This window comes from Dactylosporangium thailandense, assembly GCF_059739745.1.
In genome coordinates this window covers 9,664,678-9,722,348 of sequence record NZ_AP029195.1, presented here as the reverse complement: position 1 = coordinate 9,722,348, position 57,671 = coordinate 9,664,678, and the positions used below count along the sequence as shown (strand labels likewise).

Sequence of the window (57,671 nt, the reverse complement as noted above, 5' to 3'; positions counted from 1 at the left end):
TTGCCCTCGGTGCCGACCTCGCGGGCCACGCGCGTGACCTCGTCGGCGAACGACGAGAGCTGGTCGACCATCGTGTTCACGGTGCGGCCGATGGTGAGGAACTCGCCCCGCAGCGGCCGCCCGTCGATCTCCAGGGCCAGCTGCTGCGACAGGTCGCCCTCGGCCACCGCCACGATCACGCGGGCGATCTCGGTGGTCGGGCGGCCGAGGTCGTCGATGAGCGAGTTGACCGCGCGGATGTGGTCGAGCCACGCCCCCTCGAAGCCCTCCTCGTCGAGCCGCTCGGTCATCCGGCCCTCGCGGCCGACGACCCGGCTGATCCGCAGCAGCTCGCGATTCTGGCGCTGCTTGGTCTCGGCGAGCCGGTTGAAGCGTTCGACCACCTCGCCCGGCAATCCGTCGCGCCGGCTCAACCTGATCTTCAGGTTGCCGGACAGCATCTGATCCAGCGCCTTGGAGAGCTCCTCCAGGAGCAGCGTTTCCGGACTCTTCCGGGTGACTTCGTCGACTGTGGTCATGGCGTCTCCACCGGTCTCGGGGGCAGGCGGTGTCCACCCATCGTCGTCCTTCAGGTTGGATTGTTACCACCGTTCAGTGGAGACTGCGAGATGTGACAACCCAGACCGTCCGGAGGCTCAGGCTCCCGGCCGACCATAGCTCTCCCGGTCTGGCCCGCGAGGCGATCCGGACGATCGCGCACGAACGGGACCTCCTCCCGGTGCTCGACGAGGCATTGCTGCTCGTCACCGAGCTCACCACCAACAGTGTCGTGCACGCCGGGACCGAGGTCGACCTCGAGATCACCGCGAGCGACACCTCGCTCACCGTCGCCGTGCTGGACTTCAGCCCGGGCGTCGTCACGCCCAGGTCCGTGGAGACCGGCGGTGAGCTGCCCGAGCGCGGGCGGGGCCTGCTCCTCGTCGAGCAGATGGCCACGGCCTGGGGCACTGTGCACTTCTCCGGCGGCAAGGGCGTCTGGTTCCGCCTCGACGTCACGCCGGTCGATCTCCCCGACGTGCCCGCGTTCGACCTGCCCTCCGCCGTGGACTCGCTGATCTGGTCCGGCACCGGCGTCTCGCTGGAGGAGCTCGCCGAGGAGCTGCTGCAGCGGCTGTGCCGGGCGATCGGGGCCCAGGGCGCGGCGCTCACCGTGGACGAGGGCGACGGGCCGCACACCGTCACGGCGTATGGTCGCGTCGGCGGCGAGACCCAGTCGGCCGGCGGCGGATTTGGCCGCCGGGTGCCGCTGCGCGTGGCCCGCCCGTGGCGCGCCGAGCTGTTCGTGGCCGGGGGAGCGAACAGCCCCTACGCGCGGCCGCTCACCGCCCTGGCCGCCGACCGGCTCACGCTCCTGGTCGAGAACCACCGGCTGCGCCGCGCCGACGCCGAGCGCCGGACCTGGCTGACGTTCCTCGCCGACGCGAGCGAGCTGCTGGCCCAGTCCCTCGACGTCGAGCTCACGCTGGCGCTGATCCCGCGGCTGGTGGTGCCGCGGCTCGGGCAGTGGTGCGCCATTCACGCCGTGGACGCCGGGGGCGAGCTGCGCCTGGCCGCGGCCACGCACGCCGACGAGTCCCAGGTCGCCGGCCTCCTCGACGCCCTTGCCCAGGCCGCGCCGCAGCTCAAGGAGGCGATGGGGACCGACGCCGTGGTACCGCTCGGTGCTCCCCTGGAGGGCTACATCGTCGCGCTCATCGCCCGCAACCAGCACCTCGGCACGCTGGTGGTCGGCGGCAAGGGGGACACCTGGCAGCGCGCCGAGGAGGTGGCCGTCGTCGAGGACGTGGCCCGCCGCGCCGCGCTCGCCATCGACAACGCCAACATCCACGCCGAGCGCCGCCGCGTGGCCCAGACCCTCCAGCGCTCGCTGCTGCCGCCCCAGCTGCCGAAGGCCGAGGGGATCGAGTTCGGCGCCGAGTACGTGCCCACGGGCGAGGGCGTCGACGTCGGCGGCGACTTCTACGACGTGGTGTCGCTCTCCGCCCGCCGCTGGATGGTCGTCGTCGGCGACGTCTCCGGCAAGGGCGTGCAGGCCGCCACCGTGACGGGCCTGGTCCGCGACGTGACCAGGGTCCTCGTCCGCGACGGGCGGCCGCTGCCCGAGGTGCTCGTACGGCTGAACGAGACCCTACTCGAGCGCGGCGGCGGGCGGTTCTGCACGCTCTGCCTGGCCCAGATCCTGCGCCGCGGGGACAACCGGCTCGATGTGACGCTGCACCTCGCCGGGCACGACCAGCCGGTCCTGCTGCGCGCGGATGGCAGCACGGAGCTGGTCGGCGCCTGCGGCACCGCCCTGGGCCTGCTCGACACCATCAACACCCCGCGCAGCCAGGTCCTGCTCGACCCCGGTGACACGCTGATCTTCTTCACCGACGGGGTTACCGAGCGGCGCCGCGGCATCGACCTGTTCGGGGTCGAACGGCTGCGCGAGGAGGCGGCGAACCTGGCCGGCTTCCCGGCGGACGTGGTGGCGGCGCGGCTGCGGGCGCGGACGCTGAGCTATTCGCCGGAGATCCCGCGGGACGACATCGCCATCTTCGCGGTGCGCAACGACGCCTGACGCTTCCGCGGCTCCGCCCGCGCGTGCCCCGCTTCACCGGCGCGTTTTCCGCTTCGCCCGTGTTTTCCGCTTCGCCCGTGCGTTCCGGCTTCGCCCGTGTTTTCCGCTTCGCGCCCGCGCTTTCCGGCTTCGCCCGCGCGTTTCGCGCTTCACCGGTGCGTTTCCCGCTTTGCTGGCGTGCGTCCGCCTCGCGGACGTGCCTCCCGGCTTGCGGACGCGTTCCCCGCTTCGTCGGCGCGCTCCCCGCTGTGCTGGCGGTTTAGCCCTTTCGCGACCGACCGTCGTGTTTGCGCCGTTTTTTCGCCTCATCTCATGATCTGCGGTTGTTTGTCGTTCGGTGTCGTTCAGGCCACCCAGCCGGAGTGCAGAAAGTGGGCGGCGAGCACGCCCTGGGTGCTCAGGAACGTGGCGAGCACGGCGCGGTCGAGCCAGGGGCGCCTCCCGAGCGCGCCGAGGGCCATGAACGCGGGGAACACCTCGAGCCCGATGCGGGACGCGGAGTAGAGCGGATACGGGATATCGCTCGTGTACCGGCTGGGAAAGCTCACCATGAACGCCACCAGGGCCAGGCCGAGTAGCGGGTAGATCGCCTGGTCCAGCGTTCGTCTCAACCAGGGGATCAGCAGCACGGCGAGGGTCGCGACCGTTGCGAGCTCGAGAACGTTGTGGGCCCAGATCTCCGTGAACCATGGGCCGGCGTGCCGGGCGGCGTTCATGGGCGCCACCCAGGGCCAGGTCAGGTGGCGGCCCCAGTGCGCGGCCTGGGTGTGGGAGAACGCGAGCGGGTCGCCGTACGCCTTCTGGTTCACGATCATCACCACCCCGAGCCCGCACGGGATGCCGATAAAAGCGCATATTTCGGACCAGTGCCGCAGATTTCCGGCGCCTCTGAGCTTCCCGGCGGCCCTGTGCTTGGCAGCAGCGTTGGGCACTTCGGCAGTGTTGAGCTTTTCGGCAGCGTGGAGCTTGGCGGTGGCGCTGAGCTTTCCGGTGGCCTCGAGCTTTTCGGTGGCACTGAGCTTTTCGGTGGCGCTGGCCTTTTCGGTGGTGCTGAGCTTTTCGGCGGCCCTGAGGCGGAAGGCGGGGATGCCACGGTGCACCCGCACGTACTCGAACGCGAAGGCCGCCGCGAGCAGGATTCCCGCCGAGCGGGTGGTCGCGGCCAGGGCGCCCAGCGCGGCGGCGGACCACCAGAGGCGGCGGCGCAGGCAGTACACGGTCGCGAGCATGAGCGCGAGGAACAGGCCCTCGTTGTAGGCGGCGCTCAGGAAGAAGCCGGTCGGGAACGCGACGAGGTAGAACGTCGCCCGGGCGGCGGCGGCTCGGCCGAGTTCGAGGTCTGTGAGGCGGTACAACAGGATGAGCGCGGCCAGCAGGGCTCCGTTGGCGACGAGCAGCGCCGCGACCCAGGGCCGGCCGAGGCACAGGGGCGTGGCGGCTCGGATGAGGAGCGGGTAGAGCGGGAAGAAGGCCGCGGGCGAGGCATCGGGCGTGGGCTGGTAGCCGTGCTCGGCGATCGCGACGAACCACTTGGAGTCCCACTGCGATGCCCACAGCCGGGCCACCTGGCTGGGCGTCCTGTGCGGTTGCTGGTCGCCGATCCACGCGAACACGGAGACGGCCGCGAGGCCGGCCCGGCTCGCGGCGAAGGTTCCGCCGCCGACGAGTACCGCCCGCCGCCAAGGACGATCCCCGACCCGCCCGCCGGTCGCGTCCGGCTCGCTGCCGGCGCTGGTCGGCCGCCTCTGACCAGGTGCCTTCCGGCGCTTATCGTGCACGGCCGTCGATGCGCTGGGCCGGGTCGCCGCCGTCGTCTCGGCCCTGCTCGGCGGGGCCGCCGTCGTAGTCTGTGCCGCGTTCAGCTGAGCCGCCGGCTCCGTCTGCGTCGCCGTCTGCGTCGCCGGCTCCGTCTGCGTCGCCGTCTGCGTCGCCGGCTCCGTCTGCGTCGCCGTCTGCGCCGCCGGCTCCGTCTGAGTCGCGCTCGGCTGGGCCGCCCTCATCGTCTCGGCCGCGCTCGGGTTGGCCGCCGTCGCCGTCTGGCCGGCGTTCGACCGGGTCGCCGTCGCTGTCTCGGCCGCGCTCGGATTGAGCGTCGGGCTCGTCGTGCTCGGCTCGCCCGGCGGCTCCGTCGCTGGAGTCGCGGGCGGGGGCGGGCTCGGGTCAGCCGGTGGCGCCACTGGCGGCCCGGATGCGGTCCAGGGCGACGGCGACGTCGGCCGGGCGGGCGTTCAGGTCGTACGTGCTGAGCAGGTGCAGGTTTTCGCCCGTGTCGATCTCCAGGAACTCGCTGCGCAGGCCCGCGCGGGTGCGCGACTCGAGCCGTACGCGCTCGATCTCGGGCCAGGCCAGGCGGCGGTGGCCCGCGTAGCCCGACACGACCGTCACGCCGTCGGGATCCGCGGCGAGGCGGACGGGCGCGAGGAGGTCGCGCAGCGCGTAGGCCCCGGCGACGACGGCCGCGACGATGGCCGCGCTCAGGGCCGGCCGGTCCTCGGCGAGGAACGCGGCGCCGAGTGCGAGCGCGACCGTGACCGCGCACTTGAGGGCCGTGAAGCCGGGCGAGACCCGCCACCGCATGGTCGTCGGCTCGGGGCCGTCCGGCTCATCGGCGGCGGGCTGCTCGGAGAAGGCACCACTGCGCATCCGCACATCCCTACGATTACGCGACCCAGCCGCCCCGCACGAAGTAAGCGGCCAGAATCGCCTGCAGCATGAAGAAGAGGGCGATCACGATCCGATCGAGCCAAGGCCGCGCCCCGATGCGCGCCAGGATCATGAACGCCGGGAAGACCTCGAGACCGAAGCGCGAGGCCGAGTACAGCGGATATGGCATGTGCGACGACGGGAAGCTGATCATGAGCAGCGTGAGCCCGATGCCGACCAGGGGCAGCACCCACTGGTCGCGCCGCAGCCGCCACGGCCCGACGAAGCACAGCGCGAGCAGCGCGATGCACGCGAGCGCGGTCGCCAGCTCCAGCAGGTTGTGCACCCACACGTCGCTGAAGCCGAAGCGCAGGCCGAACCCGCTGTGCAGCGACTGGAACCCGCGCCAGACCGGCGCCCACGGCCAGTCCAGGTGCCGTCCCCAATAGCGCTGAGCCTTCAGGAACGCGAACGGCTCCCCGTACGCGTTCATCGAGAACGCCGCGACGCCGGCCACCCCGACCGGGATGAGCAGCACCGCGAGCGCGCTACTGCGCAGTTTGAAGCGATTGACGCGGACGTACTCCCATACGAACGCCGCCGCCAGCAGCACCCCGGCGGACCGGGTGAAGACCGCGAGCCCGCCGAACGCGCCGGCCCACCACCAGTGCTGCTGGCGCAGGCAGTACAGCGACGCGAGCATGAGCCCGATGAACAGCCCCTCGTTGTAGCCCGCGGTCAGGAAGAACGCGGTCGGGAACGCCACCAGGTAGAGCACCGTGCGGCCGGCCACGACGCGATCGAGCTCGCGTTCGGTGAGCCGGTAGAGCACCACCAGCGCCCCGAACGACGCGAGGTTGGCGACGAGCAAGGCGGCCACCCACGGCTTGCCGAGGCAGAGCGGGGTGAGCGCGCGGATGAGCATCGGGTACATCGGGAAGAACGCGGCGGGCGCCTTGTCCGGATCCGCGTAGTACCCGCGCTGCGCGATGTCGATGAACCACTTCGAGTCCCACTGCGAGGCCCACTGCGCCGCGATGTACGTCGCCGTGACGTTGGGCCGCTTCTCCCCGATCCACGCGAACGCCGTGACGACCGCGAGCGCGATCTTGCTGGCGACGAAGATCCCGAACCCGGCGAGCAACGCCCGCCGCCACGGCCGATCCCCGCCCGCCGTCGCGCTGCTCTTCGGCCCCGTCGGCACTTCGTCGCCCGGCGCCGCTTCCAGGGACGCTCGTCCGTCCGCCACCGCGCCCGTCGCTGCCCCCCGGCTCAGCCCCGCCGGCTGGTCGGCCGTCGACCGCGTGAGCGCCGCCGGCAGCCGTTCGGACACGGCGGCAGAGGACCCAGCCGCAGAGGACCCAGCCGCGGAAGACACGGCGGCGGGTGATGCGGCGGCCGGAGATGTGGCGGCGGGAGATGTGGTGGCGGGAGATACCGCGGCCAGAGATGCGGCTGCGGGCGACACCGCTGCGGAGGACCCGGAGTCGGGAAGCGACTCGGCGATGGAGGGGGGCTCTGCCGCGTCCGGGGCGGTGCGGGGCCGGGCGGTGGCGAGCGACTCCGCGGCCGACGGCGGTCCGCCGGCGGGCGCCCCAGCCCGTCCGTAGGGCGTCGACTCCGCGGCCGACGGTCCCCCTGCGGCCGACTCAGCCCATCCGTGGGGCGTCGACTCCGCAGCCGGCGACGGTCCCGTGGCGGGCGCCCCAGCCCGAGCGGGGGACGGGTGGGTGCTTGAGCGGTCCTCGGGGTCGTCGGCCATCTGCGGCATCGTAGAGGCGCCCATCGTCAGATTCGTAGCCCGCCGCGGACCACGAGGTCGAGCAGCGCGAACACGAACAGGGCGATCCCCACGAACCCGTTCGCCGTGAAGAAGGCGCGGTTCACGCGGGACAGGTCGCTCGGGCGCACGATCGCGTGCTCGTAGACGAAGGCCACGGCCGTGATCGCGAGGCCGATCCACCACAGCCAGCCGAGGCCGACGAGCTGGCCGAACCAGACGAACAGGCCGAACGTGACGACGTGGGCGATGCTCGACAGCCGCAGAGCGAAGGGCACGCCGAAGCGGGCCGGCACCGAGTGCACGCCGATCTCCCGGTCGACCTCGGTGTCCTGGCAGGCGTAGATCAGGTCGAAGCCGCCGATCCAGAGCCCGACCGCGGCGCCGAGCACCCAGGCCGGGCCGGAGCCGCGCAGGTCGCCGGTGACCGCGAGCCAGGCGCCGACCGGCCCGACCAGCTGCGCGATGCCCAGGATGGCGTGGGGCCAGTTGGTGAAGCGTTTGCCATATGGGTACACGATCAGGGGCACCACCGCCAGCGGCGCCAAGGCGAGGCAGAGCGGGTTGAGCAGGGCCGCGGCCCCCAGGAACACGACGATGGCGACGATCGCGCCCGTCCACGCCGTGCGCACGCTCACCGCGCCGGTCACGAGCTCGCGCCGGGCCGTGCGCGGGTTCCGCGCGTCGATGTGCCGGTCGATGATCCGGTTGGCGGCCATCGCGAACGTGCGCGCGCCGACCATCGCGATCGTGACCAGCAGCAGGTCGAGCCAGCCGACGCGGGGCCGGTCGCCGCCGGTGGTGGTCATCACCGTCAGGGCGGCCAGGTAGGCGAACGGCAGCGCGAACACCGAGTGCTCGATCGCGACCAGCCGAAGGAACGCCTTGACCCGGCTCGGGGAAGCCTCAGCGATCGTCACTTGAACCCATACTCTCTCCAGCGCTTGTCGACCCGAGCCACGACATCGGGGGACATGATCATCTCTTCCGGCCAGCCGCGATGGTAGCCCTCGGCCGGCGTCTTCCGCGTGGCGTCCAGCCCCGCCTTGCCACCCCAGAACTGCTGGTAGGAGGCGTGGTCGAGGTGGTCGACGGGGCCCTCGGTCAGCAGCAGGTCGTGCTTGTAGTCGACGTTGCCGAACGCGCGGAAGGCGACCTCGGCGTAGTCGTGCACGTCGCAGTCGTCGTCCACGACCACGATCAGCTTGGACAGCGACAGCAGATGGGCACCCCAGACGGCGCTCATCACCTTCTGCGCGTGCTTCGGGTATCGCTTGCGGATGGAGACGATCACGCAGTTGTGGAACACCCCGGCGGCCGGCAGGTCGTAGTCCACGATGTCCGGGATCAGCAGCTTGAGCAGCGGCAGGAAGATGCGCTCGGTCGCCTTGCCCAGGCCGTGGTCCTCCTGCGGCGGCTTCGAGGTGATGATCGAGTGGTAGATCGGCTGCTTCCGGGTCGTCATGCACGTCACGTGCAGCACCGGAAAGTCCTCGACCGGCGTGTAGAAGCCGGTGTGGTCGCCGAACGGGCCCTCGGGCAGCCGCTCGCCGGGCTCGAGATAGCCCTCCAGCACGATCTGCGCGTTGGCCGGCACCTGCAGCGGCACCGTGAGGCAGTCGACCATCTCGACCCGCTCGCCGCGCAGGAAGCCCGCGAACAGGTATTCGTCGATGTCGGAGGGCAGCGGCGCGCTCGCGGTGTAGCAGACCACGGGGTCGGCCCCGATCGCGACCGCCACCGGCAGCCGCTGGCCGAGGCGCTCCGCGACCGCGTGGTGCGCCGTGGAGTCCTTGTGGATCTGCCAGTGCATGCCGATCGTGTTGTGGCTGTGCTGCTGGAGGCGGTAGAGCCCCAGGTTGCGCTTGCCGGTCTCCGGGTGCCGGGTGTGGGTCAGGCCGAAGTTGTGGTAGATCCCGCCGTCGTCGGGCCACACCTGCAGGCCGGGCAGCCTGTTGAGGTCGACCCGGTCGCCCTTGTAGACGACCTCCTGGCAGGGCGCGGTCTTGACGTGCTTCGGCGGCACCGACTTGAGCTGCATGAGCTTGCCGATGCCGTCGCGGATGCCCGCCCAGCCGACCGGCAGCTCGGGCTTGACCAGCTCGCCGATGCGCGCCCCGACCTCGTTGAGGTGCTCGACGCCGAGCGCCATCGCCGTGCGCCGCTCGGTGCCGAACAGGTTGATCGCCACCGGCATGTCGCCGCGGGTCGGCTTGTCGAAGAGCAGGGCGGGACCGCCGGCCCGCACGGTGCGGGTGACGATCTCGCTGATCTCCAGGTGCGGGTCGACCGGCGCCGCGACCCGATGCAGCTCTCCCGCCTTCTGCAGGGCGTCCAAAAACTCGTTGAGGTCTGCATAGGGAAATCCGCGAGCCATGCCTGCATCCTCGCAACCGGGTACGACATTTTCGTCGGCGCCCCTCCCTGCCCGGCCTTTCGCAGCCGCCGTGGCAGAGTTGTCGCGTGTATCAGCGCAGGCCGTGGGTCGTCGGGGTGTCCGGGGCGTCCGGCACGCCGTATGCGGCGGCCGTGATCCGGGCGTTGTTCGACGCCGGCGAGGCCGTCGACCTCGTCGTGTCCCGCGCGGCGCGGCTCACGATCCTCGACGAGACCCGAGTGTCCTTCCGGGACGCGCACTGGAAGGACGATCTCGCCGCCTGGCTCGGCCGGCCGCTCGAGGGCGCCGACGTCGCCTACTGGCCGGCCGGTGACCTGGCGGCCGGGCCGAGCAGCGGTTCATACCCGGTCAAGGGCATGCTGGTAGTGCCGGCGAGCACGGCCGCATGTGCCGGTATCGCCATCGGTTTGTCCAAGGACCTCCTTCAGCGCGCCGCTGAGGTGAACCTCAAGGAACGCCGCCCGGTCGTGGTCGTGCCACGCGAGACCCCGGTGACACGCAGTCACCTGGAGCACCTCATCGCATTACACGACGCGGGTGCGGTGATCCTGCCCGCGAGCCCCGGCTTCTATGCCGCCGGTGCCGCGGCCACGGCCGCTCAGCTGGTCGATTTCGTCGCCGGCAAAGTTCTCGACGCCGTCGCCGTATCGCACAGCCTGTTCACTCGTTGGTCGGGTGAGCTCGGCCATTCCCGTTAGAGGTGTCATCAAGAGCGTCATCCCCTTCGAGCAACGCCCTCACCTCGGATTCCCGGAACCGCCGGTGTCCACCCGGGGTTCGGATGCTGCTGATCCGGCCGGCCGCGGCCCAACGTGTCACCGTCTTCGGATCGACGCGAAACAAGGCAGCGACCTCACCGGGCGTCAGCAGACGATCTCCCGTCTCCACGGCCCCTCCTTTACCCTGGGTGGCTCGCCGGGCTCGCGCACCCCCATGCTGCGAGTCTGAAAGCGCGAGTCATCCTGGGATGTACGCCCATTACAGCACCGCTCACGTGCCGTGTCCGGGAAACGAGGAAAACGCACTTCTGGGTATTTAGCTGTGTTAAAAGCCGGACCGTTAGGCTTGTCGCGATGGATGCGATCGACCGACAACTCATCGACCTCCTGCGGGACAACGCCCGGCTTCCATATGCGGAGCTCGCCCGGAAGGTCGGCCTCTCCGCCCCGGCCGTGCACGAACGCGTCGGCAAGCTCGAGTCCTCCGGCGTCATCCGCGCCTACCGGGCCGAGGTCGAGCCCGAGACGCTGGGCCTGCCGCTGACCGCCGTGATCGGAATCGTGCAGGACAGCAGCGGTGACACCGATGCCGTTCTCGATGCCCTGCGCGAACGCGAAGAGATCGAGTCGTGCTACTTCATGGCCGGCGAGGAATCGTTTCTGTGCAAGGCGCGGGTGAAAACGATCGGTGACCTCGAACGGCTCATCGTGGACCTGAACCGCGTCAAGGGCGTGGCCCGGACCCGCACCACCGTCGCGCTTTCCACGAAATGGGAGGGGCGGATCCGGCCGGCCGGCTGAACGAATCCGGCGAGGTAGGTCCGGGCCGCGAAGGCGGTTCATGCCAGCGTCGCCAGGCCCGAATATTCGGCGACGTAACCGTCGTCGGTGATGTCGAGGTCGGCGACGAAGTTCTCAGAGCGGTACCGTATCCGGCTCTTCGCCACGACCTCGTAACTCTGCGCATAGGGCAGGACGGCCAGGCTCGGCAGCAGGACCCACGCCGCCTCGATGTCGACCTTGGTGCCGGGTTCGGCGCGGTGCAGCCCCAGGCGCCGAATCGGCAGCGTGTTGGTCAGCGGCGAGTTGTGCAGGTCCACGTCGAGTACCGTGTGCAGCCGATCCGGCTCCTCGATGCCCGACATCGGCGCGGTCGGCAGGACCCGCTCGAGGTTGCCCTGCTCGCTGGTGGTGACCCGCCAGCGCCCGGCGGCCCGCTCCATGCGCAGGGTCCGCAGCCAGCCGGCGCCCTCGACGGCGACCTCCAGCCGGGTGCTCACCCACGACTCGTCGGTGTGCAGATCGTAGCGGCAGGTGTACAGCGCGTTGTCCGCCGCGAACGCGACCCCCTTGGCGTGCAGGCCTCGCCTGTCGTCCAGGGTGACGAACTCTCCGCCGACGGTGTCGGTCCGCTGCCAGGCGAACGCCCGCGGTAGCACGGTCATCCCCGGACCGTACTCGACCGCGAGCGTTCGTGTGGGCCTCGCTACCGAGGGTTATCGATTGCGGGGCGGGCGCCGGTCGTTCATGCGCCGGCGGCCGGGCGCTCCCGCGTGGGCGGCCGGGTTCGCGTTGTACGAGATGCGCACCGGCACCCCGCTCGGCTGACGAGCGCCGGTGACCTCGGCCAGCGCCGGGTCGCCCGCGCGAACGCGCAGCTCGTTGGGGGTGACGCCGGCCTTGGCCAGCAGCGCCGCCGCCCGCCGTCGCTGCCGCGGCAGCACCAGCGAGACGACCGTGCCCGCGGCCCCGGCCCGAGCCGTGCGGCCGGCCCGGTGCAGATAGTCCTTCTGGTCCCGCGGGAGATCCACGTGTACGACCAGAGAAACATCGTCGATGTGAATCCCGCGCGCCGCCACATCGGTCGCGACCAGCACGTCGACCGTGCCCTCGCGGAACTCGGCCAGCGTGCGGGTCCGCACCCGCTGCGTCTTGCCGCCGTGCAACGCCCCGGCCCGCACGCCGACCCGCGCGAACTGCTCCACCAGCTCGTCCACGGCCAGCTGGGTCTTCACGAACAGGATCGTGCGACCCTTGCGAGCGGCGATGGAGGCGGCGATGGCCACCTTGTCATGCGGCGGTACCAGCAGCACGTGGTGATCCATCGACCCCACCGAGGCCACCGGCGGCTCGATCGAGTGCGTCACCGGGTCGACCAGGAACTTCGCCACCAGCGCGTCGACGTCCTTGTCCAGCGTCGCGGAGAACAGCAGCCGCTGTCCGGTCGCGGGCGTCTGGCTCAGGATCTCGGTGACCTCGGGCAGGAAGCCCATGTCGGCCATCTGGTCGGCCTCGTCGAGCACGGTGACCTCGACCGCGTCGAGGCGGCAGGCGCCCCGCTTGATGAGGTCCCCGAGCCGGCCCGGCGTCGCCACCAGCACATCGACACCGCGTTCCAAGGACCAGATCTGCCGGTCGTACGGCACGCCGCCCACGGCGGTCTTGCAGAACAGGCCGAGCACCTTGGCCAGCGGGGTCAGCGCGTCGTTGACCTGCATCGCGAGCTCGCGGGTCGGCACCAGGACCAGGGCCTTGGGCGCGTGCGGCCGGGAGCGGCCGGAGGCGGCGAGCCGGGCGAGCAGCGGCAGGCCGAACGCGAGCGTCTTGCCCGAGCCGGTGCGGCCGCGGCCGAGCACGTCGCGGCCGGCGAGCACATCGGGGATGGTCGCCGACTGGATCGGGAACGGATCGGTGATGCCCTCTTTGGCCAGCGCCCGCACCAGCTTGTGCGGCAGTCCGAGGCTCGCGAACCCTGGCCCGGTGGCCGGCTCTTGCTCGGTGGTCGATTCGAAGAGGGAGGGATACGAGCTGGGGTCAGCGAGCAGCAAGGAGCTGGGACCTTCCGATTGGAGAACGGTTAAGAGTATCCGATCTCCCCCGGACGGTCCCAGCCGCCGTGTCGCGCCTCACTTGGGCGACTTGACGCCGCCGAAAACGCTGTCGATGAAGTTGTGGGCGAGCGTGACGGTGAAGTAGCCGCCTACGAGCAGTACGACCACCATGACGGCGATCAGGATGAACACCCGGCCGTTGCCGGACTTGCGGGGCTCCTCGTCGTCGTCGGACTCCTCGGTGCCCTGACTCAGAATGTGCCCGGTGAGTGACCCGGTGTTCTCGAACGAGCTGCCCTCGCCGTCGACGGCGGGGAGGGGCGTCGGCGATGCGCCGCCCTTCCCGCCGTAAACCGTGCCGGCGGAGGCCCGTTCGTTGCGGGCCCACTTCCCGTAGCTGTCGGCCGCTGGGGCCGGTTCCGCGACTTCGGCCTCGTCCTGCTCGGACTCCGCCTCATCCTCGGCTAATTCGCCCTCCTTGTCGGGCGGAGGGATGGCCGGGGGCTGGCCGTGCTCCGGTCCGTGCTGCGAAGGCGCGCCGCTGGACGGGTAGACGCTGCCGGGCGCGCGGTTGGCCGGCGGCGGGTAGCCCCCGGTGCCGGGCCAGTTCTGCTGCTGTACCTCATGTTCGTCGCTCTCCGTTCCCGGCGCGCCCGGCACCGGCGGCGGTGCCCAGGCGGGCGGCTGGCCGGGCGGGTTCCAGCCCGGCTGCTGCTGGCCGTACTGCGGTTGTCCGTACTGGGGTGGCGGCTGCTGCCCGTACGCCGGCTGCCCGTACTGCGGGGGCTGCTGACCGTACTGGGGCGGCTGCTGCGGGTTCCAGCCCTGCTGGGCCGGGGGTGCGCTCTGCGGCTGGTTCCAGCCCTGCTGGGCCGGCGGGGCCGACTGAGGCTGGTTCCAGCCCGGCTGCTGCGCGGGCGGGGCCGACTGCGGCGCATTCCAGCCCTGCTGGGCCGGGGGCGCCGACTGGGGTGCGTTCCAGCCCGGCTGCTGGGCCGGTGGGGCCGACTGGGGCTGGTTCCAGCCTTGCTGGGCCGGGGGCGCCGACTGGGGTGCGTTCCAGCCCGGTTGCTGCTGCCAGCCCGGTTGCTGGGGCTGCGGTGGGCGCCAGCCCGGCTGGCCCGGCTGGGGCTGAGGCTGTTGGCCCTGCCAGCCCGGCTGGGGCTGCCCGGGCTGGGGCTGCCAGCCCTGGACGGGGGGCTGCTGGCCGGGCGGGTTCCAGCCCTGCTGCTGGGGCGGGTGCTGCGGCGGCTGCCAGCCCGGCTGGCCCGGCTGAGGCTGGGGCGGCTGCGGCTGACCCTGCCAGCCCGGCTGCGGCTGCCCGTGCTGCGGCTGCCCGTGCGGGGGCTGCCCGTGCGGGGGCTGCCCGTGCGGGGGCTGGCCGGGCGGCGGGCCCCAGCTCTGCTGGCCGGGGAGCGGCGCGACGTACCCGGGGCGGTTCCACCCCTGCTGCACCGGCGGCGGCTGCTCTGCGGACGCCTCGCCGTTCTGGCCCCACGGGTGCTCCGCGGAGGGCATCGAGTACGCGGGCGTCTGCGGCTGGCTGCCACCCTCCGCGCCGCCCCGGTTGCCGTCGTCGGGCTGGGCGTCGTCGCTCGTGTCCGTGCCCGCGTTGGCCGGCAGCGGGGGCGGCTCCTCGGCCACGAGGAACGGGGAGCTGGAGACGGGTGGCGGGGTTCGGTCGCCGCCGAAGGGCGGGGCGGGGCTGTTGTCGGGCAGCCCGTACGCCGATCCGCCGCCGGGCCCGAACGAGGAGGCCGGCTGCGAGTCCGGGACGCCGTAGGAGGGCGCGCTGGCTCCGCCGAACGACGGGCCGGGCTGCGAGTCCGGCACTCCGTAGGCCGGGGCTCCGGATGATGGTGCGCTGGCTCCGCCGAACGACGGGCCGGGCTGGGAGTCGGGCACTCCGTAGGAGGGCGCGCCGGACGATGGTGCGCTGGCCCCGCCGAAGGACGGGGCTCCGGACGATGGTGCGCCGGCTCCGCCGAACGACGGGCCGGGCTGCGAGTCGGGCACTCCGTAGGCCGGGGCATCCGGGATCGGCGGCGGGCTGAAGCTCGGCGGGCCGGGCGGCTCGGGCGGCGTCGACAGGCCGGGCGCGCCCGGGTAGCCGGGCGTGCTCGGGATCGGCGGTGGGAAGCCGGCCGGGTTGTAGGCCGGTGCCTCGGGCGTGCTCGGGATCGGCGGTGGGAAGCCCGCCGGGTTGTACGCCGGGGCGCCCGGGATCGGCGGCGGGTTGTACGCCGGGGCCGGTGCGTCGGGCGTGGTCGGGATGGGTGGCGGGTTGTACGCCGGTGCCTCGGGCGTGCCGGGGATCGGGGGCGGGAAGCCGGCCGGGTTGTAGGCCGGGGTGCCCGGGATCGGCGGCGGGTTGTACGCCGGTGCGTCCGGAGTGCCGGGGATCGGCGGTGGGTTGTAGGCGGGGGTGCCCGGGATCGGCGGGGGGTTGTACGCCGGTGCGTCGGGGGTGCCCGGGATCGGCGGGGGGTTGTACGCCGGTGCGTCGGGCGTGCCCGGGATCGGGGGCGGGTTGTAGGCGGGAGCGTCGGGTGCGTCCGGGGCCTGGAACGGGCCGGGCTGGAACGGGCTGGGCTGGAACGGCGACGGGCCGGGGAACGGCGGCTGCGGCTGGGGCGGCGGGAACGGCCCCGGCTCCGGGCCGGGCTGCGGCGTGGGCTCCGGCTGGGGGATGGGCTCCGGCTGGGGCGCGGGCGGGTACGGGTGCGGGATCGGCTCGGGAGTCGGCGCCGGCGGGAACGGCGAGGGCTCGGGCTGCGGGGTCGGCTCCGGGCTCGGGAACGGCGAGGGCGTCGGGCCGGGGATCGGCTCGGCCGGCTCGTCCTCGGACGGCGAATCGCTCGCGGCGGACTGGCCGGTGGGGACGGCGCCGCCACCGCGGTACACGGTGGGCGTCGACCCCCGCGCCGCCTGAGCCGCCTCCTCGGCACTGACCGTGTGCAGGCCCGGCACCGAAGCGCTGGCCCGCGCGGCCGCGACGGCAGCCCCGGCGGCCGCGGCCCCGGCTCCAGCGACCGCGGCACCAGCCGCGGCTCCGGCTCCGGCGAACGGCGAACCGGCGTTCGGGAGACCGTCGCTCGGCGCATCGGCCGCGGGCACCTGCGAGCGCTGAATCGCGAACGGGTGGACCACCGGCGCCGACTCGCTCACCTGCGCGAACGCGGGAGCCGGCTCGTCGGCCTGCCCATGCGCGGGCGCGGGCTCGCCGAGCGGCGAGTAGGACGGGGCCGATTCGCCGGGCGGCGAGTAGGACGGGGCCGACTCACCCGGCGGACCGTACGACGGTGCGGGCTCGGCGGCCTGGCCGTATGCCGGTGCGGGGTCGTTGAGCGGGTCGTACGCGGGAGGCGCGGAGGACGGTGCCGACTCGCCCGGCGGGTTGTAGGACGGGGCCGGGTCGGCCGGCTGGTTGTAGGCCGGGGGCTCGGCCTCGGCGGCCGGCTGCTCGGGAGCCTTCCACGGGCGTGCGAACGCGTCCCACGACGACTCCATCGCGGGGCGAGGAGTGCGCGAGCGGCTCGGCAGCGGCGGCTGCTCCTCCTCGGCGGGCGCCGACGACGGGGCGCCCGGCTCTGCGGTGGTCGCGCCGAAGGGCTGGTAGGGCGGCGGCTCCGCCGAGGCAGAGGCCGGGGGCTCGTAGGACGACGGGGCGTCCGGCTCGGCCGAGGTGGTGCCGAAGGGCTGGTAGGGCGGCGGCTCCGCCGGAGCAGAGGCCGGGGGCTCGGGCTCGGGCTCGGAGGACGAGTAGACGGTGGCGCGGTACGTGCCGGCCTCGTGTCGCATCTCCTCGTAGTCCGCGTTCGGGGACGTGATGCCCGCCACTGTGGCGCGGCCCACCACCGGGGTCAGCGGGGTCGACGAGCCCGAAATGTCCGATGAGTCCGACTCCTCGGCCGCCGGGGCGAAGCCCTCCAGCGGCGTCGGGGCGAACGGGGGCGCCAGGCCGTCCGAAGGTTCGTCCGCTGCGTGGGGCTCAGGGGCCGACGGGGGAGGTGGCGTCGGGTCGGTCGGGGGCGGCCCGTACACGCCGGCGGACGGGTTCAGGCTCGGCAGCTGGAACGCCGGGGAGTCGTCGACCGCGGCCGAGATCACCTCGGAGTCGGGATCGGGGGCCGGCGACGAGGAGCGGGGCGCGTAGGCGTCGGGCTCATAGACGCCAGGCTGGTAGGCCGGAGGCGCCGAGGAGGACGGCTCGTAGGCGGGAGGCGCCGAGGAGGGCGCGTAAGCCGGCGGCTCGTGGGCCGGAGGTGCCGAGGAGGACGCGAAGGGCGGCGGCTCGTGAGACGGTGGCGCGGAGCTCGGCTCGTCGGCGTGGGCTCCCTGCTGTCCACCCGCAAAAGGCTCCGAGGTCGGCACCGAGTAGGGCGCCGGAGCCGGTGGGGCGAACGCATCCCAAGAGGGCGCGGGGGGGTGCGGACGACGGCGCGAACGGGTCCCACGAGGACGGAGCCGCCGCGGGCGGGGCCGACTCAGGGGCCGACGCCGAAGGGGCCGGCGCTGAAGGGGCCGGCGCCGCAGAGGAAGGGGCCGCGTCCGAGGCGTCGCCGAAGGCAGCCATCATCGCCGCCAGCTCCGGATCGTCCTCCTCCTGGCCACCCGCCGACTCGAACGGGTTCGCTCCGGGCCAGAGCGCGCCGTCCACCGGGGTCGGCGGCGGCTCGTACGCCTGGTCGGGCAGTTCCTCGTCCGAGGGCTCCGGCGGCAGCTCCGCGCCCACGGGGGGTGGGGGCGGCAACGGCGGCAGGTCGGCGCCGTCGCCCGGCGGCGGGCCGCTGCGAGCCGCCTCGCCGCGTGTACCGTCCCGAGTCTCCCGATCGTCCATCGCTGCCTCCATGAGACGGGCATCATTGCGTGCCCGACGGGCTCCCCGTCCGTCAGTCAACGGGTCCACGGTGCCACATCGAGTCACGCAGCGCTGGATCGGAGTCCGTCGGGTTTTGGATCACAACCCTCAGCGAGGGTTCCGCATCACAACCCCCGGAAAGGGGTCAGCTTCCCGAGGCGCTCGCCGACGTCTTGGCCTCCGTGCTCGCGCCGGCCGCCGAGGACTGGGCCGTGGCCGGCTGCGAGGACGCCGCGCCCGCGGAGGGCTTGGTCGGCGTCTTCGGCGGCTCCGACTCGTTCACCGACGGGCTCTCCGACGGGCTGGCCGTGGGCGAGGGCGGCGCCGACGAAGACGGCTCGGTCGACGGCGAGGGCGAGGTGCTCTGCGTCGGCGACGGCGACGTCGAGTTGGACGGCGTCGGCGAGGCCGAGTTCGACGGGGTTGTCCCGCCGCCGCCACCGTTGGTCGGCGGTGCGGAGGTCGTCGGGTTCGCGCCGGGGCCGGGGACCGCGTCGAAGATCCGGGTCGCGCCGTACAGCTTCGACCAGCGTACCTCGGCGATCTTGACCTTCTGGCCGCTCGTCGGGGCGTTGACCATCTTGCCGCCGCCGATGTAGATGCCCATGTGGTAGATCGAGCGCCAGTCGCTCTTGTCGGTGGCGAAGTACACGAGGTCGCCGGGGAGCAGCTGGTCGCCGAGGCTGTTCTTGGTCACCTGGATGGCGTGGGTGCCGTGGTACATGTCGGCGGCGACGCGCGGGACGCGGACGCCGACCTTGCCGTACGCCCAGTAGGCGAGACCGGAGCAGTCGAACGTGTCGGGGCCCTCGTCGCCCCAGACGTACCAGGCGATGTTGACCTTGCTCAGCGCGTAGTTCAGCGCCTGGACGGCCTTCGGGTTGGCGACCATCCCGTCGATGTTCGGGTTGTCGGCCAGGTTGGGGCTCAGCGCCTGCTCGGCCGCGTCCTGCTCGGCCTCGAGCTGGAGCACGAGCTGGTCGTTCTGGGCGCGCAGGTTGACGTATTCGGTGTTCTTGGCCTGGAACTCGGTGTCGATCGGCGTGTAGGTGCCCTGCGCGGCCTGCATCGCGTCCTGGGCCGCCTGGACCTCCTGGCGCGCGGCCGACTCGGCCTCCTGGGCGCGCAGCAGGTCGCGGGCCGCCCCCTGGCCGCCCGGCTGGCCGCCGAGCCCGGGCGCGATCAGCCCGAACTGGTGCAGGTCGTTGGCGTAGCCGTTCAGCGGTCCGAGCTGCTGGGCGCGCTTGTACGCCTCGGCCGCGGCGTCGTCGGCCCGCTGCCGCTGCTCCTCGACGCGCTTGCCCGCCTCGGTGAGCTTGACCTGGGCGTCGGCCAGCGTATTGCGCGCGGTGTCGAGGTCGGTCGAGGCCCGGTTGCGTTTCTCCCCGAGCTGGGCGACGGTCAGCTCGAGCTGGGCGAGCTCGGCGGCCTTGGGCCCGCGCTGGGTGGTCGTGGTGGCCGGCGGCGGGGTGGCCGCGCCGGAGGCGCCCGGCAGGAGGAGCTCGCCGGAGGCGACCGGCCGCGAGCCGGTGTCCGGAATGTCGCTTCCCGGGTCGGCGTAGGCGGGGCGCGCGATCAGGGCGCAGAGCATCCCGCACACCACGACCGCGGTCCTCACCGGTCCCGGCCGCAAGCGGGTGCGTTGCCGCATAACCGCAGGCGGACGCGCCTTTTCAACCGAAGGCGTTGCCGGGATCTCGCCCGGATACGCAGCCCTCAGCACCAACCCGCTCATCGCCACCGTCCCCAGTCGGTTAGCCATGCCACATGGTCGATCGTCACCGATCGATCAGCCGGTCTGCCGCCCGACCGTGTTCCTGCCCACTTTTGTTTACCGTACGAAGCGACATGCGTCGAGTGGCGATCAATGTCAGCTTCGTCGTCGCGAGGTGAATGCAGGGGTAACGAGCGGTCCGAAGTAGGCTGGCGCCCGTGGATGCAGGGTTGAAGCGCGAACTCGAGGCCAAGGTCACCGCCGGTGAGCGGTTGAGCCGGGAGGACGGTGTCGCGCTCTACGAGTCCGACGACCTGGTCTGGCTCGGCCGGCTCGCGCACCAGGTGCGCACCGAGAAGAACGGCGACCGGGTGATGTTCAACGTCAACCGGCACCTCAACCTCACGAACGTGTGCTCGGCCAGCTGCGCGTACTGCTCCTTCCAGCGCAAGCCGGGCGAGAAGGACGCGTACACCATGCGGATCCACGAGGCCGTCGAGAAGGCCAAGGAGATGGAGGGTGAGCAGCTCACGGAGCTGCACATCGTCAACGGGCTGCACCCGACGCTGCCGTGGAAGTACTACCCGAAGGTCCTGCGCGAGCTCAAGAGCGCCCTGCCCGGCGTGAACCTGAAGGCGTTCACGGCGACCGAGATCCAGTGGTTCGAGAAGATCTCCGGCCTGCCCGCCGACGAGATCCTCGACGAGCTCATCGACGCCGGCCTGGAGTCGCTGACCGGCGGCGGCGCGGAGATCTTCGACTGGGAGATCCGCCAGCACATCGTCGATCACGCGACGCACTGGGAGGACTGGTCGCGCATCCACCGGCTGGCCCACAGCAAGGGCCTGCGGACCCCCTCGACGATGCTGTACGGCCACATCGAGGAGCCCCGCCACCGCGTCGACCACGTCATGCGCCTGCGCGAGCTGCAGGACGAGACCGGCGGCTTCAGCGTGTTCATCCCGCTGCGCTACCAGCACGACTTCGTCGACTCCGCCGACGGCAAGATCCGCAACCGGCTGCAGGCCCGCACGAAGATGGCCTCGCCGGCGGAGAGCCTGAAGACCTTCGCGGTGTCGCGCCTGATGTTCGACAACGTGCCGCACGTGAAGTGCTTCTGGGTCATGCACGGGCTCTCGGTCGCCCAGCTGTCGCTGAACTTCGGCGTGGACGACCTGGACGGCTCCGTGGTCGAGTACAAGATCACGCACGACGCGGACAGCTACGGCACGCCGAACACCATGCACCGCGAGGACCTGCTGCACCTCATCTGGGACGCGGGCTTCCAGCCGGTCGAGCGCAACACGAAATACGAGGTCGTGCGCGAGTACGACAAGCCGACGCCCCTGGCCGAGCGCCGCAGCGAACCGCAGAAGGTCTGGGCCTGAGGCTAGGCTGGGGTCACCATGTCACCGTTTCTGAAGTACACGCTCGCGCGGCTCGGCCTCTTCGGGCTCGCCGCGCTCGTGATGCTCTCCATCCCGCTCGACGTCAGCGTGCTCCTCAAGCTCATGATCGCCGTGATCGTCTCGGCCGTGGCCGCGTTCTTCCTGCTCCGCGGACTCCGCGAGGAGGCCTCCGTGCAGGCCGTCGGCATGGCGCAGAAGCGCGCCGATAACAAGGAACGGCTGCGTGCCGCCCTCAACGGGGATGATGATGGGGGTGAAAGCGCCACCAAATCGGACTAAAACCACTTAAGCCTTGGATGGCGCTTAGTCACTCCAGGGGGCTTGATGGGTCGCAGGTTCGTGTCGGTGGTGTCCTTCGCAGTCGTCGGGGTGGTGACGCTCTTCGCGGTCAACCCGGCCGACGCGAGCCCGGCTAGTCCGAAATATCAGCAGAAGTCCGGACCCTACGTCGTCCGCGGTGTCGACAGCGCCGCGGATCGCAACCGTGTCGGCGGTACCGGAGCCAGCATCGACAGCATCGAGAACGGCACGGCCACCGTGACGGCCACGCCGGACGAGGCGAGGCAGATCGAGCGGCTCGGGTTCAGCGTCAGCCGGACCCAGACCGAGGGCTTCCCGGCCGCCGACTCCGGCTACCACGACCACGCCGAGATGCAGGCCGAGCTCGACCGGGCGGCCAAGGCGTACCCGAAGATCATGCAGAAGCTCAGCCTCGGCAAGTCGTACGAGGGCCGGGACCTGCCGCTGATCAAGATCTCGGACAACGTGGCGAAGGACGAGGACGAGCCCGAGATCCTCTACGACGCCCACCAGCACGCCCGGGAGCACCTCACCGTCGAGATGGCGCTCTACCTGGTGAGGATGTTCACCGAGGGCTACGGCAAGGACCCGCGCATCACCAGGCTCGTCGACACCCGCGAGATCTGGATCGTGCCGGACATGAACCCGGACGGCGGCGAGTACGACCTCACCGGCGGCAAGTACCACAACTGGCGCAAGAACCGGCAGCCCGTCGGCGGCGGCTACAAGGGCGTCGACCTCAACCGCAACTGGGGCTACAAGTTCGCCTGCTGCAACGGGTCGAGCTCGTCGCTGTCGTCGGAGACCTACCACGGCCCGCAGGCGTTCTCCGCTCCCGAGACCCAGCGGCTGCGCGACTTCGTGCTGAGCCGCCGGGTCGGCGGGGTGCAGCAGATCAAGGCGGCCATCGATTTCCACACGTACTCCGAGCTGATCCTCTGGCCGTACGGGTACACGATGAACACCACGGCCGTGGGGCTCGGCTCGGACCAGCAGAAGACCTTCTCGGCCCTGGGCCGCGCGTTCGCCCGGAGCAACGGGTACACGCCCGAGCAGTCCAGCAGCCTGTACATCACCGACGGCTCGATCATCGACTGGCTCTGGGCGACCCAGGGCGTCTGGGCGTTCACGTTCGAGATGTACCCGAACTCGCCGTCCAAGGGCGGCTTCTACCCGTCCGCGAGCGTCATCGACGCGCAGACCGCCCGCAACAAGGACGCCAGCCTGACGCTCGCCGAGTACGCGGACTGCGCGTACCGCGTGATCGGCAAGCAGCAGCTGTGCGCTACAGCGCCCAGTCCTCGGTGAACTCGATGACCGCGAAGTGCCCGCCGGTCGGGTCGGCCAGGCGCGCATAGCGGCCGGCCGAGGCCGGTTCAGCCGCACGGGCCACCGAGCCGCCGAGCTCGGTGGCCCGTGCGCATGCGGCGGCCGCGTCCTCGACCATGAAGCAGACCGTCCAGTGGTCGGGGATGCCGGGCGGGAAGCGGCCGTCGATCGGCAGCAGGCCGCCGACGGTGTCGTTGTGGTGGTGCAGCTCGAAGTACGGCTGGCCGTCGCTGGGCGCCTCGACGGTGTGCCAGCCGAACACCTCCTTGTAGAAGGCGCCGGTCCGGTCGAGGTCGTGGGCCGCCAGCTCGTACCAGCAGATCGCGCCGGGCTCGAAGGACACCTGGGCCCCGCCGAACCGGCTGCGCAGCCAGGTGCCGAAGAGCGCTCCGCCGGGGTCGGAGAAGGTGGCGGCGGTACCGAGATCACGCACGCTGGCCGGCGGGACGCGCACGGCCCCGCCGGAGCGCTCGACGGCCTCCGCGGTGCCCGAGGGGTCGTCCGTGGAGATCGAGATCAGCCAGGCCGCCGAGCCGCCCGGGCGCCCCGCGCGCAGGCCGGCCGCGGCCCGCCCGCCCAGCGTGAAGTGCCCGTCGGCGTTGCGGGCCCAGCCGAACAGCTCCCCGTAGAAGCGTTCGGCCGCGGCCGGGTCAGGGCTGACCAGCTCCGCCCAGCACGGCGTGCCCGGCGCATAACCCCGAATTCGCATGGCGAGATGGTGTCATCAGACGGCGGATCCCTCCAACGCGGTAGGCAGCGGGCGGGAGTGCAGCACATCGAGCCGGGAGACGGCGCGTGTCAGCACCACGAAGAGCCGGTTGAGGCCGCGGGGCTCGGCGGACACGATGTCGGCCGGCTCGACCACGATCACGTGGTCGTACTCGAGGCCCTTGGCCAGGGTCGCGGGCAGTACCGTCACCCGGGCCTCGGGGTCGTCCTCGGCGAGCGCCACGCCGGCCTTGCGCAGCGACTCGGCCAGCACGTCGACGGTCGCGTCGGCGGCGATGACCCCGACCGAGCCGAGGTGGCCGAGCGCGGCCAGGGTGGCGTCCACGACGGATTCCTCGACGGCGGCAACGGTACTGACCGTGAGCGCCCCATCCGTCCGCAGCGAGCGCGCCTCGGGCACCTGCACCCCGAGCGCGGGCAGCAGGCGGTTGGCGAGCGCGATGACGGCCGCGGGCACCCGGAAACCGGTGGTCAGCGGTACCACCCGGGCCTCCGGCTTGCCGAGGTGCGCCAGCAGCACCCGCCAGTCCCGCGCGGCCCACGGCGCCGTGCCCTGCGCGAGGTCGCCGAGCAGCGTGATCGAGCCGTGCTCGCTGCGCCGCGCGATCACGCGGGCCTGCATCGGGGAGAGGTCCTGCGCCTCGTCGACGACGACGTGCCCGAAGCTCGCCACCCGGTCGATCAGCCCGGCGGCCTCGTCGATGAGCACCGCGTCGGCCAGGCTCCAGCGCGCCGACTTCGCCGTCTTCGGCGGCTTGGCCCACGCGAGCGCCGCGCGCTCGGCCTCGTCCAGCTCGTCGTCGCTCGGGTCGGTCAGGACCTCGAACACGAGCTGCTCCGGCGTGACCGCGGGCCAGACCGCGTCGAGCACGTCGGTCACCGGGGTGGCCTTGCCCATCCGGCGCTGCCAGCCCTCGCTGGGGGAGTCGCCGCGGCGCGCCTCGGACTGGCGCATGAGCAGGCTCACGATCCGGGCGCGGACGCGTTCGCGGCCGATGCCGTAGGGCGGGGCCTCCCGCCGCACGTCGTCGACGACCCGCCGGAGCGCGTCGGCCGAGATCCGCCAGCGATACGAGCCGTCCGACACCGTGAGCGACTCCTCGGGGCGCCCGATCTTGGCCAGCAGGCGCCGCTGCAGTACGGCTGCCATCTTTTCCTGGTTCTTGACCTCGGCGGCGGCCTCGGAATCGGTGCCGCGGACCGGCGTGGTGAGCAGGCCGTCGATCGTGGACTGGCGCACCTCGAGCTCCCCGAGGGTGGGCAGAACGCTCGCGATGTACTGCAGGAACGCGGAGTTGGGCCCCACGATGAGCACGCCGGCGCGGCGGAGGCGCTCGCGGTGCAGATACAGCAGGTACGCGGCACGGTGCAGCCCCACGGCCGTCTTCCCGGTGCCGGGCGCGCCCTGCACGCAGATGGACTCGTCGAGCTCGGCGCGCACGAGCGCGTCCTGCTCCGGCTGGATGGTGGCGACGATGTCGCGCATCGGCCCGACGCGCGGCCGCTCGATCTCGTCGAGCAGGATCTGGCTGGTCCCCTGCTCCTCGCCCCGGCCCAGGTGCTCGTCCTCGAAGCTGGTGAGCTCGCCCTTGACGAACCCGAAACGCCGCCGCACCTCGACGTCCTGCGGGTCGACGGCGCTGGCCTGGTAGAACTTGCGGCTTATAGGCGCGCGCCAGTCGAGCACCATCGGCTCCCCGACGGCGTCGGTGACGTGCCGCCGGCCGACGTGGTACTGGTGCTCGTCGATGTCGAGCCGCCCGAAGAACAGCGGTGTATCGGGGTTGTCGGCGAGATCGGCGATCCTCCGCGCGAGGGCCCGCCCGAGCGTCTCGGCCGCGAACGGATCTCCCGCGACCTGATCCCCGGTCGCGAACAGGTCCTCGGCGCGTTCGCGCATGCGCTTGAGCGCCAGCCGGGAGGCGTCGAGGTGCGCTCGCTCCTGGGCGAGCTCGGTTTCGAGTGAGGGCACGGTGATCCTCTTCGAGGTCGCGTTCGGCTCGCTCGCGTATCCGGGGCCTTGCTCCACCCGGCGCCTGGGGACGTCCGCTGCGGTGGCTGTCTCACCGCGGCCGTCAAGCGGCCATTCATCCTACGCGATCTTCTCGGCCTGTCCACCGAGTTTTCCGCAGATTCAGGGCGATGGGCGTGGCAACCTTATGGAAGGATCCGTCAGGAGGTGAGTCGCCGATGAGCGTGGCCGTGCTGGAACACGTCGGCCCATGGACCGAAGACGAGTATCTCGCCCTCGGCGAGACCTCGAATCGAATCGAGCTGTTCGATGGGAGTCTGCTGGTGAGCCCGGCGCCGACCTCGCGGCATCAGCACATTTCCCGGCGGCTGGCGGGCCTGATCGATGAGGCTGCCGATGCGCTCGGTCTGTGGGTCTACGAGGCGGTGAACGTTCGTCTCGCCAGTGGGCGGATCTTCATTCCCGATCTGGTGGTGACCCCGGTCGAGAACGCCACGGTCTTCGATGCCGCTGACGTGGTCCTGGTCGGCGAGGTCGTCTCGCCGGGCAATGCGGGTGCCGATCGCGTGCTCGAGATGCAGCTTTACGCGGCCGCGCGGATCGAGTGGTATCTGCTCGTCGAGCCGGAGCAGACGGGCTCGATCACATTGCGGCTGCTCCGGCTCGACGGCCACCACTACGTCGAGCACGCGGTGGCGAAGGACGGCGAGACGCTCACCGCGGACGGACCCTTCGCCATCGAGATCGAGACGCGAGCGCTGCTGCGCCGACGGTGACTGCCGGTGGGTCAGCCCATCAGGTCGCGGAGTTCGGGGATGACCTCGATGGCCAGGAACGGGCCGCCGGTCGGGTCGAGGATCTGGCAGGCCTGGCCGATGCCCGCGTCCACCGGCCCCGCCAGCACGCGGCCGCCCAGCTCCCCGGCGCGCGCGATGAAGCCGGAGCAGTCGTCGATCGAGAAGATCGTGCGCCAGTGGTGCGGGGTCGCCGGCGGGTAGTTCGCGTCCATGATGCTCAGGCCGCCGACCACGCGGTTGTTCAAGATCCATTCGTGGTACTCGTGGATCGTCCCCGCGGAGGTGCCCTGCTGGTCGACCCAGCCGAAGACCTTGCCGTAGAAGGCGGCCGTCGCCGCGATGTCGCGGGTCACCACCTCGCTCCAGCAGATCGAGCCCGGCTCGTCGTGGACCTGGGCGCCGGCGAAGCGCTCCTTCTGCCAGGCGCCGAAGACCGCGCCGGCCGGGTCGGCGAACAGGGCCGCGCGGCCGAGGCCCGAGGCCGACTGCCCGAGCACGGTGCCGCCCGCGTCGAGGACCGCGCGCGCGGTCGCGTCGGTGTCCTGGGTTGCCACGTACGTCAGCCAGGCCGCCCGATCGCCGGCGGCGACGCCCGCCACGACCAGGTCGCGCAGCAGGAGCAGCGTGGTCCCGTCCTCGGCCTCGCTCGTCGTCCAGCCGAACAGGCCGGCGTAGAACGCGGCCGCGGCGGCCGTGTCGGGGCTGGTCAGCACCGACCAGCAGGGCGTCGCGGGCGCATAGCCTCGTACTCGCACGGAAGCAGGGTAAGCAAAACGTCAGACGTTCTTGATCGTCTGAAGGGACCGTTTCACGTGAATCCCTGGCGCCACGGGGCGGCCGCTCAGTGCTGGGTCAGCAACTGCTTCGTGACCTCGCGGCAGGTCTTGACGCCGTAGTCCTTGCCCAGCGAGCTCGGGTAGTGCGCCATGACCGCCATGCTCCACCCGTCGCCGAGCGCCATGCACGCGATGTGCCACTGGCCGTCGTCGCGGGCCAGCCAGCCGTTCTTGATCGCCGTGGTCTTCTGCACGTCGGCCGGCAGCACCTCGATCGGCCCGAACCGCCCCGGCCCGCGCACGCTGCGCATCTCGTTGAGCAGCCAGCCCGTCCACTTCGGGCCGGCCGCGCGCCCGTCGCCGATGCACTTGGCCAGGCGCGCCACGTCGCGGGCCGACATCTGGGTCAGGCTCCACGAGTTCTGGGTGCCCTTGGTCTCGGTCAGGCCGCAGAGCGAGATCATGCGCTTGATCGACGTGAGATTGCCGTTCTGCACGTGGTACTTGAACGTGTTCTCGGTCTCGGAATCGCGGATCATGCGGCTCAGCTCGTTCAGCGCGGTGCTGCCGGGCTGCTTGTTGGACTCCGCCTGGCGCCGCAGCCAGTCCGCGGCGACCCAGGCCTTGGCCATCGATGCCGTGTCGCTGGTGGTGTACGGCGTGGAGCCGTACATCTGATCCGTCTTGTGGTCGTAGTAGGCCCACGACCAGAACCCCTTGACGTTCATGGTGACCGGCTGGGTCGGCGTGAACAGCGGCCCGCTCGGCGCCGTGCTCGGGGCGGCGCTGGGCTCGGCGACCGGCGACTCCGAGGTGTCGGCGGCGGCGGGGACGTGGCTGCCCGCGGCCTTCGGCGTGGCGTTGGCCGAGCACCCGGCCGCGGTGACCAGGACGAGTGCGAGCACAGCGAGGGGGCGTCGCATCAGATGAGGGTATCCGCTGTGAGAATCGCCGCCCCGCCCGTGTGCCGCCCGGCCGTTGGGGCAACATGGGCGTTGTGCCTGCATTGCAGCGGCCCCGCGTCGGCCACATCCAGTTCCTGAACTGCCTTCCTATCTACTGGGGTCTGATGCGATCGGGCGCGCTGATCGACGTCGATCTGTTCAAGGACTCTCCGGAGCGGCTCAATGCGGCGCTGGTCGCGGGCGATCTCGACATCGGGCCGATCTCGCTGGTGGAGTACCTCCGAAACGCCGACGACCTGCTCCTGCTGCCCGATCTCGCGGTGGGCAGCGACGGCCCGGTCCTGTCCGTGAACCTCGTGTCCACGGTGCCGCTGGAGTCGCTGGACGGCCGCCGGGTCGCGCTCGGCGCCACCTCGCGCACCGGTGTGATGCTCGCGCAGATGTACCTCGAGTCGCACGTCGGCGTCCGCCCCACGTACTTCAACAGCCCGCCCGACCTCGCCCGCATGCTCGACGAGGCCGACGCCGCGGTGATCATCGGCGACGTGGCCCTGCGCGCCATGCACGACGCGCCTCAGCAGGGCTGGCGGGTCACCGACCTCGGCCAGGCCTGGCGCGAGTGGACCGGGCTGCCGATGGTCTTCGCGGCCTGGGCCGTGCGCAAGGACTTCGCCGAGGCGCACCCGGGCCTGGTCAAGGACGTGCACGAGGCGTTCCTCCGCTCTCGGGAGCTGTGCCTGACCGAGCTGGACGAGGTCGCGGCGGCGGCGGCGCGCTGGGAGACGCTGTCGGCCGAGACGCTGGCGACCTACTTCCGCGTGCTGGACTTCTCGCTGGGCGAGCGCCAGGTCGCGGGCGTGCGCGAGTTCGCGCGGCGGGCGGCGGAGCGTGGGGCGGTGCCGGCGCTGCCGTCCGGCGGCCCGGCGTTCTTCGAGGGCTGATCGGGGCCGCGCTGCCCTTCTCGGGGCCGACTCGGCGCGGGCGGCCGCGGGTTCGCGCGGCGAGCGGTGCCGGCGCTGCTCTCCGGCGGCCCGGCGTTCTTCGAGGGCTGACCGAGGCCGCGCTGCCCTTCTCGGGGCTGACCCGGCGCTGGCGGCCGCGGGTTCGCGCGGCGAGTGTTGCCGGCGCTGCTCTCCGGCGGCCCGCGTTCGCGGGGCGAGTGTTGCCGACGCTGCCGTTCCGCTGCTCCGCGTCTCTCTTCGCGGGCTGACTCGCGGTGCGGGCGGGCGCGAGTTCCCGCTGCTCTCCCTCGGCCTGGCGTTCTTCGGGGCTGGCCCGGCGCAGGCGGCCCGGTGTTCGAAGGCGGATACGGCGCCCGAAAAGTGCGCTTTGCGAAGAGTCGGGCGCTCCGCACCACGACTTTTCCGACATATAACCCGGCAGGCGATAAGTCCGATATGTCGTGGCGCGAAGCGCCCGACATATCGCGCCAACGCCGAGCGCCCGCATCAAGCCTGCAACTGCTTGGTCACGCTGGAGCAGATGTTCTCGCCGTAGCCCTGCCCCTTCGAGGCCGGGTACACCGTCAGCACGCTCAGCACCCAGTCGCCCCCGATGGCCAGGCAGTTCACGTGCCACTTCCCGTCGCTGCGCGCGATCCACCCGTTCTTCACCGCCGTCCCCGCCTGCTCCGAAGCGGGCAGCGCCGGCGTGATCCCGAACTTCTGGTCCTTCGCGACATTGCGCATCTCGTTGAGCAGCCAGTCCGTCCACTTCGGGCCGGCCGCGCGCCCGTCGCCGATGCACGCGCCCATCCGAGCGGCATCGCGCGCCGACACGAGGGTCGAGGCCCAGTCGATGTACGCCTTCGAGTCCGTCAGCCCGCAGGTCTGAATCAGCCGCGTGATGCTGGCGTTCTTGCCGTCGAGTCCCCAGAAGTACGAGGCCGCGTCGTTGTCGCTGTTGCGGATCATCTCGCTGAGCTCGGACAGGTTCGACTTGCTCGGGTTGGGGTTGCGGCGCAGGTAGTCCGACGCGAGCCAGGCCTTGATCATCGAGGCGGTGCGCTGCGCGGAGTTCGCGTTGTCCGAGCCGGCCATCGCGCCCGTGCGGCGGTCCAGCACGGTCCACGACCAGAAGCCGGTCGCGTCGACGGCGACGGTCGCCGGGTGCAGCAGGGCGGGCGGGAGCGCCGGGGCGGTCGGCGGGGCCGGGGCCGCCTTGCGCGTGGGTGCCTCGCTGGCCGCCGGGCTCTCGACGGCCGGGGCCGCCGGTGCCGCGTAGTCGGCGGTGGCGCCGAGCAGGTCGCTGCCCCACACGAAGGGCACGCCGACCAGCAGCGCCGCCGCGAACAGTACGAATGCGGTCAGTCCGACACGCTTGCGCATGAGTCGGTGGTCCCTCCCTGGCGGTGCGTGAGATCGAATTCCATCGACCGCCGGTCATGAACAGGTGTTCCCGGTGTTAACACGACGTAAGCGAACGGAACGTTCACCCGGCGTGAGCTATTGCCCACCCATCCTGTCGTTCACCCGAATCACCCGCAGCCCGGACGCGCTCAAAAGTCCCTGGTAGTTGGCTCGATGCGATGTGACACCTTCTTGCCGCTCGTGTCGGAAGCTGTAACACTGAAGGGGTGTACGACGACGAGGTCGACAGCGCCGAGCGCGAGCTGACGAACGAGCGGGTCCTGGTCAAGGACGGCGACCTGCAGGAGTACTTCGACGCGATCGTGGCGGCCGACCAGAAGATCGAGCCGCGGGACTGGATGCCGGAGGCGTACCGCAAGACGCTGATCCGGCAGATCGCCCAGCACGCCCACTCCGAGATCATCGGCATGCAGCCCGAGGGCAACTGGATCTCGCGCGCGCCCACGCTCAAGCGCAAGGCGATCCTGCTGGCCAAGGTGCAGGACGAGGCCGGGCACGGGCTGTATCTCTACGCGGCCGCCGAGACCCTCGGCGTGTCCCGCGAGGAGCTGGTCGAGATGCTGGTCGAGGGGCGCCAGAAGTACAGCTCGATCTTCAACTACCCCACGCTGACCTGGGCCGACATCGGGGCGATCGGCTGGCTCGTGGACGGGGCCGCGATCGTGAACCAGGTCCCGCTGTGCCGCTGCTCCTACGGGCCCTACGCGCGCGCCATGATCCGCATCTGCAAGGAGGAGTCGTTCCACCAGCGGCAGGGGTACGAGATCCTGCACACGCTCTCGCACGGCACCGAGGCGCAGAAGGCCATGGCGCAGGACGCCGTCGACCGGTGGTGGTATCCGTCGCTGGCCATGTTCGGCCCGCCCGACGGCGACTCCACGCACTCCGAGCGCTCGATGGCCTGGAAGATCAAGCGCTTCTCCAACGACGAGCTCCGGCAGCGGTTCGTGGACATGTGCGTCCAGCAGGCCGAGATCCTGGGCCTGCGCCTGCCCGACCCCGACCTGCGGTGGAACGAGCAGGAGAACAGGTACGACTACACCCAGCCCGACTACGACGAGCTGATGCGCGTCATCAAGGGCGAGGGTCCCTGCAACCGTCAGCGGATGGACCACCGCCGGCGCGCCTACGAAGAGGGTGCGTGGGTCCGTGAGGCCGCGAGAAAGCACGCCGAGAAGAGGGCCGTCGGTGTCTGAGCCGCTCTGGGAAGTGTTCGTCCGGCCGCGCCGCGGGCTGTCGCACGCGCACGTCGGCTCCCTGCACGCGCCCGACGCCGAGATGGCCCTGCGCAACGCCCGCGACGTCTACACCCGCCGCCAGGAGGGGGTGTCGATCTGGGTGGTGCCGGCGACGGCCATCACCGCGAGCAGCCCCGACGAGAAGGACGCGTTCTTCGAGCCGGCGGCCGACAAGGTGTACCGCCATCCGACCTTCTACGCCGTCCCCGAGGGTGCGGAACACATATGACCAGCCCCATGACCAGCCCCATGACCAGACCCATGACCAGCCCGGACATCGCCCTCGAACTCGGCGACGACGCGCTCGTCGCGGCCCAGCGCCTCGCCGAGTGGTGCTCGCGCGCGCCCGAGATGGAGGAGGACATCGCGCTGGCCAACATCGCCCTCGACCAGCTCGGCGCGGCCCGGCTCCTGCTCACCTACGCCGGCGAGTTCCGGAACCGGACCGAGGACGACCTGGCGTTCCTGCGCGAGGACCGCGAGTTCCGCAACGCGCTGCTGGTCGAGCTGGACAACGGCGACTTCGCGGTGACCATCGGCAAGCTGCTGTTCCTGGCGGTGTACCAGCGCCTGCGCTACGAGCGCCTGGCCGCCGGAGAGGACGAGCGGCTGGCCGAGATCGGGGCCAAGGCGCGCAAGGAGTCCGCCTACCACGCCGAGCACGCCGCCCTCTGGACCGTGCGCCTCGGCGACGGCACGGAGGAGTCGCACCGGCGCATGCAGTCCGCCGTCGACGCGCTGTGGCCCTACACGCACGAGCTGTTCGAGGGCGAGGCGGCGAGCCTGCGGGATGCCTGGGTGGCCGAGATCACCGAGGTGCTGCGGGAGGCGACGCTGAGCCGGCCGGCCGACGGCTGGGCGCCCTCGGGCGGGCGGCGTGGAGTACACACGGAGGCTCTGTCCAAACTGCTCGCCGAGATGCAGGTCCTGCACCGCGCACACCCCGGGGCGACCTGGTGAGCGCGCGCTCGACGGTGGCCGCGGTGCGCGACCCGGAGCTGCCCGTCGTCACCATCGAGGAGCTCGGCATCCTGCGCGACGTCGCCGAGCGGGACGGGCGCGTGACGGTCACGATCACGCCGACGTACTCCGGCTGCCCCGCGATGGACGCGATCCGCGCCGACATCACCGCGGCCCTGCACGCCGACGGGTACGGCGACGTGCGGGTCGACACCACGCTGACCGAGCCGTGGACCACGGACTGGATCACGCCCGCGGGCCTCGAGAAGCTGGCCGCGGCCGGGATCGCGCCGCCCAGCCCGACGAGAACGCGCCTGACGCTGACCGTGCGCTGCCCCCGCTGCGGGTCGCCCGAGACCGAGGAGCTGTCCCGCTTCGGCGCCACGGCCTGCAAGGCGCTCTGGCGCTGCCGGGCCTGCCGCGAACCGTTCGAGCGCGTGAAGGCGATCTGAGCCGATGACCGTTTCCGAGATCCGGCGGCCGGTGAAGCGGCGGCCCATGTTCCACCGCCTCGCCGTGCTCGACGTCGAGCGGCTGACCGACGACGCCGTGGCCGTCACCTTCGCGGTGCCGGTCGCGCTGCGGGAGCTGTTCGCGTTCCGGGCCGGCCAGCACCTCACCGTCCGGCGGCACGCCGAGTCGGGGGAGGAGATCCGCCGGTCGTACTCCATCTGCTCCACCCCCTCCCGCCTGCGCGACGAGGGCGAGCTGCGGGTCGGCATCAAGCGGGTCGTCGGCGGGGCGTTCTCGACCTACGCGCTGTCCGGGCTCGCCCCCGGCGACGAGGTCGACGTGCTGCCCCCGCTCGGGCACTTCACGACCGCGTTCGACCCGGCCCGGGCCCGGCACTACGCGGCGATCGCGGCCGGCTCCGGCATCACCCCGGTGCTCTCGCTGGCCGCGACGGCGCTGGAGACCGAGCCGGACAGCCGGGTCACCGTGGTCTACGGCAACCGGGCGGCCGGCACGGTGATGTTCGCCGAGGAGCTGGCCGACCTCAAGGACCGGTATCGGGAGCGGCTGCACGTGGTGCACGTGCTGTCCCGGGAGGCGCAGGAGTCGCCGCTGCTGTCCGGCCGGCTCGACGAGGCGCGCATCGGCGCCGTCCTCGACGCGCTGCTGCCGGCCGGGACGGTCGACGAGTGGTTCCTCTGCGGGCCGCACGGCATGGTGCTGGACGCGAAGGTCGCGCTGTCCACGCGGGACGTCGATGATTCGGCGGTACACACTGAGCTCTTTCACGTGGACGACGCACCCCCGGCGGCTCGCCCCGCCGCGGCCCCCGAGGACACCGCGGAGCGCGCGGAGGTCGGCATCGTGCTCGACGGGCGCGCGACGACGTTCACGATGGCGCACGACGAGCGGGTCCTCGACGCGGCGCTGCGGGCGCGGCCCGAGCTGCCCTACGCGTGCAAGGGCGGCGTCTGCTCGACCTGCCGCGCGAAGGTGATCGAGGGCCGGGTCGAGATGGCGCGCAACTTCGCGCTGGAGCCCGACGAGCTCGCCGCCGGATATGTCCTGACCTGTCAGGCGATGCCGATCACCGACCGGGTCGTGGTCGACTTCGACGTATGACGGGAGTCACACCCATCCGCGTCGACCGCCGCCCCGAATGAGCGGCATGAGACCGGAACAGGAGCTGCCCACGCAGCGGCTCGTCGCGGTGCCCGCGCCGCACGGCCAGCAATTCGTTCGCGGGCCGGACGCCAACGAGCTGCTGGCCCGGGTGGCCCGCGGCGACGAGCGGGCCTTCGCCGAGCTCTACGACCTGGTGTCCGCGCGGGTCTTCGGCCTGATCCGCCGGGTGCTGCGGGACCCGGCCCAGTCCGAGGAGGTCGCTCAGGAGGTGATGGTCGAGGTCTGGCGCACCGCCGCCCGCTACGACCCCGGTCGCGGCTCGGCCACCGCCTGGGTCTTCACCATCGCGCACCGCCGGGCCGTGGACCGGGTGCGCTCCGAGCAGGCCGGGGTCGAGCGGGTCCGGCGGGCCGCCGCGGCCAGCGCCGAGACGCCCTACGACGACGTGGTCGAGGCCGCGACCGCCCGCATCGAGCAGCAGCAGGTGCGCCGGTGCCTCGGCGCGCTGACGGAGCTGCAGCGCGAGGCGATCACGCTGGCCTACTACGGCGGGAACAGCTATCGGGAGGTCGCGGATCTCCTGGGTACGGCCCTGCCGACGATCAAGACCCGAATGCGCGACGGACTCATCCGCATGCGCGACTGCCTGGGGGTGAGGCTCGCATGACCGCCGTGGACATTCACTCGCTCGTCGGCGCATACGCCCTCGACGCCGTCGACGATCTCGAGCGGGTCGCGTTCGAGCGGCACCTGCGCGACTGCCCGACCTGTGCGGTCGAGGTCGCCGAGCTGCGTGAGACCGCGGCCCGGCTGGCGGAGCCGGTCGCCGAGGCGCCGCCGCCGCGACTGCGGGACTCGGTGCTGGCGCGGGTCGCGCACACGCCCCAGGAGCGTTCGAAGCAGCCGGCGGGGCGGCGCGCGGAGCCCGGCCGCTGGCGGCCCTGGATCGCCGCGGCCGCCGTGCTGTTCGCCGCCGGCGTGGGCACCGGGACGTGGGCCCTCACCCGGCAGCACTTCATCAACCAGACCTCGCAGGTCGACGCGGTGCTCGCGGCGGCCGACGCGCACGCGGTCACCCAGGACGTCGAGGGCGGGAGGATCACGATGATCATCTCGCCGTCCCACGACGCCGGCGTCGCCCTGCTGTCCGGCCTCACGCCGCCCGGCCCGGACGAGTCGTATCAGCTCTGGATGATCGACTCAGGGTTCCGGCAGGTCGGCGAGGCGACCACGGGCAGCGGCCGGTTCTACGTCAAGGGCCTGACCCCGAAGTTCGGCCTGAGCAGGGAGCGCAAGGGCTCGCGACCCCCCCGCTCCGACCGAGGTCGTCGGGAAGCTAGATCTGCGCTAGCTCGGCCATGTCGTCCGCGGTGGGCTGCCAGTCCGCCGCGGCGGCGTTCGCCGCGACCTGCTCGGCCCGGGTCGCCCCGGCGATGACGCTGGTCACGGTCGGCTTGGCGGCGAGCCCGCCGATCGCGACGGTCAGCGGGTCCAGCCCGCGCTCGGCGCCGAACGCGGCCAGCCGCTCGATGCGGTCCCAGGGCGCCTCGGCGAGCACGCGCTCCATGCCTTCGCGGGCCAGGCGGGTGCCCGCCGGCGGGGCGTCGCCGCGCCGGTACTTGCCCGTGAGCAGGCCCATCTCGAGCGGGAAGAACGGCAGCAGGCCGAGCCCGAAGCGCTCCAGGGCCGGCACGAGCTCGGCCTCGACCGAGCGGTCGAGCAGCGAGTACCGGTTCTGGGCGCTCACGAACGGGGTCAGGCGCCCGGTCTCGGCGACCCAGGCCGCGTCGGCGGTCTGCCAGCCGGAGAAGTTCGAGTGCCCGATGTAGCGGACCTTGCCCGAGCGGACCAGGTCGTCCAGCGCGGCCAGGGTCTCCTCGATCGGGGTGGCCGGGTCCGGCTGGTGCAGCTGGTAGAGGTCGATGTAGTCGGTGCCGAGCCGGCGCAGCGAGGCCTCGGCGGCGCGCACGATGTAGCGGCGGCCGCCGCGGGCGCCCCAGTCCGGCCCGTGCAGCCCGCGGGCGTCCATGCCGAACTTGGTGGCCACGACCACCTCGTCGCGGTGCTTGCCGAGGGCCGCGCCGAGCGCCTCCTCGGACGCGCCGGGCATGGCGCCGTAGATGTCGGCGGTGTCGAACAGGGTGACGCCGTGGTCGAGGGCCGCCCCGACGACCTCCGCGCTGCTCGCGGCGTCGATCCGGCCGAACTGGTTGCAGCCGATGCCGACCACGGAGACGGTGAGCCCGGAGCGCCCGAGGCGCCGGTAGCGCATATCAGTCACTCCTATGATCCTAGGCACGCCTGCTCGACCGGCCGGGCGAGCTGGGTACGCTCTGGGTGTGACTGCTCCGGTGATCAGCGAGATTCTGCAGCGTGCCGCCGACGGCGGGCGGATCGGCCCGGACGAGGCGCTCCTGCTCTACACGGAGGCGCCCTTCCACGCGCTGGGCGAGGCCGCCGACACCGTGCGCCGCCGCCGCTACCCGGACAACATCGTCACCTACATCATCGACCGCAACATCAACTACACGAACGTGTGCGTCACGGCCTGCAAGTTCTGCGCCTTCTTCCGGGCGCCGAAGCACGCCGAGGGCTGGACGCACAGCACCGAGGAGATCCTGCGCCGCTGCGCGGAGGCGGTCGAGCTCGGCGCGACGCAGGTGATGCTGCAGGGCGGGCACCACCCCGACTACGGCGTCGAGTACTACGAGGAGCTCTTCTCCGCCGTCCACGAGGCCTTCCCCGGCCTGGTCGTGCACTCGATCGGCCCGTCCGAGGTGCTGCACATGGCCAAGGTCTCGAGCACCACGATCGAGGAGGCGATCCTGCGCATCAAGGCGGCGGGCCTGGCCTCCATCGCCGGTGCCGGCGCGGAGATGCTGCCCGAGCGGCCCCGCAAGGCGATCGCGCCGCTCAAGGAGTCCGGCGCCCGCTGGCTGGAGGTCATGACCGTCGCGCACCGCCTCGGCGTGTCCTCGACCGCGACCATGATGATGGGCACCGGCGAGACCAACGCCGAGCGCATCGAGCACCTGCGGCTGATCCGCGAGGTGCAGGACAAGGCGGTCGCCAACGGCTACTCCGTCGAGGCCGACCTCGCCGGGACCGTGGGCGGGTTCCGCTCCTTCATCCCGTGGACCTACCAGCCGGAGAACAACCACCTCAAGGGGCGCACGCAGGCCACGAGCATGGAATACCTGCGGCTCGTCGCGGTCGCCCGGCTGTTCATGGACAACATCCCGCACCTGCAGTCGTCGTGGCTGACCACCGGCAAGGACGTCGGCCAGTTGTCGCTGCACCTGGGCGTCGACGACCTGGGCTCGATCATGCTGGAGGAGAACGTGATCTCCTCGGCCGGCGCCCGGCACCGCTCGCGGCTGACCGAGCTCGTGCAGATGATCCGCGGGGCCGATCGCATCCCGGCGCAGCGGGACACGCAGTACCGCCACCTGCAGGTCCACTGGACCGAGGCGGACGACCCGACCGACGAGCGGGTCCAGTCGCACTTCTCCTCCATCGCCATCCCCGGCGGCGGCACGGGCCGCAGCCTTCCTCTGACTCCGGTGAACTCATGACGCGCGCCAGCCTGGACAAGGAGCCGCACGAGGTTGCGGCGATGTTCGACGGCGTGGCCCGCCGTTACGACCTGACCAACACGGTCCTCTCGGGCGGCCGCGACCGCATGTGGCGCAAGGAGACCCGGCTGGCGCTGGGGCTCAAGCCGGGCGAGAAGGTGCTCGACCTCGGCGCCGGCACCGGGGTCTCGACGCTGGAGCTGAGCCGCTCGGGCGCCTACGCGGTGGGCGCCGACATCTCGGTCGGCATGCTGCAGGCCGGGCAGGCCAAGCGCCCCGAGGTGCCGCTGCTGGCCGCCGACGCGCTGCACCTGCCGTTCGCCGACCAGACGTTCGACGCGGTCACGATCTCCTTCGCGCTGCGCAACATCGCGGACACCGACGCCGCGCTGGCCGAGATGGCCCGCGTGACCAAGCCGGGCGGGCGCCTGGTGATCTGCGAGTTCTCGACCCCGACGTGGCGGCCGTTCCGGGCCGTCTACCAGGGCTACCTGGTGGGCGCGATCCCGCCGATCGCCAAGCGGGTCTCGTCCAACCCGGACGCCTACGTCTACCTGGCCGAGTCGATCAAGGCGTGGCCCGATCAGGCGGGGCTGTCCGCGAAGATCGCCGACAACGGCTGGCGCAAGGTCGCCTGGCGCAACCTCACCGGCGGCGTGGTGGCGCTCCACCGCGGCTTCCGGATCTGAGTTACCGGATCTGAGTTCTTTCACGTTCACGCCGCGCGGTTACTCGCAATAACCGTGCGGCTACGTGCTGTCCGCGACAAGCTGGGGCAGTGGATCACGAAACGCGCGTCGGGTGGACCGGTCAAGCGTCCCCCCGACCGGGTGAAAAATTAGGGTCGCCTTACCGACAGCGGCGCACTTCACGGTTCTAGACTGCTCCACGGATGACTTTGTGAAGACTTTCACGAGCCGGGCAGAAGCAGAACGGTTGGAGGTGTGACGGCTGTGACCGACACCGGAAATGACGCGGATGTCATCGTCGTTGGCGCCGGACCGGGCGGGTCGGCCGCGGCGTTTCATCTCGCCCGGCACGGACTGAAGGTCCTGCTGCTGGAGAAGACCGAGTTCCCGCGCGAGAAGGTGTGCGGCGACGGCCTCACCCCGCGCGCGGTGAAGCAGCTGGTCAAGATGGGCATCGACACCACCGAGGAGAAGGGCTGGCTGCGCAACCGCGGCCTGCGCGTGATCGGTGGCGGCGTGCGCCTGGAGCTGGACTGGCCGGAGCTCGCGAGCTTCCCCGACTACGGGCTGACCCGCACCCGCATGGACTTCGACCACATGCTGGCCACGGCCGCGACCGACGCCGGCGCCGAGCTGCGCAGCGGCACGAACGTGACCGGGCCGATCCTCGACCGGACCGGCCGAGTGGTGGGCGTCACGGCCGTCGGGCCGGACCGGGAGCCGCGGGAGTATCGCGCGCCCCTGGTCATCGCGGCCGACGGCGTCTCCGGGCGGTTCGCGCTCGCGCTGGGCATCGCCAAGCGCGACGACCGGCCGATGGGCGTGGCCGTCCGGCAGTATTTCCGCAGCGAGACCCGCCACGACGACGACTACTTGGAGTCCTGGCTGGAGCTGCGCAGCCGCGAGTCCGGGGACAAGCTCCTGCCGGGCTACGGCTGGATCTTCGGCCTCGGTGACGGCCGGGTCAACGTCGGCTTGGGCGTGCTCAACAGCAGCGTCGCCTACGGCAAGACCAACTACAAGACGCTGCTCGCCGACTGGCTGGACAACACGCCGGCCGACTGGGGCCTGTCCGACCCGGCGAACGCCGACGGCAAGCCCCAGGGGGCGGCGCTGCCGATGGGCTTCAACCGGGTGCCGCACTACTCCCGGGGCGTGCTCCTCGTCGGCGACACCGGCGGCATGGTCAACCCCTTCAACGGCGAAGGGATCGCCTACGCCATGGAGTCCGGCGAGCTGGCGGCGGAGATCGCCGTCCAGGCGCTGGCCCGGCCGCAGGGCACCGCTCGCGAGCGGGTGCTCGCCAACTACCCGACCGAGCTCAAGGCCCGCTACGGCGGGTATTACCGGCTCGGGAACGTGTTCGTGAAGCTCATCGGCAATCCACAGGTCATGCGGATCGCCACCAAGCACGGCATGCCCCACCCGACCCTCATGCGGTTCGTGCTCAAGCTCCTCGCCAACCTCACGGACCCGCGAGGCGGAGACGCCATGGACCGCGTGATCAACGCGATGACCCGGCTCGCGCCGGCTGCCTGAACCCCAAAGGCACTGGCCAAAGCCACATTTGGGGTGCCCCGGACGAAGCCGTCCAGGGCTCACCGAATAGTGTTAAACCGCATACAGCTTGAGTGGTCCCCCGGGGCTGAACGCCCCTCGGGCTCGCCGAAAGGACGGAGCAGCACGATGTCGCTCGCGCCGTACGTACCGATTCTTGGGCTCTTCGCCCTCGCCGCCGCATTCGCCTTGTTCTCGGTGGCGGCCGCCCCGTTCGTCGGCCCCCGCCGGTACAACCGCGCGAAGCTCGACGCCTACGAGTGCGGCATCGAGCCGACTCCGCAGCCCGTGGGCGGTGGCCGCTTCCCGGTCAAGTTCTACCTGACCGCGATGCTGTTCATCGTCTTCGACATCGAGATCATCTTCCTCTACCCGTGGGCCGTGAACTTCAACGCGCTCGGTCTCTTCGGGTTCGTGGAGATGGTGCTGTTCATCGTCACCGTGTTCGTCGCGTTCGCCTATGTCTGGCGTCGCGGCGGGCTGGATTGGGACTGAGCCATGGGCATCGAGGAAAAGGTTCCGACCGGCGTCCTGCTGACGACGGTCGAGAAGCTGGTCAACTGGTCTCGCAAGGCGAGCTTCTGGCCGGCCACGTTCGGCCTGGCCTGCTGCGCCATCGAGATGATGGCGACCGGCGCCGCCCGCTACGACCTGGCGCGCTTCGGCATGGAGGTCTTCCGGGCCAGCCCCCGCCAGGCCGACCTGATGATCGTGGCCGGTCGGGTGAGCCAGAAGATGGCCCCGGTCCTGCGCCAGATCTACGACCAGATGCCGGAGCCCCGCTGGGTGCTCTCGATGGGCGTCTGTGCCTCCAGCGGCGGCATGTTCAACAACTACGCGATCGTCCAGGGCGTCGATCACATCGTGCCCGTGGACATGTACCTGCCGGGCTGCCCGCCGCGGCCGGAGATGCTCATCGATGCCATCCTGCGCCTGCACGAGAAGGTCATGGCCGAGCCGCTGGGTGACCGGCGCCGCCGCATGATCGAGGCCCGGGTCGAGCGCGACGGCGCGCCGGTGGTGGCGCCGGGCGCGATGCCGTCGAGCTACCGCTACGACAAGGTCAAGCGCGCCGAGTGGACCAAGGCCGTGGCCGCGGGCAACGAGGAGCAGCTGCGCATCCAGAAGTGGATGGAAGAGCGGGCGAGCCTGGCGAACCCCGGGAACAAGGGGGCATGAAGTGACTGATGTAGAGCCGGTCGGCGCCCAGCTCGGGTCCGCCGCCCAGACCCCGCCCTCGGGCGGCGCCGGGCGCGGCATGTTCGGCGTGCAGGGCACCGGCGACACCTCCGGCTTCGGCGGTCTGCGCCGCCGGCGCACGGGCGACCTCGACTCGCCGCGGCCCTTCGGCGGCGAGCACGACGAGGTCGTGGACGCCCTCGAGGAGGCCTACCCGGGCTTCCACGACGCGATCGAGCGGATCGTCGTCGACCGCGGCGAGCTGACGCTGCACATCGTGCCGGAGCGCATCGCCGAGGTCTGCCAGGCGATGCGGGACGACCACGCGCTGCGCTACGAGCTGTGCTCCTCGGTCTCCGGCGTGGACTACCTGGGCAGCGACGGCCGCCGGCTGCACGCGGTCTACCACCTCACGTCGATGACGTTCCGCCGCCGGATCCGCCTCGAGGCCGCCGTGACCGCCGAGGACCCGCACCTGCCGAGCGTCACCCAGGTCTACCCGACCGCCGACTGGCAGGAGCGGGAGACCTACGACATGTTCGGCATCATCTTCGACGGCCACCCGAACCTGACCCGGATCCTCATGCCGGACGACTGGGAGGGCTTCCCGCAGCGGAAGGACTACCCGCTCGGCGGCGTGCCGGTCGAGTACAAGGGTGCGGAGATCCCGCCGCCGGACCAGCGGAGGAGTTACCAGTGACCACCGACTACGCGGCCGCTCGCGAGACCACCGAGGGCAAGGTCTTCACCGTCACGGGCGGGGACTGGGACACGGTCGTCAACGAGGCCGGCTCCGAAGAGCGCATCGTCGTCAACATGGGCCCGCAGCACCCGTCCACCCACGGAGTGCTCCGCCTGGTCCTCGAGCTCGAGGGCGAGACGGTCACCGAGGCGCGGACCGTCATCGGCTACCTCCACACGGGTATCGAGAAGAACCTGGAGTTCCGCAACTGGACCCAGGGCACGACGTTCGTGACCCGCATGGACTACCTGGCGCCGATCTTCAACGAGACCGGCTACTGCATGGCGGTCGAGAAGCTCCTCGGCATCGAGGACCAGATCACCCAGCGCGCCACGACGATCCGCGTGCTGATGATGGAGCTCAACCGGATCTCCTCGCACCTGGTCTGGCTCGCCACGACCGGCATGGAGCTCGGCGCCCTGTCGATGATGATCTACGGCTTCCGCGAGCGTGAGTACATCCTCGACATCTTCGAGCTGGTCTCCGGCCTGCGGATGAACATGGCCTACGTGCGCCCGGGCGGACTCGCCCAGGACCTCAACGACGAGGCCATCGTCAAGATCCGCGAGCTGCTCGGCTGGATGCCGGACCGCATCGACATGTACGAGGACCTGCTCTCCGGCAACACGATCTGGCGCGAGCGCACCCAGGGTGTCGCCGTGCTCGACGTCACCGGCTGCCTGGCCCTGGGCATCACCGGGCCGGTGCTGCGCTCGGCCGGCCTCGGCTGGGACATCCGCAAGCAGCAGCCCTACTGCGGCTACGAGACCTACGACTTCGAGGTCCCGACCGAGAACACCGCCGACGCGTGGGGCCGGTACAAGGTGCGGCTCAACGAGATGCGCGAGTCGCTGAAGATCATTCAGCAGGCGATGGACCGGCTCGAGCCGGGCCCGATCATGATCGCCGACAAGAAGATCTCGTGGCCGGCCCAGCTCGCGATCGGCGGCGACGGCCTCGGCAACTCGCTCGAGCACGTCGCGAAGATCATGGGCCAGTCGATGGAGGCCCTGATCCACCACTTCAAGCTGGTGACCGAGGGCTTCCGGGTGCCGCCCGGCCAGGTCTACGTGCCGATCGAGGCGCCCCGCGGCGAGCTCGGCGTGCACGCGATCTCCGACGGCGGCACGCGCCCCTTCCGGGTGCACTACCGCGAGCCCAGCTTCGTCAACCTGCAGGCGATCCCGGCGATGGCGGAGGGCGGCCTGCTCGCCGACGTCATCGTGGGTGGCGCCTCGCTCGACCCCGTCATGGGTGGGTGTGATCGTTAATGGTGTTCAGTGAGCTCACGCGCGAACGCGCGCGTCAGATCATCGCGCGCTACCCCGAGGGCCGCTCGCGTTCGGCGCTGCTGCCCCTGCTGCACCTGGTGCAGTCGGAGGAGGGGTACGTGTCCCCGGACGGCATCGCCTTCTGTGCCGAGACCCTCGGGATCACCAAGGCCCAGGTCGGCGCGGTCGCGACGTTCTACACCATGTACAAGCGCAAGCCGACCGGCGACTGGCTGGTGAGCGTCTGCACCAACACGATGTGCGGCGTGCTCGGCGGCGACAAGGCGTACGAGGCCCTGAGCGAATACCTGGGCGTCGGGCACGACGAGACCACGGCCGACGGCAAGATCACCCTCGAGCACGCCGAGTGCCTCGCGGCCTGCGACTACGCGCCGGTCATGACGGTCAACTACGAGTTCTTCGACCAGGTGAGCGACGACACCGCGCTGAAGCTGGTCAAGCAGCTGCAGGACGGCGAGCGCCCGCAGCCCTCGCGCGGCACCCGGCTCTGCACGCTCAAGGAGATGGCCGTGCAGCTCGCGGGCTTCGCCGACGACCGCGGCGACGAGGTCATGGCCGACGGCCCCGCCGGTGAGCCGACCCTCGCGGGCAACCGGCTCGCCGAGCGCTTCGGGATCTCGGTGCCGGGCTTCGACCCGGAGACGCCCATCGCCAAGAAGGACGAGGCGAAGTCATGACGGTTGACTACCAGCCCTCGCAGGAGGCGCTGTCGAAGCTCACGCCGGTGCTCACCAAGCGCTGGCTCTCGCCGGACGCGTGGAAGATCGACGTGTACGAGCGGCTCGACGGCTACACCGGCCTGCGCAAGGCGCTCAAGGCCCACCCGGACGACCTGATCCAGCTGATCAAGGACTCCGGGCTGCGCGGCCGCGGCGGCGCCGGCTTCCCGACCGGCATGAAGTGGGGCTTCATCCCGCAGAACGACGGCAAGCCGCACTACCTCGTCGTCAACGCCGACGAGGGCGAGCCGGGCACCTGCAAGGACCTGCCGCTGATGATGGCCGACCCGCACGCGCTGGTCGAGGGCGTCATCATCGCCTCCTACGCGATCCGCGCGAACTTCGCCGCGATCTACATCCGCGGCGAGGCGGTGCACGCGGCCCGGCGGCTGCGCTCGGCGGTCGAGCAGGCCTACGCCAAGGGCTACCTCGGCACGAACATCCTGGGCAGCGGCTTCTCGCTCGACCTGGTGGTGCACAGCGGCGCGGGCGCCTACATCTGCGGCGAGGAGACGGCGCTGCTGGACTCGCTGGAGGGCTACCGCGGCCAGCCCCGGCTCCGCCCGCCCTTCCCGGCGACGCACGGCCTCTACGCCTCCCCGACCGTCGTGAACAACGTCGAGACGATCGCCAGCGTGCCGTACATCGTGCTCGGCGGCTCGGCGTGGTTCCGCAGCATGGGCACCGAGAAGTCCCCCGGCCCGAAGATCTACTCGATCTCCGGGCGGGTCAAGCACCCGGGCCAGTTCGAGTGCGGCCTCGGCGTCACGCTGCGGCAGCTCATCGACCTGGCCGGCGGCATGCAGGACGGCCACCAGCTCAAGTTCTGGACGCCGGGCGGCTCCTCCACGCCGATGCTGACCGACGAGCACCTCGACACCCCGATGGACTTCGAGGGCATGATGAGCGTCGGGACCATGCTCGGCACCACCGCCGTGCAGGTCTTCTCCGACCAGGACGACATCGTCTACGCGACGTACCGCTGGATCGCCTTCTACCACCACGAGTCCTGCGGCAAGTGCACGCCGTGCCGCGAGGGCAACTACTGGATGGTCCGCATCCTGCACCGCATCCTGGCCGGCCAGGGCACTCACCAGGATCTCGACACCCTCCTGGACGCCTGCGACAACCTGCTGGGCCGCTCGTTCTGCGCGCTCGGCGACGGCGCGACCAGCCCGGTGACGTCCTCGATCAAGTACTTCAAGCAGGACTACCTGGACTACATCGAGGGTCGCAAGGCGCCGATGTTCCATGGCGAGCTGGTAGGAGCTCACTGATGACGGACGTAGTGCCGGCGGTCGAAACCGTCAAGCTCACCATCGACGGCATCGAGGTCGAGGCGCCGAAGGGCGCGCTCGTCATCCGGGCCGCCGAGCAGGTGGGCATCTCGATCCCGCGCTTCTGTGACCACCCGCTGCTCGCCCCGGCCGGCGCCTGCCGCCAGTGCCTGGTCGACATCGAGGGCCAGCGCAAGCCGGTCGCCTCGTGCACCCAGCCGGTGGCCGAGGGCATGGTGGTCAAGACCCAGGTGACCTCCGAAGTGGCCAAGAAGGCCCAGGAGGGAATCATGGAGTTCCTCCTGATCAACCACCCGCTCGACTGCCCGGTCTGCGACAAGGGCGGCGAGTGCCCGCTGCAGAACCAGGCGATGAGCAACGGCCAGTCCGAGTCCCGGTTCGTCGAGCACAAGCGGGAATACCCCAAGCCGCTGCCGATCAGCACCCAGGTGCTGCTCGACCGCGAGCGGTGCGTGCTCTGCCAGCGCTGCACCCGGTTCTCGGACGAGATCGCCGGCGACAAGTTCATCGACCTGATGGAGCGCTCGAGCAACGAGCAGATCGGCGTGTTCCGGGGCAACCCGGAGTCGCCCGAGGACGACGCTCCCTTCAACAGCTACTTCTCCGGCAACACGATCCAGATCTGCCCGGTCGGGGCGCTCACCAGCTCGCAGTACCGATTCCGCGCCCGGCCCTTCGACCTGGTCTCGACGCCCAACACGTGCGAGCACTGCGCTGCGGGCTGCGACCAGCGGGCGGACCACCGCCGCGGCAAGGTCATGCGGCGCCTGGCCGGCGACGACCCGGCGGTGAACGAGGAGTGGAACTGTGACAAGGGGCGCTTCGCGTTCCAGTACGTCACCGCCACCGACCGCCTGACCACGCCGCTCGTGCGCGACCGCAAGACCGGCGAGCTGCGCACCGCGAGCTGGCCCGAGGCGCTCAGCGTCGCCGCGGCCGGCCTGGCCGCCGCGAAGGAACAGGGCGGCGTCGGCGTGCTGGCCGGCGGACGGCTCACGGTCGAGGACGCCTACGCGTACGCCAAGTTCGCCCGCGTCGCCCTCGGCACCAACGACGTCGACTTCCGCGCCCGGCCGCTGTCGACGGAGGAGACCGAGTTCCTCGGCTCCAACGTCGTCGGGCGGGCCGAGGTCACCTACGCCGACATCGAGCGGGCCCCCGCGGTCGTCTTCGTCGGGCTGGAGCCCGAGGAGGAGTGCCCGATCATCTTCCTTCGGGCGCGCAAGGCGTACCTCAAGCGGGCCCTGCCCAGCTACGCGGTCGCCCCGTTCGTGAGCCGCGGCTACACCAAGCTCGGCGCGACGGTCCTGCTCACCGCCCCCGGCGCCGAGGCGGAGGTGCTCGCCGAGTCCGAGCAGCTGCGCACCGCGCTGTCGGAGGAGGGCGCGATCCTGTTCGTCGGCGAGCGCCTGGCGAGCGTGCCGGGCGGGCTCTCCGCCGCCGCGCGCCTGGCCGAGTCCACCGGCGCTCGCATCGCCTGGGTCCCCCGCCGCGCGGGTGACCGGGGCGCGGTCGAGGCCGGCGTGCTGCCGACCCTGCTGCCCGGCGGTCGCCAGGTCTTCGACCCGGCCGCCCGCGCCGAGGTGGCCACCGCGTGGGGGCTGGACGCGGGCGTGCTGCCCAGCGCCTCCGGCCGCGACACCGACGCCATCGTCGCCGCCGCCCGCGAGGGCCGGCTCGGCGCGCTGGTGGTCGGCGCCGTGGACCCCGCGGACCTGGCCGACCCGGTCGCGGCCGAGGAGGCCCTCGACAAGGTCGGCTTCCTGGTCAGCCTGGAGCTGCGGATGAGCGCCGTCGCCAAGCGCGCCGACGTCGTCCTGCCGATCGCCCCGGCGGCCGAGAAGTCCGGCTCCTACGTCAACTGGGAGGGCCGGGTCCGCCCGTTCGGCACCGTGCTCAAGACGCAGGCCATGACCGACGCGCGCGTGCTGGACACGCTGGGCCGCGAGCTCGGCGTGCAGCTCGGCGTCGGCGACGTAGCCTTGGTGAGGGCCCAGCTGGCCGCGCTGGCGCAGCTGCCGCTGCCGGGCACGGTCGCGGTCGGCACCGTGGGCGCGGGCAACCCGAGCCTGGTCCGCGGCACCGCGCCGGACGTCGCCCCGGGCGCGCCCGCGCGGCCCGCGAGCGGCCAGGCGATCCTCGCCTCCTGGCACCACCTGATCGACGGCGGCTCGTTGCAGGACGGGGACGGCCACCTGGCCGGGACCGCCCGCCCCGCCGTGGTCCGGATCTCCAAGAGCACCGCGGCCGACCTCGGCGTGGTGGACGGGGACGCGGTGACGGTCGGCACCGAGCGGGGTGCGATCACCCTGCCGGCGCTCGTCACCGACATGGTCGACGGGGTCGTGTGGATCCCGACGAACTCACCGGGCTCGACCCTGCGCCGGACGCTCGGCGTCACGGAGGGCGCGCTGGTCGAGATCAGCACTGGGGGTAGCGCACGATGACATCCGCTGCAGGCAACCTCGACGAGTTCGGCAAAGACGTCTGGTGGCTGGTGCTCGCGAAGGTCGTCATTATCTTCGCGTTCCTGGTCGTCATGACGCTCTTCGCCATCTGGTACGAGCGCCGCGTCGTCGCCCGCATGCAGGTGCGGCCGGGCCCGAACCGCAACGGCCCGTTCGGTCTGCTGCAGTCGCTGGCCGACGGGCTCAAGCTCGCGTTCAAGGAAGACATCATGCCGCGCCTCGCGGACAAGGTCGTCTTCTTCTTCGCGCCGGTCATCTCGACGATCACCGCGTTCACCGCGTTCTCGGTGATCCCGTTCGGCCCGGTGGTCTCGGTCTTCGGCAACCACACGCCGCTGCAGCTCACCGACATCCCGGTGGCCGTGCTGCTGGTGCTCGCCTGCTCCTCGATGGGCATCTACGGCATCGTGCTCGGCGGCTGGGCCTCCGGCTCGACGTACCCGCTGCTCGGCGGTCTGCGCTCGAGCGCCCAGATGATCTCCTACGAGGTCGCGATGGGCCTGTCGATCGTCTCGGTCTTCCTGGTCTCGGGCACGATGTCCACCTCGCAGATCGTCGCGGCGCAGGCCGGCAACGGCACCGCCGAGGTCTTCGGCATGACCTGGCACCTGCCGGCCTGGTACGGCGTCCTGCTCATCCCGAGCTTCCTGATCTACTTCACCTCCGCGGTCGGTGAGACCAACCGGGCGCCGTTCGACCTCCCCGAGGCCGAGTCCGAGCTGGTGGGCGGCTTCCACACCGAGTACTCGTCGCTGAAGTTCGCGCTGTTCTTCCTCGCCGAGTACGTCAACATGGTCACCGTCTCCGGCCTGTGCACCACGCTCTTCCTCGGCGGCTGGCGCGCCCCGTGGCCGCTGTCCCTGTGGGACGGCGCGAACCACGGCTGGTGGCCGGTGCTCTGGTTCACGATCAAGGTGCTGCTGCTGCTGTTCGTGTTCGTCTGGCTCCGCGGCACCCTGCCCCGGCTGCGCTACGACCAGTTCATGCGCTTCGGCTGGAAGGTGCTCATCCCGGCCAACCTGGTCTGGATCCTGGCGCTGTCCGGCATCCGGGTGCTGCAGAACGGCGGCATCAGCACGGGCGCCCGCACCGGCGTGATCATCGGCATCGTCGTCCTGGTGGTGCTGGTCCTGGCGCTCGTCGCGCTGCAGCGCTCCCGCCGGAGCGTCGTCGAGTTGCCGAAGGTCCACCCGGGCGGCCGCGTCGGCGGAGCGAACGGCTTCCCGCTGCCGCCGATGAACCTCGAGGTGCCGCCCAGCCCGCGGGCCAAGCGCGTGATCGTCGAGCGGGAAACCGTCCCGACCGGCAAGGAGAACTGACGTGTCTATTGGTGGAACCCTGAAGGGGTTCGGGGTCACCTTCTCGCACATGTTCAAGAAGGTGGTCACCGAGGAGTACCCCGAGCAGCGCAAGCCGCCGGCTCCGCGGTACCACGGCCGGCACATTCTCAACCGCTGGCCGGACGGGCTCGAGAAGTGCATCGGCTGCGAGCTGTGCGCGTGGGCCTGCCCGGCGGACGCGATCTACGTCGAGGGCGCGGACAACACCGAGGACGAGCGCTTCTCGCCCGGTGAGCGCTACGCCCAGACGTACCAGATCAACTACGCCCGCTGCATCTTCTGCGGGCTGTGCATCGAGGCCTGCCCGACCCGCTCGCTGACCATGAGCAACGAGTACGAGCTGGCCCGCGACAACCGCCGCGACCTGATCTTCACCAAGGAGCAGCTGCTCGCGCCGCTGCTGCCGGGGATGGAGCGCCCGCCGCACGACATGCGCCTGGGCAACTCCGAGAAGGACTACTACGTCGGGGCGCTGGAGAACCCGGGCACCTCCGCGGGTGCCGAGCGGTACAAGGGGGTCCACTCGTGACCAGTACCCTGGCGCTGCAGACGCTTGCGTCCGCGGGCGAGGTGAAGGGCGGCGAGGCCGTCACCTTCTGGATCCTCGGGCCGCTCGCCGTGCTCGGCGCGATCGGCATGGTCTGGGCTCGCAACGCGGTGCACTCCGCGCTGTCGCTCGTCATCACGATGCTCAGCCTGGGCGTGTTCTACATCCTGCAGGCCGGTCCGTTCATCGGCATGGTGCAGATCATCGTCTACACCGGCGCGATCATGATGCTGTTCCTGTTCGTGCTCATGCTGGTCGGCCGCGACTCCTCGGACTCGCTGATCGAGACCCTGCGCGGGCAGCGGATGGCGGCCATCATCCTGGGCGTCGGCCTCGCGCTGCTGCTGGGCATCGGGCTCTACCGGGCGCTCGGCGGCATCGAGCCGAAGGGCCTGGTCGAGGCGAACGCGCCCGGCAACGTGGTGGGCATCTCCCGCCTGCTCTTCACCAAGTACGTCTGGGTCTTCGAAGTCACGTCCGCGCTGCTCATCACCGCCGCGGTGGGCGCGATGATCCTGGCGCACATCGAGAAGCGCAAGGAAGAGAAGATCAGCCAGCCGGAGCGCATGGTGGCGCGCTTCCGCCCGGGCAACTACCCGGCGCCGAAGCCCGGCCCCGGCGTGTTCGCCGGCTCCGACTCGGTGGCGACCCCGGCGCGGCTGCCCGACGGCACGCCGTCCGACCGCAGCATCTCCAAGATCCTCCCGACCCGGGAGTTGACGTCCGCCGACGTCGCACCAAAGGGGACCGAGAAGTGACTCCGACGTACTACATCGTCCTCGCGGCGATCCTGTTCACGATCGGCGCGATGGGCGTGCTCGTCCGCCGAAACGCCATCGTGCTGTTCATGTGCATCGAGTTGATGCTGAACGCGGCCAACCTCGCGCTGGTCACGTTCAGCCGGATCAACGGCACGCTCGACGGGCAGATCATGGCGTTCTTCGTCATGGTCGTGGCGGCGGCCGAGGTCGTCGTCGGCCTGGCGATCATCATGTCGATCTTCCGGACTCGGCGCTCGGCCAGCGTCGACGACGCGAACCTGCTGAAGTACTAAGGAGCGGGTGGTGGAACATATCGCCTACTCGGCGGCGACCGGGTGGCTGGGCTCGTTCTGGCTGCTTCCGGTGATCCCGCTGGCCAGCGCGGCGATCCTGCTGCTGCTCGGCAAGCGGGCCGATCGCTGGGGTCACTGGCTCGGCGTCCTGAGCGTCGCCGCGTCATTCGTGCTCGGCCTGACGTACTTCTTCACCCTCCGCGGGCTGGAGAACCGCTCCGGCGTCGAGATCACGCTCTGGGACTACATCCACGTCGGGAACTTCCACGTGGACATGGGGCTGCTCTTCGACCCGCTGTCGGCGATGTTCGTCCTGCTCATCACCGGCGTCGGCTCCCTGATCCACCTGTACGCGGTGGGCTACATGGAGCACGACCCGGGCCGGCGGAAGTTCTTCGGGTACTTCAACCTGTTCATCGCGGCGATGCTGTTGCTGGTCCTCGGCAACAACTACGTGATGCTCTACTTCGGCTGGGAGGGCGTCGGTCTCGCCTCCTACCTGCTGATCTCCTTCTGGTACCTGCGCCCGAGCGCGGCGACCGCCGGTAAGAAGGCGTTCCTGATGAACCGCGTCGGTGACGCGGGCTTCGCGATCGCCATCTTCATCATGTTCGCCTACCTCGGCACGGTGAACTACGACGAGGTCTTCAACAGCGTCGGCGGCCTGGGCCAGGGCACGGTGCTGATGATGGCGCTGCTGCTCCTGCTCGGCGCGGCCGGCAAGTCCGGCCAGTTCCCGCTGCAGGCCTGGCTCCCCGACGCGATGGAGGGCCCGACCCCGGTCTCGGCCCTGATCCACGCGGCCACGATGGTGACCGCGGGCGTGTACCTCGTCGCCCGCTCCCACCCGATCTTCAATGCCTCGCCCGACGCGCAGACCGTGGTGGTCGCTGTCGGTGCGCTGACGCTGCTGATCGGCTGCATCATCGGCTGCGCCAAGGACGACATCAAGCGGGTGCTGGCCTGGTCGACGGTGAGCCAGATCGGGTACATGTTCCTGGGCGTCGGGCTCGGCGGCGGCGCCTACGCGCTCGCCCTGATCCACCTGCTCGCGCACGGCTTCTTCAAGGCCGGCATGTTCCTCGGGGCCGGCTCGGTCATGCACGGCATGCACGACCAGACCGACATCCGCCGCTTCGGCAACCTGCGCAAGTACATGCCGATCACCTGGATCACGTTCGGCCTCGGCTGGCTGGCGATCATCGGCTTCCCGCCGCTGTCCGGCTTCTTCTCCAAGGAGCCGATCATCGCCGCCGCGTTCGAGCGCGAGGGCTGGACCGCCTGGCTCTTCGGCGGGGCGGCGATGCTGGGCGCGGGCCTGACCGCCTTCTACATGACCCGGCTGTTCTGGCTGACCTTCCACGGCCCGGAGCGCTGGACCGACGACATCAAGCACCCGCACGAGTCGCCGGCGGTCATGACGATCCCGCTGATCGTCCTGGCGGTCGGCTCGGTGGCGGCCGGTTGGCTGCTGTCGACCTCGGTGCCGGACTGGCTCACGCCGACCTTCGGCAACGAGCCGGCCGCGCACGAGCCGGTGCTGTCGCACACGCTGATCACGATCCTGTCGCTCGTCGTCACCGTCGTCGGCGCCGGCCTGGCGATCGCGCTGTTCAACAAGGGCACCGCGGAGGAAGAGCAGCCGGCCGGTGCGCTGGTCACGGCCGCCCGCCAGAACCTGTACACGGACGCGTTCAACGAGATCGTGTTCGAGGCGCCCGGTCGCTACCTGACCCGCGCCCTGGTCTACCTCGACAACCGCGGCATCGACGGGCTGGTCAACGGCCTCGCCGCGGGCGTCGGCGGCGGATCGGGCCGAATGCGCCGGGCCCAGACCGGGTTCGTGCGCTCCTACGCCCTTTCCATTCTCGGAGGTGCGGTGCTCGTGGTGGCCGCCACGCTCGCGGTGAGGTTCGGATGAGCCACTTTCCATACCTGACCGTCCTCACGGCCGCGCCGCTCGTCGGCGCGGCGGGGGTCGCGCTGCTGCCCAAGGACAAGCCCGAGCTCGCCAAGCGCGTCGCGCTGGGCTGGTCGGTCGTGGTCCTGGCGCTCGGTGTGGGCCTGTGGACGCAGTTCAAGCCGAACGGCGACCGCTTCCAGCTCAAGGACTCCTGGACCTGGATCCCGCAGTGGGGGGCCAAGTTCACGTTCGCCGTCGACGGCATCGCGCTGGTCATGATCGCGCTGATCGCTCTGCTGGTGCCGCTGGTCATCCTGGCCTCCTGGCACGACGCGGAGAACAGCAAGCGGTCGGTTCCGGCGTACTTCGCCCTGCTCCTCGCCCTCGAGTGCACGATGATCGGCGTCTTCGCCGCCCAGGACGTGTTCCTGTTCTACGTGTTCTTCGAGGTCATGCTGGTGCCGATGTACTTCCTGATCGGCTCCTACGGCGGGAAGAACAAGCAGTACGCCGCCGTGAAGTTCTTCCTCTACTCGCTGCTCGGCGGCCTGTTCATGCTGGCCGCGCTCGTCGGGCTGTGGGTGCTGGGCGGCGAGACGTTCGACTGGCAGACGCTGGTCAACGCCGACTTCTCCACCAACACCGAGCGCTGGCTGTTCCTCGGGTTCTTCGTCGCCTTCGCGATCAAGGCGCCCTTCTTCCCGTTCCACACCTGGCTGCCCGACGCCGGTGGCGCCGCGCCCGCCGGTGCGGCCGCGCTGCTGGTCGGCGTGCTGGACAAGGTCGGGACGTTCGGCATCCTGCGGTACTGCCTCCCGCTCTTCCCGAACGCGTCGAAGCACTTCGCGTGGCTCGGGCTCACGCTCGCGCTGGTCGGCATCATCTACGGCGCGCTCGTGGCGATCGGGCAGAAGGACCTCAAGCGCCTGGTCTCCTACACGTCCATCGCGCACTTCGGCTTCATCGGCATCGGCATCTTCGCCTTCACCAGCCAGGCGGGCACGGGCGCGGTGCTGTACATGGTCAACCACGGCCTCGCGACCGGCCTGCTGTTCCTGGTCGTCGGCATGCTGGTGGCCCGCCGGGGCAGCGCGCTGGTGACCGACTTCGGTGGCGCCGGCAAGCTCATGCCGGTGCTGGCGGGCGTGTTCTTCATCGCCGGTCTCGCCTCGCTGGCGCTGCCCGGCACCTCGCCCTTCGTCTCCGAGTTCCTGGTGCTCATCGGCACGTTCACGGTGAACAAGACGGTCGCGATCATCGCCACCGCCGGCATCATCCTGGCGGCCGGATACGTGCTCTGGATGATCCAGCGCACCACGCAGGGCACCCCGAACCCGCAGCTGGCCGAGATCAAGGCCATGGGGCGCGACCTGTCAGTGCGCGAGGCGGTCGTGGTCGCCCCGCTGATTGCCCTGATCCTGCTCTTCGGCTTCTACCCGAAGCCGCTCACCGACGTGATCAACCCGGCGGTGAAGGCGACGATGCAGGACGTCGGCAAGCAAGACCCGAAACCCACCGTGGGTACCGTGGAGGCCGGCAAGTGAACGACAAACTCCAACTGCCGCACCTGGACTACGCGGCGCTGGCCCCGATGCTGATCCTCTTCGGTGTCGCCTGCGTCGGGGTCCTCGTCGAGGGCTTCGTGCCCAAGCGGGTGCGGCACACCGTCCAGCTTCCCCTTGCGCTGGCCGGCCTCGTGGCCGCGCTGGTCATGGTGATCCGCCAGGGCGACAAGCCGGTCATCACCGCCGCGTCCGCGGTCGCCGTGGACAAGCCGGGCCTGTTCCTCTCCGGCGCGATCATCGTGCTCGGCATCGTCGCGCTGCTGCTGATCGGCGAGCGGACGCTGGAGCCGGGCGGCGCGTTCGTCGCCCAGGCCGCGGTCACGGCCAACACGGACCGGGACCGCGAGCAGGCCCAGCGCACGGGCGGCGCGACCGAGGTCTTCCCGCTGGCCATGTTCGCCCTGGGCGGCATGCTGCTGTTCACCACGGCGAACGACCTGCTGACGATGTTCGTCGCGCTCGAGGTCTTCTCGCTGCCGCTGTACCTGCTCTGCGCGCTGGCTCGCCGCCGGCGACTGCTGTCGCAGGAGGCCGCGATGAAGTACTTCCTGCTCGGCTCGTTCGCGTCGGCGTTCTTCCTGTTCGGCATCGCGCTGGTCTACGGCTACGCGGGCCAGGTCGACTTCAAGGCGATCGACGCGGCCATCCAGTCCGGGGGCAGGGACGACATCCTGCTGTACGTCGGGCTGGCCATGCTCGCCATCGGCCTGCTGTTCAAGGCGGCCGCGGTGCCCTTCCACGTGTGGACGCCGGACGTGTACCAGGGCGCCCCGACGCCGATCACCGCGCTCATGGCGGCCTGCACGAAGGTCGCCGCGTTCGGTGGCCTGCTGCGCCTGGTCTACGTGGGCTTCCACCGCACCGAGTGGACGATCCAGCCGGTGCTGGGCACCATCGCGGTGCTGACGATGATCATCGGCGCGATCCTGGCGGTCACCCAGACCGACATCAAGCGCCTCCTGGCCTACTCGTCGATCGCCAACGCCGGGTACCTGCTCATCGGCGTGATCTCGCTGAACGAGAAGGGCCTGTCCAGCTCGCTGTTCTACCTCGTGGCGTACGGCTTCACCGTGCTCGCCGCGTTCGGGGTCGTCACCCTGGTGCGCGACGCCGACGGCGAGGCCACGCACCTGTCGCGCTGGGCCGGGCTGGGGCGGCGCTCGCCGCTGTACGCCTCGCTCTTCACGTTCATCCTGCTGGCCTTCGCCGGTCTCCCTCTGACCAGCGGATTCACCGCTAAGGTGGGCGTGTTCGCGGCTGCGGTCGACGGGAACCAGACCTGGCTGGTGATCGCCGGCGTGGTGAGCTCCGCCATCCTTGCCTTCCCTTACCTGCGTGTGGTCGTCATGATGTGGCTGTCCGAGCCGGGCGAGGCCACGCCGGCCGTGTCCATCCCGGGCGCCATGACGGCGGCCGCGCTGGTCATCGGGACGGTCGCGACGCTGGTCCTGGGCATCGCGCCGGGGGCGCTGCTCGAGGTCACGCAGAACGCCGGCAAGTTCCTCAGCTAGCCTGTCAGCAACACCGACGGTGACGTCCCCCGTGGCCTGCCACGTGGGGACGTCCCTGTATCGGGAGTCGGGAGTTCGTATGGCATCGTTGGAGCTGTGGTGAGTACGGGAACCGTGCAGTCGGTCGCGTCGGTGGGCTTGACCCTGGCCGATCCGGAGCTTGAGCGCAACGTGGCGGCGATCCTGCGGGACGTCGAGGCGGTGCTGATCGACTCCGTGCACAGCGCCAACCCGATGGTCACCGAGGCGGCCCGCCACCTCGTCGACGCGGGTGGCAAGCGGGTGCGCCCGCTGCTGGTCGGCCTGGCGGCGCAGTTCGGCGACGCGACGTCCCGCGAGGTCGTCATCGCCGGCGCGGTCGTCGAGCTGACTCACCTGGCGACGCTCTACCACGACGACGTCATGGACGAGGCCGAGGTGCGCCGCGGCGCGCCCAGTGCCAACTCCCGCTGGGGCAACGCGCTGGCCATCCTGGTCGGCGACTACCTCTTCTCCCGCGCCGCCGACCTCGCGGCGGAGCTGGGGGTCGACGCCGTGAAGATCCAGGCGAGCACGTTCTCCCGCCTGGTGCACGGCCAGATCGACGAGACCGCCGGCCCGCTGGACGGCGAGGACGCGATCCAGCACTACCTGCGCGTCCTCGAGCACAAGACCGGCTCGCTGATCTCGACCAGCGCCCGCTTCGGCGCGATGTTCGGCGGGTGCCCGCCGGAGCAGGTCGAGGCGCTGGCGACGTTCGCGGAGACCTTCGGCATCGCCTTCCAGCTCTCCGACGACCTCATCGACATCGCCAGCGACGCCACGGAGTCGGGCAAGACGCCCGGCACCGACCTGCGCGAGGGGGTGCCGACGCTTCCGGTGCTGTACGCGCTGGCGTCCTCCGACGACGACGCGGCCTCGGTGCGACTGCGCGAGATCCTCGCGGCCGGCCCGGTGACCGACGACGCCCTGCACGCCGAGGCCCTCGGCCTGCTGCGCGACTCGGTCGCCCTGAAGCAGGCCAGGGAGACCGTGCGGGGCTACGCGGACGCCGCCCGGGCCTCCCTGACGGTGCTGCCGGACGTGCCCGCCCGGGCCGCCCTGGACTCTCTCTGCGACTTCATCGCGGACCGCACCAACTGACCTTTCAAGGTATCGACCGACGCCGGTCAATGTAAGTTCACCGGCGTCGGTCGCTTTTTCATGCGCTGGTACCGGCCGGACCGCGTGCAACTTGTCACCGTACACATTGCTCAACGCCATATAGCGCGATACCCGGCCCGACATCGGGGCGCGACGGCTCGATGACGCCCCGAAGTGACGCATGCGCACTTCCGCTCGCAGTACTCCCGTGATGTGTGATTACCTACTCAGGTTGTTAACCTTTACTTATGGCCATTACTCATGCAGTTCGGCGTGTCGCAAGGTGAGTAACACGATCACGATGTCCAAAATGGTGCATTCATCGCTATGTGCAGCCCTTGCATTTCCCCTGACCTCGCTCCATAAATGATCAGAATGTTCCCTCCACCCTCTCCGATTTCATATGGTGTGACTCCAGTTGCTGCTGTGGTCTGGGAGGGGCGGCGGTGCGGGATCCACAAGCCGAGCCCTCGGATTTGATTCGAAGCGTTTCGAGGGCCCTACGAGTGTTGGAGGCGGTCGGTCAGTCGCCCCGTGGTCTGACCGTGAAGCAGATCGCGCGCCGATGTGACTTCACCGTCGCCACCACGTACCACCTGGTGCGGACCCTGGCCTACGAGGGCTACGTGATTCGCCGCGAGAACGGCACCTATGTGGTCGGCCTGGAGATCGCCGACCGCTACCGCGAGCTCGTGCTCGCGTTCCGCGGCCCGGGCGCCGTCATCGACCGTCTGCGTCGCGCGGCGGCCGAGACCGGGTACTCGCACTACCTGGGCCGCTTCGTCGGCGGCCGGGTGGCGGTGACCGCGATGGCCGAGGGGCCGCGCACCCCGCCGGCGGACGATCTCGTGCCGGGCTACGACGAGGCCGCACACGCGACCGCGCTGGGCAAGGCGCTGCTCGCCACGATGAGTGCGGACCAGCGCTGGCGGTTCCTGAAGGAGTACGGCATGCGCGCCTACACCTCGGCGACGCTGACCTCTCCGGAGGCGCTGGACTCGGACCTGGCCGCCGGCGACCGCCGCGGGATGCAGATCGAGATCGGGCAGTTCCGCCAGGGCCTCGCGTGTGCCGCCGTGATGGTGGTCAACGATCGCGACCAGGACCGGCGGGTGGTGCTGGCGTGCGCGCTGCCGCCGGCGGAGCTGATGTCGTCGGCCAAGGTCGTGCGCACGCGGCTCCTGGCCACGGCCCACCACCTGGCCACGGTCCTCGCCGAATAGGCCCTTCCGCGGCTTTTGC

The 57,671-nt window shown here is 71.0% G+C and carries 49 protein-coding genes and 3 pseudogenes (1 of these 52 running past the window's edge); 35 read left to right on the top strand and 17 right to left on the bottom strand.

What is annotated here, in order from left to right; all coding sequences use genetic code 11:
- On the bottom strand, positions 1–518 hold the 5' portion of the coding sequence (locus tag AC6JBM_RS43175) for a HAMP domain-containing protein (protein WP_497979532.1). It extends 3,889 nt beyond the left edge of the window; 518 of the gene's 4,407 nt are visible here — the first part of the coding sequence; it begins with the start codon at positions 516–518; the stop codon falls past the left edge of the window.
- A 92-nt stretch (positions 519–610) separates the two neighbouring features.
- Between AC6JBM_RS43175 and AC6JBM_RS43170 the strand changes: the two genes are divergently transcribed.
- On the top strand, positions 611–2,560 hold the full coding sequence (locus tag AC6JBM_RS43170; protein ID WP_497979531.1) for a SpoIIE family protein phosphatase: 1,950 nt from the start codon (positions 611–613) through the stop codon (positions 2,558–2,560).
- A 344-nt stretch (positions 2,561–2,904) separates the two neighbouring features.
- Here AC6JBM_RS43170 and AC6JBM_RS43165 read toward each other — a convergent pair whose 3' ends face one another.
- From AC6JBM_RS43165 to AC6JBM_RS43145, 5 genes are all read right to left on the bottom strand, one after another.
- On the bottom strand, positions 2,905–4,173 hold the full coding sequence (locus AC6JBM_RS43165) for a mannosyltransferase family protein (protein ID WP_497979530.1): 1,269 nt from the start codon (positions 4,171–4,173) through the stop codon (positions 2,905–2,907).
- Positions 4,174–4,720: 547 nt separating this feature from the next.
- Positions 4,721–5,203, bottom strand: coding sequence for a PH domain-containing protein (locus tag AC6JBM_RS43160; RefSeq protein WP_497979529.1), 483 nt, complete (start codon positions 5,201–5,203; stop codon positions 4,721–4,723).
- Positions 5,204–5,219: 16 nt separating this feature from the next.
- Entirely contained in the window at positions 5,220–6,536 is a 1,317-nt protein-coding gene (locus AC6JBM_RS43155; protein WP_497979528.1) for a glycosyltransferase 87 family protein, read from the bottom strand.
- Between the two features lie 455 nt (positions 6,537–6,991).
- Entirely contained in the window at positions 6,992–7,903 is a 912-nt protein-coding gene (gene mqnP / locus AC6JBM_RS43150) for a menaquinone biosynthesis prenyltransferase MqnP (protein ID WP_497979527.1), read from the bottom strand.
- Positions 7,900–9,360, bottom strand: coding sequence for a menaquinone biosynthesis decarboxylase (locus AC6JBM_RS43145; protein WP_497979526.1), 1,461 nt, complete (start codon positions 9,358–9,360; stop codon positions 7,900–7,902). The genes mqnP and AC6JBM_RS43145 overlap by 4 nt, the downstream gene beginning before the upstream one ends.
- Positions 9,361–9,446: 86 nt before the next feature.
- On the opposite strand from AC6JBM_RS43145, the gene AC6JBM_RS43140 reads away from it, so the two are divergent.
- Entirely contained in the window at positions 9,447–10,079 is a 633-nt protein-coding gene (locus tag AC6JBM_RS43140; RefSeq protein WP_497979525.1) for a UbiX family flavin prenyltransferase, read from the top strand.
- Here AC6JBM_RS43140 and AC6JBM_RS43135 read toward each other — a convergent pair.
- A complete protein-coding gene (locus tag AC6JBM_RS43135; protein ID WP_350610253.1) occupies positions 10,042–10,269 on the bottom strand; it encodes a BldC family transcriptional regulator in 228 nt (75 codons plus the stop codon). The genes AC6JBM_RS43140 and AC6JBM_RS43135 overlap by 38 nt on opposite strands.
- A gap of 185 nt (positions 10,270–10,454) precedes the next feature.
- Between AC6JBM_RS43135 and AC6JBM_RS43130 the strand changes: the two genes are divergently transcribed.
- Complete coding sequence (locus AC6JBM_RS43130; RefSeq protein ID WP_497979524.1) at positions 10,455–10,901, top strand: Lrp/AsnC family transcriptional regulator; 447 nt, start codon at positions 10,455–10,457, stop codon at positions 10,899–10,901.
- A 38-nt stretch (positions 10,902–10,939) separates the two neighbouring features.
- Here AC6JBM_RS43130 and AC6JBM_RS43125 read toward each other — a convergent pair whose 3' ends face one another.
- The 3 genes and pseudogenes from AC6JBM_RS43125 to AC6JBM_RS43115 all read right to left on the bottom strand — a co-directional run bounded on the left by AC6JBM_RS43125 (position 10,940) and on the right by AC6JBM_RS43115 (position 16,771).
- Positions 10,940–11,545: a putative glycolipid-binding domain-containing protein gene (locus AC6JBM_RS43125; RefSeq protein ID WP_497979523.1), complete on the bottom strand. Its 606-nt coding sequence runs from the start codon at positions 11,543–11,545 to the stop codon at positions 10,940–10,942.
- 72 nt (positions 11,546–11,617) lie between these two features.
- A pseudogene (locus AC6JBM_RS43120) lies at positions 11,618–12,835 on the bottom strand (DEAD/DEAH box helicase); the annotation flags it as partial.
- A 171-nt stretch (positions 12,836–13,006) separates the two neighbouring features.
- Positions 13,007–16,771 carry a hypothetical protein gene (locus AC6JBM_RS43115; RefSeq protein ID WP_497979522.1) on the bottom strand — a complete coding sequence of 1,255 codons (3,765 nt, stop codon included), beginning with the start codon at positions 16,769–16,771 and terminating at the stop codon, positions 13,007–13,009.
- Positions 16,772–16,817: 46 nt separating this feature from the next.
- Between AC6JBM_RS43115 and AC6JBM_RS43110 the strand changes: the two genes are divergently transcribed.
- Positions 16,818–17,087 (top strand): hypothetical protein, encoded by a 270-nt coding sequence (locus tag AC6JBM_RS43110; RefSeq protein ID WP_497979521.1) that lies wholly within the window; start codon positions 16,818–16,820, stop codon positions 17,085–17,087.
- Positions 17,088–17,937: 850 nt separating this feature from the next.
- Here AC6JBM_RS43110 and AC6JBM_RS43105 read toward each other — a convergent pair.
- On the bottom strand, positions 17,938–19,410 hold the full coding sequence (locus AC6JBM_RS43105; RefSeq protein WP_497979520.1) for a C40 family peptidase: 1,473 nt from the start codon (positions 19,408–19,410) through the stop codon (positions 17,938–17,940).
- A 314-nt stretch (positions 19,411–19,724) separates the two neighbouring features.
- Between AC6JBM_RS43105 and mqnE the strand changes: the two genes are divergently transcribed.
- The 3 genes from mqnE to AC6JBM_RS43090 all read left to right on the top strand — a co-directional run bounded on the left by mqnE (position 19,725) and on the right by AC6JBM_RS43090 (position 22,523).
- Positions 19,725–20,894 (top strand): aminofutalosine synthase MqnE, encoded by a 1,170-nt coding sequence (mqnE, locus tag AC6JBM_RS43100; protein ID WP_497979519.1) that lies wholly within the window; start codon positions 19,725–19,727, stop codon positions 20,892–20,894.
- Between the two features lie 18 nt (positions 20,895–20,912).
- The gene (locus AC6JBM_RS43095; protein ID WP_497979518.1) at positions 20,913–21,194 is read left to right on the top strand and encodes a DUF4229 domain-containing protein; all 282 of its coding nucleotides are present in this window, start codon (positions 20,913–20,915) and stop codon (positions 21,192–21,194) included.
- A 66-nt stretch (positions 21,195–21,260) separates the two neighbouring features.
- On the top strand, positions 21,261–22,523 hold the full coding sequence (locus AC6JBM_RS43090; RefSeq protein ID WP_497979517.1) for a M14 family metallopeptidase: 1,263 nt from the start codon (positions 21,261–21,263) through the stop codon (positions 22,521–22,523).
- Here AC6JBM_RS43090 and AC6JBM_RS43085 read toward each other — a convergent pair.
- Together AC6JBM_RS43085 and AC6JBM_RS43080 are read right to left on the bottom strand one after the other, a co-directional pair.
- The gene (locus AC6JBM_RS43085) at positions 22,501–23,253 is read right to left on the bottom strand and encodes a VOC family protein (RefSeq protein WP_497979516.1); all 753 of its coding nucleotides are present in this window, start codon (positions 23,251–23,253) and stop codon (positions 22,501–22,503) included. The two genes, AC6JBM_RS43090 and AC6JBM_RS43085, sit on opposite strands and share 23 nt — an antisense overlap.
- A gap of 15 nt (positions 23,254–23,268) precedes the next feature.
- Positions 23,269–25,251 (bottom strand): HelD family protein, encoded by a 1,983-nt coding sequence (locus tag AC6JBM_RS43080; RefSeq protein ID WP_497986665.1) that lies wholly within the window; start codon positions 25,249–25,251, stop codon positions 23,269–23,271.
- A 212-nt stretch (positions 25,252–25,463) separates the two neighbouring features.
- Here AC6JBM_RS43080 and AC6JBM_RS43075 point away from each other — a divergent pair, with 212 nt between their 5' ends.
- Positions 25,464–26,021, top strand: a complete 558-nt coding sequence (locus AC6JBM_RS43075; protein ID WP_497979515.1) for a Uma2 family endonuclease — start codon at positions 25,464–25,466, stop codon at positions 26,019–26,021.
- 11 nt (positions 26,022–26,032) lie between these two features.
- On the opposite strand, the gene AC6JBM_RS43070 is transcribed toward AC6JBM_RS43075, so the two are convergent.
- Positions 26,033–26,797, bottom strand: a complete 765-nt coding sequence (locus AC6JBM_RS43070) for a VOC family protein (RefSeq protein WP_497979514.1) — start codon at positions 26,795–26,797, stop codon at positions 26,033–26,035.
- A gap of 86 nt (positions 26,798–26,883) precedes the next feature.
- Positions 26,884–27,741 carry a hypothetical protein gene (locus AC6JBM_RS43065; RefSeq protein WP_497979513.1) on the bottom strand — a complete coding sequence of 286 codons (858 nt, stop codon included), beginning with the start codon at positions 27,739–27,741 and terminating at the stop codon, positions 26,884–26,886.
- Positions 27,742–27,815: 74 nt separating this feature from the next.
- On the opposite strand from AC6JBM_RS43065, the gene AC6JBM_RS43060 reads away from it, so the two are divergent.
- Positions 27,816–28,664 carry a menaquinone biosynthetic enzyme MqnA/MqnD family protein gene (locus AC6JBM_RS43060; RefSeq protein ID WP_497979512.1) on the top strand — a complete coding sequence of 283 codons (849 nt, stop codon included), beginning with the start codon at positions 27,816–27,818 and terminating at the stop codon, positions 28,662–28,664.
- 507 nt (positions 28,665–29,171) lie between these two features.
- On the opposite strand, the gene AC6JBM_RS43055 is transcribed toward AC6JBM_RS43060, so the two are convergent.
- A complete protein-coding gene (locus AC6JBM_RS43055) occupies positions 29,172–30,050 on the bottom strand; it encodes a serine hydrolase (protein ID WP_497979511.1) in 879 nt (292 codons plus the stop codon).
- A 248-nt stretch (positions 30,051–30,298) separates the two neighbouring features.
- Between AC6JBM_RS43055 and paaA the strand changes: the two genes are divergently transcribed.
- The 7 genes from paaA to AC6JBM_RS43020 are packed head-to-tail and all read left to right on the top strand — an operon-like array spanning position 30,299 to position 35,305.
- On the top strand, positions 30,299–31,288 hold the full coding sequence (gene paaA / locus AC6JBM_RS43050; protein ID WP_350610239.1) for a 1,2-phenylacetyl-CoA epoxidase subunit PaaA: 990 nt from the start codon (positions 30,299–30,301) through the stop codon (positions 31,286–31,288).
- Positions 31,242–31,559, top strand: a complete 318-nt coding sequence (paaB, locus tag AC6JBM_RS43045) for a 1,2-phenylacetyl-CoA epoxidase subunit PaaB (protein WP_497979510.1) — start codon at positions 31,242–31,244, stop codon at positions 31,557–31,559. Before paaA ends, paaB begins: the two co-directional genes overlap by 47 nt.
- 20 nt (positions 31,560–31,579) lie before the next feature.
- Entirely contained in the window at positions 31,580–32,290 is a 711-nt protein-coding gene (paaC, locus tag AC6JBM_RS43040) for a 1,2-phenylacetyl-CoA epoxidase subunit PaaC (protein ID WP_497979509.1), read from the top strand.
- Positions 32,284–32,742, top strand: a complete 459-nt coding sequence (paaD, locus tag AC6JBM_RS43035; protein WP_497986664.1) for a 1,2-phenylacetyl-CoA epoxidase subunit PaaD — start codon at positions 32,284–32,286, stop codon at positions 32,740–32,742. The genes paaC and paaD overlap by 7 nt, the downstream gene beginning before the upstream one ends.
- Positions 32,743–32,746: 4 nt before the next feature.
- The gene (gene paaE / locus AC6JBM_RS43030; RefSeq protein ID WP_497979508.1) at positions 32,747–33,865 is read left to right on the top strand and encodes a 1,2-phenylacetyl-CoA epoxidase subunit PaaE; all 1,119 of its coding nucleotides are present in this window, start codon (positions 32,747–32,749) and stop codon (positions 33,863–33,865) included.
- 46 nt (positions 33,866–33,911) lie between these two features.
- Positions 33,912–34,535 carry an ECF RNA polymerase sigma factor SigK gene (gene sigK / locus AC6JBM_RS43025; protein ID WP_497979507.1) on the top strand — a complete coding sequence of 208 codons (624 nt, stop codon included), beginning with the start codon at positions 33,912–33,914 and terminating at the stop codon, positions 34,533–34,535.
- On the top strand, positions 34,532–35,305 hold the full coding sequence (locus AC6JBM_RS43020) for an anti-sigma factor (protein ID WP_497979506.1): 774 nt from the start codon (positions 34,532–34,534) through the stop codon (positions 35,303–35,305). Before sigK ends, AC6JBM_RS43020 begins: the two co-directional genes overlap by 4 nt.
- Here the strand turns inward: AC6JBM_RS43020 and AC6JBM_RS43015 are convergent.
- Complete coding sequence (locus AC6JBM_RS43015) at positions 35,205–36,140, bottom strand: aldo/keto reductase (RefSeq protein WP_497986663.1); 936 nt, start codon at positions 36,138–36,140, stop codon at positions 35,205–35,207. The two genes, AC6JBM_RS43020 and AC6JBM_RS43015, sit on opposite strands and share 101 nt — an antisense overlap.
- Positions 36,141–36,207: 67 nt before the next feature.
- Here AC6JBM_RS43015 and mqnC point away from each other — a divergent pair, with 67 nt between their 5' ends.
- The 19 genes and pseudogenes from mqnC to AC6JBM_RS42920 all read left to right on the top strand — a co-directional run bounded on the left by mqnC (position 36,208) and on the right by AC6JBM_RS42920 (position 57,652).
- A complete protein-coding gene (gene mqnC, locus AC6JBM_RS43010; RefSeq protein ID WP_497979505.1) occupies positions 36,208–37,443 on the top strand; it encodes a cyclic dehypoxanthinyl futalosine synthase in 1,236 nt (411 codons plus the stop codon).
- Complete coding sequence (locus AC6JBM_RS43005; RefSeq protein ID WP_350610232.1) at positions 37,440–38,132, top strand: demethylmenaquinone methyltransferase; 693 nt, start codon at positions 37,440–37,442, stop codon at positions 38,130–38,132. The genes mqnC and AC6JBM_RS43005 overlap by 4 nt, the downstream gene beginning before the upstream one ends.
- A 264-nt stretch (positions 38,133–38,396) precedes the next feature.
- Positions 38,397–39,671, top strand: a complete 1,275-nt coding sequence (locus AC6JBM_RS43000) for a geranylgeranyl reductase family protein (RefSeq protein ID WP_497979504.1) — start codon at positions 38,397–38,399, stop codon at positions 39,669–39,671.
- 147 nt (positions 39,672–39,818) lie between these two features.
- Complete coding sequence (locus AC6JBM_RS42995) at positions 39,819–40,184, top strand: NADH-quinone oxidoreductase subunit A (RefSeq protein WP_350610231.1); 366 nt, start codon at positions 39,819–39,821, stop codon at positions 40,182–40,184.
- Between the two features lie 3 nt (positions 40,185–40,187).
- Positions 40,188–40,868 (top strand): NuoB/complex I 20 kDa subunit family protein, encoded by a 681-nt coding sequence (locus tag AC6JBM_RS42990; RefSeq protein WP_497979503.1) that lies wholly within the window; start codon positions 40,188–40,190, stop codon positions 40,866–40,868.
- A 79-nt stretch (positions 40,869–40,947) separates the two neighbouring features.
- On the top strand, positions 40,948–41,568 hold the full coding sequence (locus AC6JBM_RS42985) for an NADH-quinone oxidoreductase subunit C (protein WP_350610334.1): 621 nt from the start codon (positions 40,948–40,950) through the stop codon (positions 41,566–41,568).
- Positions 41,565–42,881: an NADH-quinone oxidoreductase subunit D gene (locus tag AC6JBM_RS42980; protein WP_497979502.1), complete on the top strand. Its 1,317-nt coding sequence runs from the start codon at positions 41,565–41,567 to the stop codon at positions 42,879–42,881. The genes AC6JBM_RS42985 and AC6JBM_RS42980 overlap by 4 nt, the downstream gene beginning before the upstream one ends.
- Positions 42,881–43,570 (top strand): annotated as a pseudogene (gene nuoE / locus AC6JBM_RS42975) (NADH-quinone oxidoreductase subunit NuoE); the annotation flags it as partial. The gene AC6JBM_RS42980 and the pseudogene nuoE, both read left to right, overlap by 1 nt.
- Before the next feature lie 5 nt (positions 43,571–43,575).
- The gene (gene nuoF / locus AC6JBM_RS42970; protein ID WP_497979501.1) at positions 43,576–44,898 is read left to right on the top strand and encodes an NADH-quinone oxidoreductase subunit NuoF; all 1,323 of its coding nucleotides are present in this window, start codon (positions 43,576–43,578) and stop codon (positions 44,896–44,898) included.
- Complete coding sequence (locus tag AC6JBM_RS42965; protein ID WP_497979500.1) at positions 44,898–47,366, top strand: NADH-quinone oxidoreductase subunit G; 2,469 nt, start codon at positions 44,898–44,900, stop codon at positions 47,364–47,366. Before nuoF ends, AC6JBM_RS42965 begins: the two co-directional genes overlap by 1 nt.
- A complete protein-coding gene (gene nuoH, locus AC6JBM_RS42960; RefSeq protein ID WP_350610226.1) occupies positions 47,363–48,706 on the top strand; it encodes an NADH-quinone oxidoreductase subunit NuoH in 1,344 nt (447 codons plus the stop codon). The genes AC6JBM_RS42965 and nuoH overlap by 4 nt, the downstream gene beginning before the upstream one ends.
- Before the next feature lie 49 nt (positions 48,707–48,755).
- Positions 48,756–49,308 (top strand): annotated as a pseudogene (gene nuoI, locus AC6JBM_RS42955) (NADH-quinone oxidoreductase subunit NuoI); the annotation flags it as partial.
- A complete protein-coding gene (locus tag AC6JBM_RS42950; RefSeq protein ID WP_350610332.1) occupies positions 49,265–50,032 on the top strand; it encodes an NADH-quinone oxidoreductase subunit J in 768 nt (255 codons plus the stop codon). The pseudogene nuoI and the gene AC6JBM_RS42950, both read left to right, overlap by 44 nt.
- Positions 50,029–50,328, top strand: a complete 300-nt coding sequence (gene nuoK / locus AC6JBM_RS42945) for an NADH-quinone oxidoreductase subunit NuoK (RefSeq protein WP_350610225.1) — start codon at positions 50,029–50,031, stop codon at positions 50,326–50,328. The genes AC6JBM_RS42950 and nuoK overlap by 4 nt, the downstream gene beginning before the upstream one ends.
- Positions 50,329–50,338: 10 nt before the next feature.
- Positions 50,339–52,249, top strand: coding sequence for an NADH-quinone oxidoreductase subunit L (gene nuoL, locus AC6JBM_RS42940; protein WP_497979499.1), 1,911 nt, complete (start codon positions 50,339–50,341; stop codon positions 52,247–52,249).
- On the top strand, positions 52,246–53,775 hold the full coding sequence (locus tag AC6JBM_RS42935; protein ID WP_497979498.1) for an NADH-quinone oxidoreductase subunit M: 1,530 nt from the start codon (positions 52,246–52,248) through the stop codon (positions 53,773–53,775). Before nuoL ends, AC6JBM_RS42935 begins: the two co-directional genes overlap by 4 nt.
- Positions 53,772–55,307 (top strand): NADH-quinone oxidoreductase subunit NuoN, encoded by a 1,536-nt coding sequence (nuoN, locus tag AC6JBM_RS42930; protein ID WP_497979497.1) that lies wholly within the window; start codon positions 53,772–53,774, stop codon positions 55,305–55,307. The genes AC6JBM_RS42935 and nuoN overlap by 4 nt, the downstream gene beginning before the upstream one ends.
- A gap of 99 nt (positions 55,308–55,406) precedes the next feature.
- Positions 55,407–56,429 carry a polyprenyl synthetase family protein gene (locus tag AC6JBM_RS42925; RefSeq protein WP_497979496.1) on the top strand — a complete coding sequence of 341 codons (1,023 nt, stop codon included), beginning with the start codon at positions 55,407–55,409 and terminating at the stop codon, positions 56,427–56,429.
- A gap of 446 nt (positions 56,430–56,875) precedes the next feature.
- A complete protein-coding gene (locus AC6JBM_RS42920; protein WP_433082171.1) occupies positions 56,876–57,652 on the top strand; it encodes an IclR family transcriptional regulator in 777 nt (258 codons plus the stop codon).
- Positions 57,653–57,671 lie beyond the last annotated feature (19 nt).

Bases quoted from the DNA above. Each gene is read 5' to 3' on its own strand.
- paaE (WP_497979508.1), top strand. From the start codon at position 32,747: ATGACCGTTTCCGAGATCCGGCGGCCGGTGAAGCGGCGGCCCATGTTC.
- AC6JBM_RS42990 (WP_497979503.1), top strand. From the start codon at position 40,188: ATGGGCATCGAGGAAAAGGTTCCGACCGGCGTCCTGCTGACGACGGTC.
- sigK (WP_497979507.1), top strand. From the start codon at position 33,912: ATGAGACCGGAACAGGAGCTGCCCACGCAGCGGCTCGTCGCGGTGCCC.
- AC6JBM_RS43015 (WP_497986663.1), bottom strand. From the start codon at position 36,140: ATGCGCTACCGGCGCCTCGGGCGCTCCGGGCTCACCGTCTCCGTGGTC.
- AC6JBM_RS43130 (WP_497979524.1), top strand. From the start codon at position 10,455: ATGGATGCGATCGACCGACAACTCATCGACCTCCTGCGGGACAACGCC.
- AC6JBM_RS43020 (WP_497979506.1), top strand. From the start codon at position 34,532: ATGACCGCCGTGGACATTCACTCGCTCGTCGGCGCATACGCCCTCGAC.
- paaC (WP_497979509.1), top strand. From the start codon at position 31,580: ATGACCAGACCCATGACCAGCCCGGACATCGCCCTCGAACTCGGCGAC.
- nuoF (WP_497979501.1), top strand. From the start codon at position 43,576: ATGACGGTTGACTACCAGCCCTCGCAGGAGGCGCTGTCGAAGCTCACG.
- AC6JBM_RS43145 (WP_497979526.1), bottom strand. From the start codon at position 9,360: ATGGCTCGCGGATTTCCCTATGCAGACCTCAACGAGTTTTTGGACGCC.
- AC6JBM_RS43110 (WP_497979521.1), top strand. From the start codon at position 16,818: ATGTCCGATGAGTCCGACTCCTCGGCCGCCGGGGCGAAGCCCTCCAGC.
- AC6JBM_RS43005 (WP_350610232.1), top strand. From the start codon at position 37,440: ATGACGCGCGCCAGCCTGGACAAGGAGCCGCACGAGGTTGCGGCGATG.
- AC6JBM_RS43095 (WP_497979518.1), top strand. From the start codon at position 20,913: ATGTCACCGTTTCTGAAGTACACGCTCGCGCGGCTCGGCCTCTTCGGG.
- AC6JBM_RS43065 (WP_497979513.1), bottom strand. From the start codon at position 27,741: ATGCGACGCCCCCTCGCTGTGCTCGCACTCGTCCTGGTCACCGCGGCC.
- AC6JBM_RS42985 (WP_350610334.1), top strand. From the start codon at position 40,948: ATGTTCGGCGTGCAGGGCACCGGCGACACCTCCGGCTTCGGCGGTCTG.
- AC6JBM_RS43085 (WP_497979516.1), bottom strand. From the start codon at position 23,253: ATGCGAATTCGGGGTTATGCGCCGGGCACGCCGTGCTGGGCGGAGCTG.
- AC6JBM_RS43160 (WP_497979529.1), bottom strand. From the start codon at position 5,203: ATGCGCAGTGGTGCCTTCTCCGAGCAGCCCGCCGCCGATGAGCCGGAC.
- nuoH (WP_350610226.1), top strand. From the start codon at position 47,363: ATGACATCCGCTGCAGGCAACCTCGACGAGTTCGGCAAAGACGTCTGG.
- AC6JBM_RS43055 (WP_497979511.1), bottom strand. From the start codon at position 30,050: ATGCGCAAGCGTGTCGGACTGACCGCATTCGTACTGTTCGCGGCGGCG.
- AC6JBM_RS42995 (WP_350610231.1), top strand. From the start codon at position 39,819: ATGTCGCTCGCGCCGTACGTACCGATTCTTGGGCTCTTCGCCCTCGCC.
- AC6JBM_RS42965 (WP_497979500.1), top strand. From the start codon at position 44,898: ATGACGGACGTAGTGCCGGCGGTCGAAACCGTCAAGCTCACCATCGAC.
- AC6JBM_RS43075 (WP_497979515.1), top strand. From the start codon at position 25,464: ATGAGCGTGGCCGTGCTGGAACACGTCGGCCCATGGACCGAAGACGAG.
- AC6JBM_RS42935 (WP_497979498.1), top strand. From the start codon at position 52,246: ATGAGCCACTTTCCATACCTGACCGTCCTCACGGCCGCGCCGCTCGTC.
- AC6JBM_RS43125 (WP_497979523.1), bottom strand. From the start codon at position 11,545: ATGACCGTGCTACCGCGGGCGTTCGCCTGGCAGCGGACCGACACCGTC.